Here is a 43,089-nt window from a genome sequence, read left to right as displayed (position 1 = left end):
CAAAATCCAGTGTCCGCAAGGACGTGCCGGTTCGACCCCGGCCGCCGGTATAGTAATAAAGACAAGGTTTTCGGATCTTGTCTTTTTTTACCAATTTTTATCTTTGGGTTATTTATAATTTCTTATGTTATGCTAGATCGTCTGATTTTTTGCTTTTTTCTTTATTTTGTGCTAAATTAAACATTGTGAAACGAGTTACCGAAGACTTTCTAAAGGGAGAAACATATGGCAATGATAGAAGTGGGACATCTTCAGAAAAATTTTGTGAAGACAGTGAAGGAACCTGGTTTGAAGGGAGCTTTGCGCTCCTTTATTCATCCTGAAAAGCAGACCTTTGAAGCGGTTAAGGATTTGACCTTTGAGGTTCCCAAGGGGCAGATTTTAGGCTTTATCGGGGCCAATGGTGCTGGGAAGTCGACAACCATCAAAATGCTGACAGGGATTTTGAAACCGACATCTGGTTTTTGTCGGATTAACGGCAAAATCCCGCAGGACAATCGTCAAGATTATGTCAAAGATATCGGGGTTGTCTTTGGGCAACGCACCCAGCTATGGTGGGATTTGGCACTGCAAGAGACCTACACGGTCTTAAAAGAGATTTACGATGTGCCAGATTCGCTTTTCCATAAGCGCATGGACTTTTTGAATGAAGTTTTGGATTTGAAGGATTTTATCAAGGACCCCGTGCGAACTCTTTCACTTGGGCAACGGATGCGTGCGGACATTGCGGCTTCCTTGCTCCACAATCCTAAGGTTCTCTTTTTAGATGAGCCGACCATTGGTTTGGATGTTTCGGTCAAGGATAACATTCGTCGGGCCATTACCCAGATCAATCAAGAGGAAGAGACTACCATTCTCTTGACTACTCATGACCTGAGCGACATTGAGCAACTTTGTGATCGGATTTTTATGATTGATAAGGGGCAAGAGATTTTTGATGGAACGCTGAGCCAGCTCAAGGAGACCTTTGGAAAGATGAAGACTCTTTCCTTTGAATTGCTACCAGGTCAAAGTCATCTAGTTTCTCACTATGAAGGCTTTTCGGATATGACCATTGATAGACAAGGAAACAGCCTCAACATTCAATACGATAGTTCCCGCTACCAGTCGGCCGATATTATCAAGCAAACCCTGTCTGATTTTGAAATTCGCGATTTGAAGATGTTGGATACGGATATTGAGGATATTATCCGTCGCTTCTACCGAAAGGAGCTCTAAGATGGTCAAATTGTGGAGACGTTATAAACCCTTTATCAATGCAGGGATTCAGGAGTTGATTACCTATCGAGTCAACTTTATTCTCTATCGGATTGGCGATGTCATGGGGGCTTTTGTGGCCTTTTATCTCTGGAAGGCAGTCTTTGATTCGTCGCAAGAGTCTTTGATTCAGGGATTCAGTATGGCAGATATCACCCTCTACATCATCATGAGTTTTGTGACCAATCTTTTGACCAGGTCTGATAGCTCCTTTATGATTGGAGAGGAGGTCAAGGATGGCTCTATTATCATGCGCTTGCTGAGACCAGTTCATTTTGCGGCCTCTTATCTTTTCACCGAGCTAGGTTCCAAGTGGTTGATTTTTATCAGCGTTGGCCTTCCATTTTTAACTGTCATTGTTTTGATGAAAATCTTATCTGGGCAAGGGATTTTGGAAGTGCTGGGATTAACCATCCTATATCTCTTTAGTTTAACCCTAGCCTACCTAATCAACTTTTTCTTTAATATCTGTTTTGGTTTTTCAGCCTTTGTATTTAAAAATCTTTGGGGTTCTAATCTACTCAAGACTTCAATAGTGGCCTTTATGTCTGGAAGTTTGATTCCCTTGGCTTTCTTTCCTAAAATCGTTTCAGATATTCTGTCCTTCTTGCCTTTTTCATCCTTGATTTATACTCCAGTCATGATCATTGTTGGGAAATACGATGCCAGTCAGATTCTTCAGTCGCTTTTGCTACAGTTCTTCTGGCTCATAGTGATGGTGGGCTTGTCTCAGTTGATTTGGAAAAGAGTCCAGTCATTTATCACCATTCAAGGAGGTTAGTATGAAAAAATATCAACGCATGCATCTGATTTTTATCAGACAATACATCAAGCAAATCATGGAATACAAGGTCGATTTTGTGGTGGGCGTGTTAGGTGTCTTCCTGACCCAAGGCTTGAACCTCTTGTTTCTCAATGTACTCTTTCAACACATTCCATCGCTAGAAGGCTGGACTTTTCAAGAGATAGCTTTCATTTATGGATTTTCCTTGGTTCCCAAGGGATTGGACCATCTCTTTTTTGACAATCTCTGGGCACTGGGGCAACGCTTGGTGCGAAAAGGAGAGTTTGACAAATACCTGACTCGTCCTATCAATCCTCTCTTTCACATCCTAGTCGAGACCTTTCAGATTGATGCCTTGGGCGAACTTTTAGTTGGTGGAATCCTTCTGGCAACAACGGTCACCAGTATTAGCTGGACCTTTCCTAAATTCCTGCTTTTCCTAGTCTGTATTCCTTTTGCGACCTTGATTTATACTTCCTTGAAAATTGCGACAGCCAGTATTGCTTTTTGGACCAAGCAGTCAGGTGCCATGATTTACATCTTCTATATGTTTAATGACTTTGCCAAGTACCCGATTTCCATTTACAATTCGCTTCTTCGTTGGTTGATTAGTTTTATCGTGCCTTTCGCCTTTACGGCCTACTACCCTGCCAGCTATTTCTTGCAGGACAAGAATGGACTCTTTAACATTGGTGGTTTGATTCTGATTTCCCTTGTTTGCTTTTTCATTTCCCTCAAACTTTGGGATAGGGGTTTTGACGCCTACGAAAGTGCAGGATCGTAAGAGTGAGTATAAATAGAGGGCGATATGCATGCAGAAAATCTATGAATAAGAGAACTATTAGATACAGTATAAGGACAAGGTTTGCTGCCTTGTCTTTTCTAATATATTTTAAGGTATCTATCTTTCAAATTTTTATTTTTGGAATGAATAAATTCTACTTATCTTGCTAAAATGGTAGAATAGGTTTAAGATTTGTCTGATAAGTAAGAAGGAGAGCCTAATGAAATTGAGATTGGAAAATAAAGAATCTGAACGAGCACAAGAACTTGGAAATTTAATTCGAGCTTATAATCGCTCTAAACGGGAAGCTTCAACAAGTGAGCCTCTCAATATCTTTGTCGAAGATGAGGACGGAAATTTAATGGGAGGTCTGGTAGCCGAGACGTTTGGTTATTGGCTGGAAATTGAGTATTTATATGTGAGTGAGGCTTTACGAGGGCAAGGGCTTGGCTCGGATATTTTGCAAAGGGCAGAAGAGGAAGCTCGTGACAGGAAGTGTAAGTATTCATTTGTGGATACTTTTCATTTCCAAGCGCCAGATTTTTATAAAAAGCATGGCTATGAGGAAGTGTTTAGATTAAAAGAATATCCCTATACAGGTGAGCGATATTATTATACGAAAGAGTTATAATTTATCAAAGGATAGATAGCAGATTTCTACCTGACAAATGTAGCGATTTTTGGTATAATATCATGAGGTGATTTTATGGCAAATTTGAATAGATATAAGTTTACATTTGGAAACAAAACCTTAACTTTAACAACAGAACATGATAATCTTTTTATGGAAGAAGTGGAGCGGGTTGCCAAGGAAAAATATAAGGCTATTAAAGAGCAGATGCCTGCGGCAGATGATGAAGTCTTGGCCATTTTGCTGGCGATTAATAGTTTATCTACCCAGCTCAGTCGCGAGATTGAGTTTGATGATAAGGAAAAAGAATTGGAAAGCCTTCGTCACAAAATGCTTAGCGAATTAAGAGAAAAGTCAGCTAATACAGGGGAAAGATAGTGTTTGCAATTATTATTTTACTAATATTAGCTTGGAGCTTTTATATTGGCTACTCGCGTGGGATTGTTCTGCAGGGTTATTATGCTGCTATGACGATTGTATCCATGCTGGTGGCTGGAGCTCTATATCAGGACTTGGCTAAGTCCATCAGCTTGTGGGTGCCCTATGCTAGCGCTGTTAAAGGAAGCTCGACTTATTTCTTTGCAAGTTCCCAACTTTTTCATCTGGATAAGGTTTTTTATGCGGGGCTGGCTTATCTTCTTGTTTTCAGCCTTGTTTATATAGTAGGCCGCTTTTTTGGGATTTTTGTAAATTTAATTCCCTATCCGAATAAGTGGGATACCAAAATTTTCAATATGGTTAGTGGGGCTATTGCGGTCTTCATCTCACTCTTTGTTATTGAGATGGGACTGACTATTTTAGCTACTGTGCCCATGTCCTTTATACAAGAACGCTTAAATTCTAGTTTGCTGATTCGATTTATTATTAATCATACGCCTGTAACTTCATCCATTTTACATGACCTTTGGGTCACAAAAATTATCGGATAATTAAGACTCAGTTGCCCTGTAGCTGAGTTTCTTTTTCAGTTTAAATCATATAGAAATAGAATGAACAAGATGAATCATAAAATTTTAGAAACTTTGGAATTTGAGAAAATTAAGGAGCTTTTTTATCCCTATCTGCTGACTGAGCTGGGAGAGTTGGAGCTAAAGCAGCTCCAGCCAAGCATTAAAAAAGAATCAATTGCTGCTGCTTTTTTGGAAATGTCCGATATGCGGCAGATTTTTGTGCAACATCCGCACTTTAGTTTGGGAGCCATTCAGGATATTAGGGGCTTGACCAAGCGCCTAGAGCTGGATAGCGACCTTAATATTGAGGAGTTTTTAGCCCTCAAGCGGGTCTTGGCTGTGACGCATGAGCTGGTGTCCTTCTACGAGGATCTGGAAAATGTCCAATTGGAGCGTTTGGATCGTCTTTTTAACAATCTAGTAGAGTTTCCTAGTATTCAGGGAAGCCTGCAAGCTATCAACGATGGGGGCTTTCTCGAAAGTTTTGCTAGTGAAGAGTTGAGTCGTATCCGCCGAAAAATTCAAGAAAATGAAGTCCAGGTTCGAGATATTCTGCAAGAGATTCTCAAAACCAAGGGTGATATGCTGGCAGACCAAGTGGTGGCCAGTCGGAATGGTCGCAATGTACTGCCTGTAAAAAATACCTACCGTAATCGTATTGCAGGCGTCGTTCACGATATTTCGGCCAGCGGTAGTACGGTTTACATTGAGCCGCGGGCGGTGGTTAATCTCAATGAAGAGATTGCCATCAGTCGGGCAGACGAGCGCTATGAAATTCAGCGGATTTTGCAGGCCATGTCGGATATGATACGGCCTCATGCGGCTGAAATTGCCAACAATGCTTGGATTATCGGTCATCTAGATCTGGTGCGTGCCAAGGTCCGCTTCATGCAGGAGACGGGAGCGGTGGTGCCAGACCTGTCGGAAGAGCAGGACATCCAACTGCTCAGTGTCCGCCATCCACTGATTGAAAATGCGGTGGCTAATGATCTGCATTTCGGGCCGGACTTGACAGAGATTGTCATTACAGGGCCTAATACGGGTGGTAAGACCATCATGCTGAAGACCTTGGGGTTGGCTCAGATCATGGCTCAGTCCGGTCTGCCGATTCTGGCGGACAAGGGGAGTCGCGTCGGGATTTTCAGTCAGATATTTGCAGACATTGGTGATGAGCAGTCGATTGAGCAGAGTCTGTCGACTTTCTCTAGTCACATGACCAATATCGTCTCTATTTTAGAGCAGGTTGATAGCGAGAGTTTGGTTCTGCTGGATGAGTTAGGAGCTGGAACTGACCCGCAAGAGGGTGCAGCTCTGGCTATTGCTATCTTGGAAGATTTGCGGCTAAGGCAGATTAAAACCATGGCGACGACCCACTATCCTGAGCTCAAAGCCTATGGGATTGAGACGGACTGGGTGGAAAATGCCAGCATGGAATTTGATACAGATAGTTTAAGACCGACCTATCGCTTTATGCAGGGAGTGCCTGGCCGCTCCAATGCCTTTGAAATCGCTCGGCGTTTGGGCTTGGCGGAAGTTATCGTTGGCCATGCCCAAGAGCAGACCAACACAGACAGTGATGTCAATCGGATTATTGAGCGCTTAGAAGAGCAGACGCTGGAAAGCCGCAAGCGCTTGGATAATATCCGCGAGGTGGAGCAGGAAAATCTCAAATTTAACCGAGCCCTCAAAAAACTTTACAATGAATTTAACCGAGAAAAAGAAACCGAACTCAATAAGGCACGCTTGGAAGCTCAGGAAATCGTTGATTTGGCTTTGTCAGAGAGTGAGAGCATCCTCAAAAATCTCCATGATAAGTCCAGTCTCAAACCACATGAGATTATTGAAGCCAAGGCTCAGCTTAAAAAGTTGGCACCTGAAACCGTTGATTTATCAAAGAATAAGGTACTCAAGCAGGCCAAGAAAAATCGGGCGCCCAAGGTGGGAGACGATATTCTAGTGACCAGCTATGGTCAGCGGGGAACCTTGGTCAAGCAGCTCAAGGACGGCCGCTGGGAAGCTCAGGTCGGTCTCATCAAGATGACTCTGGAAGAGCAGGAATTTAATCTTCTCAAGGCTGAAAAGGAGCAGAAGCCTAAGCGCAAGCAGGTCAATGTGGTCAAGCGAACTAATACCAATGGTCCAAGAGCTAGACTGGATCTGCGCGGCAAACGCTACGAAGAGGCCATGGAAGAGCTTGATGCCTTCATCGATCAGGCCCTTCTCAACAACATGGCTCAGGTGGATATTATCCACGGTATCGGAACGGGTGTGATCCGTGAAGGGGTGACCAAATATCTCCGCCGCAACAAGCAGGTCAAGTCCTTCGGCTATGCCCCGCAAAATGCTGGTGGCAGCGGCGCAACGATTGTAATCTTTAAGTAGGGAAGCATCGGGTAGTCCGTAGCAAATATTTTCTTTTCCTTTGTGTTTGGTGTACAATATTATCAAAAGTAAGCTATTCAAAGGAGAAGATTTATGGTAGCAGCAGTTACAGATGCAACATTCGCTGAAGAGACAAAAGACGGACTGGTTCTGATTGATTTTTGGGCAACTTGGTGCGGTCCATGTCGTATGCAGGCGCCTATCTTGGAGCAGTTGGCAGGGGAAGTTCATGAAGATGAACTGAAAATCCTTAAAATGGATGTGGATGAAAATCCAAATACTGCCCGTGAATTTGGCATTATGTCCATTCCGACCCTTCTGTTCAAGAAAGACGGTCAAGTCGTTAAGCAAGTCGCAGGTGTTCATACCAAAGACCAGCTCAAGGCTATTATCGCCGAATTGAGTTAATAGCATAGCCAAAAAATCGTTACATGTCGTAACGATTTTTTCATTTAGCCGATGACAGTAAAGGTCATACAATTTTGGGAAGAGCAAGTATACTGTCATAGTGTGCAAAAAAATGAAAAATTGTTTGCTCAGGCATTTCCCTATTACTTATCATATGCTACTTATTGTGAAATATGTAAAATTTCAAATGTTGGTAGTTGTGTATCGGGTTTATTGGTATAAAAAGTAAAAATACATTTTTTCCATTTATCAGGATTGAAAATAACGACTTTGCCACTTTCGTTGTTTTGCATTTGCTCGTGAATGGTAAAGGATTTTAAACTTTCAGACGCTTCTATATCAATGACTTCTAATGTAGCATATTTACTTGAGTCAAAATGATCAGATATTTCGACTGATGAAGTCACTCCGATTTCAATATTCTGCCAGCCAAAAGAATTTAAAATATGATCAAAGTAACCATCAAATATGAATTTTGTCATTCCGTTAGTATTTTTCCAGATATATAGTGGACAATAACTATTAAATAATTGGCCTTCAGACTTTTCAGAGATTAAATAAACTTTGAAAAATAAATCGTCGAATCCATCCATCAAATGACCTGTATTTCGGACACGTTGTCTAATGATATCCATATCATAATCTGATGGTAATTTTATAGTATATTGCATTGCTTGCATTTCAGCACCCCTTTTCTAATTAACTATTGATAGTATAAATAATTTATATCATGTTGAATAATACTTAAAAATGATATAATTATCATAAAAAGTGATAGGGTGTTTTAAATGAATTTTAATGATATGAGCATTTTTGTGACGATCTATGAGACAAGATCAATAAACAAAAGTTCAAAGATCTTACAATATGCGCAATCTAATCTCAGCGCTAGATTGAAAGTGCTTGAAACTGAATTAGATACGAAATTATTTTACAGAAAATATAATGGTTTAGTTCCGACAAAAAGTGGAGACTTATTTTATCAATTTTGTAAGGAAACTTCTAACAATTTAGAGAAATTAAAAAAGAAATGTGAAACCTCGAAAATATCCATCTTAATTTCAGAATTATTATTCAATCACGATATTAATAATTCACAAACAATTGATTTGAATAAAAGTGAGATCAATATCCAAAAAACTTCGGATATACCAATCATTGCTCATCAGGAAGACTTTGATAAAATTTTTTGCTTTCAAAAAATTGAAAATTTAAAGCATTATGATGAGACTATCGGGCATATCGAGTCAGTTTATGCTTGTTCGAGCAATATAAAGGCTACTGAGGAAATGCCTATATTCGTTAATAAAGATAAAAATTGCCCTTTTAGAAAACAAAGCTTAATGAAGTTTGCTCATTTAAAATCAGTTGTAGAAATTGATTCTTTTGAGAACATTATCAGCTTAGTTGAAAACGGGAAAGGAATCGCACTATTGCCTAAATGGTTAAATAAGAGAGCGAAAATCAAGCCATACGACCAAGACATCGTTCTGATTCCATTTTATCAGTATGAAAAGAAGAACCAAAGCAGGTAGCTCATTTAGAAGAAATGCTAATGCTAGAGTGGGAAACCATTTGACAAATTTGATAAATACACTTATAATAAGCATACATATTATAAAGGAGATTTTATAATGGAATTTAGTTTTAGTTTAACCATAAAAGCATCAAAAGAAGATGTATGGGCCTACTATGAAAATATTGAAAAGTGGTATGACTGGGAAGAAGATTTAAAAAATATTACATTAAATGGTGAATTTAAGACAGGATCTTGTGGGATGATGGAACTCGAAGGAATGCCCCCAATGGAATATCAGCTGACACTTGTCAAGCCCTTTGAGGAATTTTGGGATAAAACAGCGACCCCGTTTGGAGATATCCTTTTTGGTCATCAGATCATTGAGAATAATGATGGCACTGTAAATGTCAAGCACACCGTAGCTTTAGATAGCATAGATCAGCAACATTTGGAATTTTTAATCCAAGTTTTCTCAGATGTCCCTCAATCTATTTTTATTTTAAAAAATTGTTTGGAAAAATAAGAATTCTCTACTTTGCTAGAGAATTTTTTTATTTTTCTAAATTTAGTGTACAATGATATCAAAAGTAAGCTATTCAAAGGAGAAGATTTATGGTAGCAGCAGTTACAGATGCAACATTCGCTGAAGAGACAAAAGACGGACTGGTTCTGATTGATTTTTGGGCAACTTGGTGCGGTCCATGTCGTATGCAGGCGCCTATCTTGGAGCAGTTGGCAGGGGAAGTTCATGAAGATGAACTGAAAATCCTTAAAATGGATGTGGATGAAAATCCAAATACTGCCCGTGAATTTGGCATTATGTCCATTCCGACCCTTCTGTTCAAGAAAGACGGTCAAGTCGTGAAGCAAGTGGCTGGTGTTCATACGAAGGAGCAATTGAAGGCTATTTTGGCGGAGTTAAGCTAAGAAAGAAGCCCCAGGGCTTCTTTTTATGTCAAAAAGCGCTTACATCTTCAAAGTTTTTCATAAAACATTGACAAAAAACGAATATTATTTTAAAATAATAGAAAATTTAGAATAAACACCGAATGAAGTTTTTCAGAAATAAGCGTTTGAACCTTATGACTGTGAAATGGACGGAACTCTGGAGAGACCATGATTGGCACCGAAGGGGCAAGGCAGGCAACTGCTCAAACTCTCAGGTAAAAGGACAGAGCAAGGGAAGGACAGGAGTCGGTCATTCTCAGGCATCCAGAGTACATGTGTAAACATGTACTTTTCTTTTTCTCGGTGTGGAAAAGGAGCATAAGACTTATGTTGAAGTTGCTGAATCAAATTGATTCTTTGGTCTGGGGGCCTCCCCTCTTGATTTTATTAGTTGGAACAGGGCTTTATCTGACGCTTCGTCTGAGGGGGCTACAGATTTCGCGTCTTTCTCGCGCCTTTCGCTTAATTTTTGTATCTGGAGAGGATCATCATGGAGACGTGTCAAGCTTTGCTGCTCTTTGTACAGCTTTGGCAGCCACGGTTGGCACGGGGAATATTATCGGTGTAGCGACTGCCATAAAAGTTGGTGGACCGGGTGCCTTGTTTTGGATGTGGCTAGCTGCTTTCTTTGGAATGGCAACCAAGTATGCCGAAGGTTTATTAGCGATCAAGTATCGTTCCAAGGATGCCCACGGGGCAGTTGCTGGTGGTCCCATGCATTATATCCTATTAGGAATGGGAGAAAAATGGCGTCCGCTGGCTATATTCTTCGCTGTAGCGGGTGTCTTGGTGGCTCTTTTAGGGATTGGAACCTTTACGCAGGTGAATTCCATTACAGAAGCTATGCAGAATACGATTAAGTTGCCTCCAGCTGTGACTGCCTCAATTTTGGCTATTTTAGTAGCTCTAGTTATTTTTAGCGGCATCCAGTCGATTGCTCGAGTGTCGACCAAGGTTGTGCCTTTTATGGCAGCTATTTATATCTTGGGGACTGTGACTATGTTAGCAGTCAATCTAGATCGCCTGCTGCCAACTCTCCAGCTAGTCTTTAGTTCTGCCTTTAGCCAGACGGCTGCTGTTGGTGGCTTTGCTGGTGCAACCATCCAGATGGCGATTCAAAATGGGGTCGCACGCGGAGTATTCTCCAATGAATCTGGTTTAGGATCAGCACCTATTGCGGCGGCGGCAGCTAAGACTAAGGAACCGGTCGAGCAAGGCTTGATTTCGATGACGGGAACCTTTATTGATACTCTGATTATTTGTAGTCTGACAGGTCTAACAATTTTAATCACAGGAGTTTGGAATGGCAATCTCAATGGTGTGTCCTTGACTCAGGCAGCCTTTGCGACTGTCTTTGCTAATTTTGGTCCAATCCTTCTATCCGTTTTTCTAGTTCTGTTTGCTTTTACCACTATTTTAGGATGGAACTACTACGGTGAGCGCTGCTTTGAGTTTCTTTTTGGTGTCAAATATATTCGCTTGTACCGAATCATCTTTGTCGCTATGGTGCTCTTAGGGGGCTTTATCGAGTTAGAAGCAGTTTGGGTCATTGCTGATATTGTCAATGCCTTGATGGCCTTACCAAATCTGATTGCTCTTTTGGTCTTATCTCCTGTTATTATTTCCGAAACCAAAAAGTATTTTGACAAGAAGGGCTGAGTTTCCATTTGCTGGATTTTTGAAAGAAGATTTTCTTGCTAAAGCTGCTTTGCCAGCTTTAGTTTTTTTATGGGCGAGAAATCTCTCGTCTTTTGTTATTGGTCAAAACATGGTATAATGAAGTATTAAGATTCTAGGAGGAAATGACATGCGTTGTCCCAAATGTGGCGGAAGCAAATCAAGTGTGGTTGACAGCCGGCAGGCAGAAGATGGAAATACAATCCGTCGTCGCCGTGAATGCGAGGAATGCCAGCATCGTTTTACAACTTATGAGCGCGTGGAAGAAAGAACCCTAGTCGTTGTCAAAAAAGATGGAACGCGTGAGCAATTTTCTCGGGATAAGATCTTTAACGGAATCATCCGCTCCGCTCAGAAGCGTCCGGTCTCAAGTGAAGAGATTGAAGAACTGGTCAATCGGATTGAGCAAAAACTTCGCAGTCAGAGCGAAAATGAAATTGCTAGCGAATATATTGGCTCTCTGGTCATGGATGAGCTGGCCGAGCTGGATGAAATTACCTATGTCCGTTTTGCCAGTGTTTATCGGAGTTTCAAAGATGTTGGCGAGCTGGAAAGCCTTTTGAAGCAGATTACCAAGGGTTCTAAGAAGAAAAAGGAAAAATAATGGCTTATGAAACCAAATGATCATTTTTCTTTCTTGTCTAATAACCAGGTCAGTCAAGATATGAGCGGGCTGACCCGTTATTATCTACCTATTGTGGGCAAGGATGCAGTGGCGCTTTATCTTTATCTGGTTTCTTTTTGGGATAATGGAACTCAGCAGCGACTTTTCAGCCATATTTTAAATCATCTTGATTTTGGTATGGAAGTGTTGGAGAGAAGCTTGGAGCGCCTATCAGCTATTGGCTTGCTAGAGCTTTTCCAGACGGAAACGGGATTTTTCATCCGACTCTATCCAACCTTGTCAGCTGAGGACTTCTTTGCTCATCATGTGTACAGTAGTCTTTTGGAGAAAAAGATTGGTCAGGCGGCAGTAGACAAGCTACGACCAGAAAATCCAGCTGGACAAAAAATCGGTGCTTCTTTTAGCCAGATTTATGGCATGGAAGAGGTCGGTCCGACGAGAACCAGTCGCCAGAATGATTTTGACTTGACGCATTTTAAACAGAGAATGGCTCAGGATGGCTTGCGTTTTGCGGATGAAAAATCGGATCTCTTGGACTTGTTTGCTATTGCGGAGCAGAAGAAATGGACTTGGTATGAGACCTATGTCTTAGCGCGTGAAACAGCTGTGTCACATGTGATTTCGACGAAACGGATGCAGCAAAAGATTCAGCAAAAACCAGTTTCGGGAGATTTTTCTCCGCAAGAGCAGTCTATTATCCGTGAAGCTAAAAGCAAGCAGCCGCTGCTCTTTTTGGCCGAAATCAAGAAAACCCGTCAAGCGGCCATTACGCGTAGTGAACGGAAACTGATTCAGGATTTGGCAGAGATGGGACTGTTGGATGAAGTTATCAATATCATCCTGCTATTGACTTTTAATAAGGTGGATTCGGCCAATCTCAATGAGAAGTATGCCCTCAAGGTGGCTAATGACTTTTCTTATCAAAAGGTGACCTCGGCTGAAGAGGCGGTCCTGAAAATCCGTGAACGCAACCAGCAGACGAACAGTCGTCCTGCGCAAGTCAGCCCAGCTGCTGCTAAAAGCAATGTGCCGAACTGGAGTCAGCCGGATTACAAGAATGAAACTAGCTTAGAAAAACAAGCGGAACTAGAAGAACAAAAAAGAAGGCTTTTAGCGAGACTGGAAGAGGGAGGCGATTAAATGGAAAAAATAGGACAGGCAATGCCTCATATGAATAAAGTGAAGCAGTTTGATTATCAAAAATTGGTCCAGCAGATTTTAGCAGATCCAGATATCGCTGACTTTATCAGTCGAGAACAACTGTCTCCAACTGAAATTCAGCGGAGCATTTCTAAGTTCAATCAATACATTACCGAACGAGATCGCTTCCTGCTAGAAGATCAGAACTATATTGCCAAGGGTTATAAGCCGATTTTAGTGAAAAATGAAGGCTATGCGGATGTTGCCTATGCGGAAACGCCTGAGTTGATTGAGCAGGAGAGACAGGAAGCGATTAGAAGCCGTCTCAACCTTATCAATCTGCCAGCTAGTTTAAAAGAGGCTAGTTTGGCCAAAGTGGATTTAGACGATGTCGGTCGCTACAAAGCTTTCGAGCTCTTGACCAGTTTTGTTGCGGAATTTCCGCATTATCAGAAGGCTGTCTATCTCTACGGAGATTTCGGCGTGGGTAAGAGCTACATGATGGCTGCGCTGGCACATGATTTGTCAGAAAAACGCAGTGTGTCAACGACTCTTCTCCACTATCCGAGCTTTGTTTTGGATGTTAAGAATGCTATCAGTTCTGGCTTGGTAAAGGAAAAGATTGACCAAGTCAAGACAGCTCAAGTGCTGATTTTGGACGATATCGGTGCAGAGCAGTCTAGCCCATGGATGAGAGATGAGATTTTACAAGTTATCCTCCAGCACCGTATGCAGGAAAATCTGCCAACTTTCTTCACTTCTAACTTTAGTTTTGCGGATTTGGAGCGTCACTTTGCCAACTCTAAGAATGGCGATGAGACTTGGCAGGCTAAGCGAGTTATGGAGCGGATTAAGTTTTTAGCTCAAGAAGTACACCTAGAAGGAGAGAATCGTCGATGAATGAAACAATTAACTTGATGAAGGCTCATACGTCTGTTCGGCGCTTTACGGAAGAGCAGATCTCAGATGAAGAACTACGCGCTATGATCGATGCTGGACGTGCTGCTTCCAGTTGGAAAAACTTCCAGTCCTATTCGATCATTGTGGTGCGAAGCAAAGAGAAAAAAGAAGCCCTCTTTGACCTGGTTCCCCAAGAAGCCATTCGGCAATCTTCGGCTTTCCTGCTTTTTGTTGGCGACCTCAATCGAGCTGAAAAGGGAGCTGCCCTACATACAGAAGATTTCCATCCTGAGGGAACTGAAAATATTCTCATTAGCTCGGTAGATGCTGCTTTGGCAGGGCAAAATACCCTCTTGGCAGCTGAAAGTCTGGGTTATGGCGGTGTTATTATTGGTTTAGTTCGCTATGAAGCTTCAAAAATTGCCCAGCTCTTTAATCTGCCAGACTATACTTATCCAGTTTTCGGCATGGCTTTAGGAAAGCCTAATCAAAACCATGCTGTCAAGCCACGTCTGCCTTATGAAGCGGTGGTCTTTGAAGAAGAATACTGTGAGCAACTCAGCTCAGTCATCGAGGCCTATGACCGTGTGCAGGCTGAGTATGCTGGTGAGCGGGCACAGGATACTTGGAGCCAGCGTTTGGCAGCTCAATTTGGTCAGGAGCCAAATCAAGAGATTGATCAACTGTTCAAAGAAAAGAAATTAGAAAACTAAGGCGGAGCTCAACTCTGTCTCAAAGAATGAAAGAGGAAAAACATGGCTTTACCAACTATTGCCATTGTCGGCCGTCCTAATGTCGGCAAATCAACGCTTTTTAATCGGATTGCTGGAGAGCGGATTTCCATTGTCGAAGACGTGGAAGGAGTCACCCGTGACCGAATCTATGCGACGGCAGATTGGCTGAATCGTAAGTTTAGTATCATTGATACGGGCGGAATTGACGATGTTGATGCACCTTTTATGGAGCAAATCAAACACCAAGCTGAAATCGCTATGGACGAGGCTGATGTCATCGTTTTTGTCGTGTCCGGCAAAGAAGGTATCACGGATGCGGACGAGTATGTGGCTCGCATGCTTTATAAGACTCACAAACCGATTATTTTAGCGGTCAATAAGGTGGATAATCCCGAAATGCGCAATGAAATCTATGATTTCTATGCGCTGGGCTTGGGAGATCCATTCCCTGTATCTTCTGTCCATGGGATTGGTACAGGGGATGTTCTGGATGCTATCGTTGAAAATCTTCCACATGAGGAAGTGGTTGAAAATCCTGATATGATTAAGTTTAGCTTGATTGGCCGTCCTAATGTCGGCAAGTCTAGCTTGATCAATGCTATCTTGGGTGAGGATCGGGTCATTGCCAGTCCAGTGGCCGGTACCACACGCGATGCTATTGATACGGTCTTTACAGACAGTGAAGGTCAGGAATTTACCATGATCGACACGGCTGGTATGCGCAAGTCAGGCAAGGTCTATGAAAATACGGAGAAATACTCTGTCATGCGGGCTATGCGGGCGATTGATCGCTCAGATGTCGTTCTGATGGTACTCAATGCCGAAGAAGGAATTCGTGAATACGATAAGCGAATCGCTGGCTTCGCCCATGAGGCAGGAAAAGGAATGATCATCGTTGTTAATAAGTGGGATACACTGGAAAAAGACAATCATACCATGAAAGACTGGGAAGAGGATATCCGCGACCAGTTCCAGTACTTGTCTTATGCCCCGATTATCTTTGTCTCTGCCCTGACCAAGCAGCGTCTCCATAAGCTGCCGGACATGATTAAGCAAATCAGTCAGAGTCAAAATACCCGTATTCCGTCTGCGGTACTCAATGATGTCATCATGGATGCCATCGCCATCAATCCGACACCGACTGACAAGGGCAAGCGTCTGAAGATTTTTTATGCGACTCAAGTGGCGATAAAACCGCCAACCTTTGTCATCTTTGTCAACGAAGAAGAGCTCATGCACTTCTCTTACCTGCGTTTCTTGGAAAATCAAATCCGCAAGGCCTTTGTCTTTGAAGGAACACCGATTCACCTGATTGCAAGGAAGCGGAAGTAGGACTTGCTTCAGCCTGTTTACAAAGAAAACAAGGGATATTGCAAGGGATTTATGGAGGGAAGCTTATCCTTAAATCCATAAACTTGCTAGTTCAAAATGTGGAATAGACTGAACTGATGAGGGAAACTGAATTGGAAAAATTGAGTTTCTCTCATTTTTTGATGCCGAGCTTTCTCCGTCTCAAGTCGGATTTGAGCTTAAAAAATGGTTTTTAAAAGAGTTTTAGCCTTAATTATGGTAAAATAATGTCTGAATACTATTAGCTATCAAATGAATTGAATGAGGTCTTTATGATGAAAATCGGAATCGATCAAATCGGTTTTGCGACCAGCAATTATGTTTTAAAATTAGATCATCTGGCTGAGGAGCGGGGCATTGATCCCAACAAGCTCAGCAAGGGATTATTGATGAAGGAGATCAGTATTGCTCCTTTAACTGAGGATATTGTTACTTTGGGCGCAGCAGCGGCTGAGCAAATCTTGACTGTAGAGGACAAGAAGGTCGTTGATATGGTCATTGTCGCAACGGAGTCTAGCATCGACCAAAGCAAGGCGGCTTCGGTCTTTATTCACGGTCTTTTGGGTATCCAGCCCTTTGCTCGTAGCTTTGAAATTAAAGAGGCCTGCTATGGGGCAACTGCTGCTCTAGACTATGCCAAGCTGCATATCAGACAATATCCAGAAAGCAAGGTCTTGGTCATCGCTAGTGACATTGCCAAATATGGGAAGGAGACGCCAGGCGAGCCGACTCAAGGTACAGGCGCTATCGCTATGCTGATTAGTCAAAATCCACGCATCCTTGAATTCAATGAAGATAATGTGGCTCAGACTCGTGATATTATGGATTTTTGGCGTCCAAATTACTCTACGACTCCTTATGTCAATGGTGTTTACTCAACCCAGCAGTATTTGGATTGCCTTAAGACAACATGGAAGGAATATCAAAAGCGTCATGCTTTAACTTTGGGAGACTTTGCAGCGGTTTGTCTCCATCTTCCCTATCCCAAATTGGCGCTGAAGGGGCTGAATAAAATTATGGATAAAAGCTTGTCTCAGGAAGAGCAGAGAAAACTGCAAGAAAACTTTGAAAAGTCTATTCTTTATAGCCAAAAGGTTGGAAACATCTACACAGGCTCGCTCTTTTTGGGGCTCTTGTCCCTCTTAGAAAACTCTGAAAATCTTAAGGCTGGTGACAAGATTGCTCTATTTAGTTATGGTAGTGGTGCTGTCGCTGAGATTTTCAGTGCCAATCTGGTAGAAGGTTATGAAAAACAGCTGACGTCTCATCGTTTGGAGCAATTGAATCAACGGCAGGAATTGACGGTTGCTGCCTATGAAGAGCTTTTCTTTGCAGAAGCCCAGCTGGATGAAAACGGCTCAGCTGCCTTTTCTGGCTACGATGACCAAGTTTACGCCTTGGTTCAAATAGACCAACACCAGCGCAAGTATATCAAAGTTGAGAAACCATCATGAAAATAAATTGGACTGGATTTTCTAAAAAGACACCTACAGAGCGGCTAGAGTTTCTAAAAGCCCATGAGCTACTCCAGGATGAGAATTGGCAAAATCTTGCTAATCAAAGCCATCTGCCGCTGGAGACAGCCAATCAAATGAGTGAAAATGTGCTTTCTGTTTTAGCATTACCTTATTCGATCGCACCAGACTTTCTCATAGATGGGCAGGTTTATCAGGTACCTTTTGTGACAGAGGAGCCCTCTGTCGTTGCTGCTGCTAGTTTTGCAGCAAAAATCATTAAGCGCAATGGCGGTTTCAAAACCAAGATTCATAATCGGCAGATGATTGGGCAGGTCGCACTCTATGATGTGCCTGATGTAGCTAAAGCTCTAGAGCAGATTCAAAATGACAAGTCAGCTTTATTAGAATTGGCGAATCAAGCCCATCCTTCCATCGTCAAGCGAGGAGGTGGGGCGCGTGATTTGAGAACGGATTTCCTGGAGGGAGAGACGGACTTTCTAGTCGTCTACCTTGTCGTGGACACTCAGGAAGCCATGGGTGCCAATATCCTTAATACGATGCTAGAAGCCCTAAAAGAACGGTTGGAGGAGTTAACAAGTGGACAGAGCTTGATGGCCATTCTATCTAATTATGCGACTGAGGCACTCGTAACAGCCTCTTGTGAAATTGATTTCCATTCACTCAGTCGAGATAAGGCAGAAGCTGAACGCACTGCTCAAAGAATCGCTCTAGCCAGTCAGTTTGCAAAGCAGGATCCTTATAGGGCTAGCACGCATAATAAAGGTATTTTTAACGGAATTGATGCAGTTCTTTTGGCGACAGGAAATGATTGGCGGGCCATTGAAGCTGGAGCCCATGCCTATGCCGCTCGCGATGGCGGCTACCAAGGATTGAGTCAGTGGGAGGTCGATCTAGAAGAAGAAAAGCTCTATGGCCAGTTGACTCTACCCATGCCTGTTGCGACCAAGGGAGGGTCGATTGGGCTTAATCCAATGGTTGTCGCTAGTTTTGATTTATTGGGGCAACCGACAGCCAAAGAATTAGCTTCGATTATCGCTTCTGTCGGCTTAGCGCAGAATTTTGCAGCCTTGAGAGCGCTTGTGACCACGGGAATTCAGGCTGGCCACATGAAGCTCCAAGCTAAATCTCTAGCTTTATTGGCAGGTGCTCAGGAAGATGAGATTGCTTCTGTTGTTGCAGAACTTCTCAAAGAGAAGCAATTCAATCAGGCAAAAGCCAAGGAAATTCTAGCTAAAATGCGTAAAGAAAAATGAGTCAATATGTATTGACTCATTTTTTATAGTGAAGAGGATGTTTCTTCAGGTAGCTGTAAATCTTTAAGACGACAGTCCCGCTAGCCATCCCGATAGAGATGACCAAGGCTAGGATGACGACCAAGGTAGCATGAACCATGGCCTGACTATAATCGCCTGTCACAAAAAAGGCAGTTGTCCGATAGGAAATATAACCAGGCACCAGAGGAGCCAGAATAGCCAAAATAAAGACGACAGCTGGCGTTCTATAGATGATGCTGAGGATTTGGCTGGCACAGGAACCAATGATAGCAGCCACAAAGGTTGCAATAATGACATTGGTCGGTCCTTTGAACAGGAGATAGAGTAGCCAAGTGGCCATTCCTAAGACTCCGCCAGGAATCAGCATACTCCGCTGGACATTTAGGACGATTAAAAAGGTGATGATGGCCAGTAGGCTGGCCAGAGCTTGTAGTAAGAAAGTCAAGATTGTCATAGGCTTATTTCATAAGAATGAGGGCGACAGAGGTGCCGGCGCCGAGAGCAAGGGTAATGAGGAGTGATTCAAAGAGTTTGCTCATTCCAGAGTTGATATGGTTGGTCATGATATCTCTAACTGAGTTGGTCAGAGCGATTCCTGGGACGAAGGGCATGACAGCCCCTGCGATAATCAAGTCTGCTGTTGAATCGAAGCCTGAGTAGCGAGCCCAAATCTGGGCTAATAATCCGAAGACGAAAGCCCCAGCAAAGGCTGATACGAAAGGAATCCGAATGTATTTATCGACATAAAGGGAGAAAGAAAAGCCAAATAGGGTCGCTATACCAGCCCCAAGAGCATCGTAGAAATTTCCTCCGAACATGATCGAAAAGAAAGGAGCGCTGAGTGTGGCTGCTGTAATGAGTTCTCTTTTGCTATAGGGAACCCCTTTTGTCTTAAGTGCCTTTAGCTGTTCAAGAGCTTCTTCCAGATTGATGGCACCACTAACCAGTTGGCGAGAGACTTGATTGACATCACAGACCTTCTCGATATTATAGTTCGTATGGATATTTCGCTTCATTCGAGAAATATTGGTATTTTCAATGGAAAAGAATATGGCAACTGGCATGGCTAAGGCATTACAGTCCACGATGCCCTGCGAATGGGCAATCCGGATCATGGTATCTTCGACCCGATAAATCTCTGAGCCGCTTTGTAATAGCAAGGTCCCAGCTAGCATGATAACATCGACGGCCAGATTAAGATTTTTTTCATCTGTAGACATTTTCTCAGCCATTATATCCCCTTTTTCATTTCACAATAACTCTATTATAACACAAATGCTCAAAGCTATCTCTCCAAAGCAAAAGAAAACCAGCTGATTTTCAGCTGGTTTTACAATTAGGAAAGAGGCTTAGCTAAGTGCATCATCCATTGAAAGAACTTCGTGGAAGACACGTTGTGTCAATTCAGTTTTTTGTTCTGGAGTGAGGTATTTAGTATTTACACAGTATCCAGAGATACGTACGATAACATCTTCGCCAGACATGATCTTGTCGTAAACATCTTGCAAGTCCATAACGTTCAAGTTAACGTGTTGTCCACCATTTTCGAAGTAACCATCAAGAATTGTTACCAAGTTGTCCACTTGTTCGTCACGAGTCTTACCAAGGGCACGAGGTGAAACTTGAGTTGTCAATGAGATACCGTCAGCTGCGTAACCAAAGTCAAGGCTAGCAAGTGAGTTCAAGTTTTGCAACCATCCACCTTTAGCTTTGTTAGATGGGTTAGCACCTGGTGAGAAGAATTCAAGTTTAGACAAGTTCACAGAACCATCTTCGTTAAGGTATACACCTTTGTGGACTGGTGAGTTACCAGTTTGTTTAGAGTAAGCAACGTTAGATGTGATTGTCAAAAGTGATACTGTAGCTTCTGCGTCTTTGTAAAGTTTGTGGCTACGTAGACGAGTTGTATAAGCTTCGATCAACCATTCTGCCAATTCGTTTGAACGTGGGTCATCTTCACCCCAACGTGGGTATTCACCGATTGTTTCGTAATCGTAGATGTATCCATTTTCGTCACGGATTGGTTTAACGGTAGCATACTTGATAGCTGACAATGTATCAACAGTGTTAGCAAATCCACAGATACCGAATCCCATGTTAGCACGTTGTTTAGTTGGCAAGAAGGCCATTTGAACAGCTTCGTAGTTGTACTTGTCAGTCATGTAGTGGATGATGTTCAAAGCATCTACGTAAGTGTCAGTCAACCAGTCAAGAGATTTTTCAAAGTTCGCTTTAACTGATTCGAATTCAAGAACTTCGTCACGGATAGGATCGATGTCAAATACTTTGTAGTCTTTGTGAACATCGTCGTAACCACCGTTCAAACCAGTAAGAAGGGCTTTCAAAACGTTTACACGAGCACCGAAGTACTGGATGTTGTGGCGTTGTTCTTCGTTTTCTGGGTCAAGTGGTGACACACAGCATGAGATACAGCTCATTTCACCGTATCCGTCTTTAGCCATTGTTGTTACACCTTCGTATTGGATAGAAGAGTGTTTGTGGCTCATGTGCATACAGTAGCGACGGAAGTTGTATGGCAATTTGTCAGTCCAAAGAACTGTCAAGTTTGGTTCTGGAGAGTTACCGATGTTGTCAAGAGTGTTCAAGAAACGGTAGTCCATCTTAGTAACACGGTGACGACCGTCGTTACCCATACCAGCCATAGAAGTTGTGATGAAGGTTGGGTCACCTGAGTACAATTGGTCATAAGCTTTTGTACGAGCAAATTTAACTGTACGAAGTTTCATAACGAAATCATCAACAAATTCTTGGATTTCTGATTCAGTAAATGTACCACGAGCAAGGTCACGTTCTGCAAAGATATCCAATACGATTGGCACACGTCCTAGAGATGTAGCAGCACCGTTGATCACACGGCAGACAGCCATGAAGGCGATGTTAACCCATTGGATTGCTTCTTTCGCGTTCATCGCTGGTTTGCGGACATCAACTCCGTAAAGGTCACCCAAGCGAACAACTTGTTGCAAAGCTTGGTATTGAAGGTTTACTTCTTCACGAAGACGGATTGTTTCTTCGTCGATTTCTTTGATAGCATTCCAGTCGTTGACTTTTTCTTGCATCAAGTAGTCTGCACCGTAAAGAGCAAGACGTGCGTAAACCCCGATGATACGTCCACGTGAGTAAGCATCTGGAAGACCAGTTACAGTGTGGGCGTGACGAGCACGGCGGATGTTAGAAGTATAAGCACGGAAAATACCGTCGTTAACAGTTGTCACATATTTTGTGAAAATTTCGTGAACAGCTGGATCAGGTTCATAACCATTTTCCTTCAAAGTCGTTTCAGCCATACGGATACCACCTTTTGGCATGAAGTTCAATTTGAAGAGTTCGTCGTTTTGAATACCGTAAATTAGTTCGTTATCTCTGTCAATATAACCAGCAGGGATATCTGCAATAGATGTTGGACGAGTGTCCATTGGGAAACGAGTTTCTTCGTAGTGAGCTTTTGTTTCTTCTACGATTTTCTTGATGTGGAGTGAGCGCTCAGTAGGACCTGCCAAGAAGCTTTCATCTCCATCGTAAGGTGTGTAGTTGGCTTGAACGAAGCGAGAGATACTTGCTTTCTCTTTCCAGTCTTCACCTTTGAAGCCTTCCCAGGCCTTGTCAAAAATGTCTTGAGCTTCCACAACTGTTTTAACAACCATTAGATTTTCCTCTTTATTCTAGCAACATAAACTGTTACATTTATAATTAAAGTATATCATAAGGTAATCGGTTTCACAAACGAATTTCAGTGCTAAAAGAGGCTTTCTTTTATAATACAGATTGATATTTTGTTGTAAACTGTTTTATAATTTTGAAAATGGTAAATGAAAATAGTAGAAAGAAGCTGATAAGTTGAATTATTTTGTCCTTGCTTTGAACGTTACTATGGAAAAATTTGTCCAATACTGAAATTCCTATTTTAATACTTTGTCTATGAACCTCAGAAAGTGTCTCACATTTTCTGATTTTGCTTTTGAATAAAAATCCTTTGAAACTTGCTTTAAAAATGATAAAATTTCTTAAAGAGCTATTCTACTTATAGGAGAGGCCATGCTAATTTTTCCGCTAATCAATGATACATCGCGAAAGATCATTCATATTGATATGGATGCTTTTTTTGCTTCGGTCGAAGAGCGGGACAATCCTAAGCTTAAGGGGAAGCCAGTGATTATCGGTAGTGATCCGCGTCAGACGGGTGGACGCGGTGTGGTTTCGACCTGTAATTACGAAGCTAGGAAGTTCGGAGTTCATTCAGCTATGAGTTCCAAGGAAGCCTACGAGCGTTGCCCGCAGGGGATTTTTATCTCGGGGAATTACGAAAAATATCAGGCAGTTGGTTTGCAGATTCGAGAAATTTTTAAGCGCTATACGGATAAAATTGAGCCCATGAGTATCGACGAGGCCTATCTGGATGTGACGGAAAATAAGCTAGGGCTTAAATCTGCGGTCAAGATAGCCAAGCTGATCCAGCATGATATCTGGAATGAACTGCAGCTGACGGCTTCTGCAGGCGTTTCTTATAATAAATTTCTGGCCAAGATTGCCAGTGACTATGAGAAGCCTCATGGTCTGACTGTTATTTTACCCGAAGAGGCTGAGGCCTTTCTGGCGCCTATGGATATTGCCAAGTTTCATGGAGTTGGTAAGAAGAGTGTCGAGAAACTGCATAAAATGGGTGTTTATACTGGTGCGGATCTGCTCCAAATACCAGAAATGACCTTGATTGATAAGTTCGGCCGCTTTGGTTTTGATCTCTACCGGAAAGCGCGTGGCATTAGCAATAGCCCGGTCAAGTCCAATCGTATTCGCAAGTCTATCGGTAAGGAGCGAACTTATGCCAAATTGCTCCATGGCGAGGAGGATATAAAAAAAGAACTATCTCGCTTGGCAGCTAAGGTCGCCCTCAGCTTAGAGAAACACCAGAAGGCTGGCAAGACAGTTGTCCTTAAAATCCGCTATGCTGACTTTTCAACCTTAACCAAAAGGAGAACCTTGAAGCAAGAAACGAAGGAAGTCGAAGTGATTGAGCGGGTTAGTCATGAAATCTATGACAGCCTGGAAGAGCAGCCGCGAGGCGTTCGCTTGTTAGGACTGACAGTGACGGGGTTTGGATAAAAAGATAAAGGCTTGGTTCGTTACCGAGCTTTTTTAGATATAATTTTTAGTATGAGAGAGTTGCTTGTGATTAGCTTCGAAGTTGTCTTATGATTTCATTGACTATAAAAAAACCTTTTTTAAAAATACTGGACATGCTTTTCAGTGTCTGTTATACTGAGATTATAAAATAAAAACCGTCTAGTCGGTTTTTTGAAAAGGAGCAAGAATGAAGAAATCTGTGGTAGAAAAAACAAGTGAGCATATCCTCAAGTTGAATCAGGAGCTGAATAGGCAGCGTAAAGGCCAAAAAGAGTTTTTGCGGCAGCAGGCAGAAAAACGTAAAGTGCAGTTGGAAAAGATGACACGAGGTGAGAATGGCATCCGCTATTCTAAGTGGGGAGTCAAAGCTGGCTATGCTGTCCTTGCTGGTGGTCTGCTGACCTCTGTCTTTAGCCCTTGGCGAGGACTAGGTATTATGGCAATAGGAGGTCTGAGTATTGCCTCTAATCTCTGTCATATCAAGCGATTGCAAGATCAGGAAAGGAACAAGTAGTAGATAGAAAGCCTAGGTAAATTGGGCGATCTAGAACAGTTTGGAAATAGAAAACTACGGCCTTTTCTACTAGCTACTGAGGCAGTGAGGATAGTCTGGGCAGTTTGGCAGCTCATTTTTGCCTTTGTCGCCTTTTACCTGATTGCTCTTTACAAAAAAGCCAGTCTATCCCTTACTGCATTTTCTTTCATGGTTTGATAAATATCATTGGCTACTGCTTACTGGCTCTCTATAGTATCTGTCTCTGGTACCAAGTCCATCAAAAGGAGGTAGGACGAGATAGCACCAGAAGTGAAATATAGCTGTGAGTATGTAGTTTTTTTGTATTTCCCAGATTTTTTGATAGAATAGGGCTAGACTAGAAATGAAGGGAACAACAATGGCAGCGAGAGCAGACAAATCTCAGGCAATGATCGAAAAAATTTTAGCAACAGCTTCTCAACTTTTCGTTCAAAAAGGCTATGAAAAAACCAGCATGCAGGATATCGCTCGGACAGCAGGTATTTCAAAAGGAGCTATTTATCATCATTTTCACTCAAAGGAGGAGATTATCCTAAAGGTGATGCAGCATCGGAAGGAACTGATGGTGGAAGAAATCGCTCGGACCTTGCAAGCGACCGAGCAGCTGAGCGGAAAGGAACAGTTACAGGCGCTCGTTAAGGCCAATCTGGAGAGCCAGACCATTCATGCCATGGATTCGGTTATGGATGAGTACGATAAGGACGCGGGTTTTGGTCTGTCCATCTTGCAGGATAATCTGAAAGTCAGCGCCTCTATTATTGCTTCAATTATCAGGAAGGGGATGGCGGATGGCTCCTTTCAGACTCAGTTTCCAGATGAAGGAGCTGAAGTTTTCCTTCTCTTGCTTAATTTTTGGCTAGTGGGTCAATTCTCAGAGAAAAGTTTTGAAAAGCAGGTTGAGCGTCTCCGCTTTATCCGCTTCATGCTGGAATCCATTGGTATTGATATCCTTAGTGACGAGCTGATGGAGCAGACTTTGACATATTTAAAGAGGGGCTGCTAGGTATATTGTTGCTTGCATAAAGTAAAAGAAGCAGTTGAGAATAACTCTCAACTGCTTTTTGCGTTTATGTTTCAAAAATACTGTTAATATCATCTTCTGTTATCCCAATCATAGGATCAATTTTCTGGAAGTTTTCCTCAGTCAGGATATAGTTTTCCACAGATGACTCGTTATTATCCACAGGATTGTGGATAAGTTCTTGAGGGGGTTCTATATCCTCAAACCGTTGGATTAGATAGGTTTTGCGGGCTGTTCCGGTATTTTTTATGGCGTAGTCAAAGGCTGACTTTTCCCCAAGTAGGATCAGTTTGCTCTTGGCTCGGGTAATCGCGGTGTAGACCAGATTGCGCTGGAGCATGCGGTGGCTGCTTCGGGTAATGGGAAGGATGACCACGGGAAACTCGCTACCTTGAGACTTGTGGATGCTCATGGCATAGGCTAGGCGAATTTTGTACCATTCGCTGCGCTGGTAGCTAATTTCATTGCCGTCAAAGTTGATGGTTAATTCGTCCTGCTTGGACTCGGTGTACTTAGCTGGCAGCAGGTCGACGATGTAGCCCAAGTCACCGTTAAAGACATTGCTTTCAGCATCATTGACCAAGTGGATAACCCGGTCTCCTTGTCGATATTGGCAATCGGGTGCTTCAAAGGTCAGCTGGTCTTTTTCCACAGGATTGATGAGATTTTGCATGAGGCTATTAATCTGGTCAATGCCGGCTTGTCCGCGGTACATGGGAGCCAGCACTTGGACATCCTGAGCTGGGATGCCGCTGCGAATAGCTGCGCTGGTAATTCGTTCAATCATGGGCGGGATGTGTTCATTTCGAGCTTCAAAATAAGAACGATCCGCTTTTTTCTCAGTAAAATCTGCTGGCAGCAGTCCCTTTTGGATTTGATTAGCCAGAGTGACAATGGTCGAATCTTGGCTCTGACGGTAAATTTTTTCCAGCTTGGTCTGGGGAATGCTCGGTATTTGCAGTAGGTCAGCTAATACCTGCCCAGGGCTGACAGAGGGCAACTGCTCTGCATCCCCAACCAGGAGCAGTTTGGTATTGGAGGAGATATTACTGAGGAGCTGATTGGCCAGCCAAGTGTCTACCATGGAGAACTCGTCCACGATGATAAAGTCAGCATCCAGATAATCATCCAAATGACTGGTATCATCATCTCCAGTCATACCGAGGTGGCGGTGAATCGTAGCGCTGGGCAGGCCAGTCAGCTCGTTCATACGGCGAGCAGCTCGACCAGTCGGTGCAGCAAGGAGAATGGGCAAATCTGCCTTCTTTTTCAAATCCAAGCCCCGAATCTGGCTATAGACAGCGATGATACCATTAATAACGGTTGTTTTGCCTGTTCCTGGTCCACCCGTCAGGATAAAGACTTTTTGTGTGATAGCGTCGAAAATGGCTTGCTTCTGAATCTGATCATAGTGGATGCCTAAGTCATCTTCAGCTTGGCTGATGGCATTGAGGATTTTCTCTTCTTCAAAGCGATCCTGATGGCCTTTTTCCAAGAGGCGGACCAGATTGCTGCGGATGCCTTCCTCGGCAAAGAATAGGCTGTTTTCAAAAATCTTAGTTTCGACATTCTGGACCTTGTCTTCCTCAATCAGGTGAGCCAATTCATCGGCTACCAGACTGGGATCTAGCTCTACTTGACGCGAACTCTCTAGAAGCTCAATCGTATGTGCCAATAGGTCTCTGGCCTCCAAATAGGTGTCGCCAGTTTCCATGGACTGGGTCAGAAGGGTATGAAGCAAGCCAGCCCGAAAACGCTCAGGGGCATCACTTTCAATTCCCAACTGCTGGGCCAGCTGGTCAGCGATTTTAAAACCAATGCCTTGGATATCTTCAACCAGTTGGTAGGGATAGTGCTCGACGATTTCCAGCGTTTCTTCCTTGTAGGTTTCCTGAATCTGAAAGGCTAATTTATTGGGAATGCCATAGGCAGCCAGCTTAGCTAAGACCAGCTCTGTTCCATAGTTGAGTTGCAGTTTGGCTACAAAGGCTTCTCGGTTCTTGGCAGAAAGGCCAGTGATTTCTTTGAGTTTTTCTGGCTCAGCTAAAATCTTGTCAATGGTTTCGTCCCCATAGAGTTCCACGATTTTTTGAGCTGTCTTGACCCCGATACCCTTAAAGTGGTCACTGGAAAAATATTTAACCAGCCCCTTGCTAGTTGGTTTTGCCCTCTCGTAGCGGGAAATTTTTAGTTGCTGTCCGTACTTTGGATGTTGGACTAGGTTGCCCCAAAATGTATAATCCTCACCTTCGATAACATCGGCCATGGTTCCGGTCACAATAATCTCAAAATCATCAAAATCTTCACAATCCGTGTCTTGGATATCCAAGAGGAGGATTCGAAAGAAATTGCTGGGATTTTCAAAAATGATGCGCTCAATAGTGCCTGAAAAATAAAATTCTGTCATTGTTTCTATATGTGCTCTTTAAAAAGCAAACCCAGCTGAGTAGTCAACTGAGTTTGGATGGGGTATACTCTTAAGTATTAGTAAGTCTTGAAAGGTAGGATTGGCCAGATGCGGAATTTAGCTTCGCCTTGAATCTGACTGGATTTAAAGGCACCTACTTGACGGCTATCCTTGGACACGATTCGATCGTCACCTAAAAGCAGATACTCGTCATCTAGGAGCTTGATGGTAAAGACAGGGCTGCCCTCTTTGTCCACGGTAAAGGCCTGGGCTTGAGAGGCCAGCTTACGGAAGAAAGTTCCGTTGTCCGTGTAATCCTTGCCTACATAGGTAGACTGGAGCTTGTCCTTTTGGAATTTCTTGATGTAATCTGTTAAATAAGGTTCATCAGTCTTCTTACCATTGATATAGAGGGTGTCGTTTTCGTACTGAATGGTATCACCCGGAAGGCCAATCACCCGCTTGACGACTTCTTTCTTTTTGCCATCGTCATCCTTTTCGGAGGCTACAACAATATCGAAACGGTCAATAGACTGGTGTTTCAAAACCATCAAATACTCACCATTGGCTAAGGTTGGATCCATAGAGTGACCGTCTACCTTGACAGGTGCCCAGAGCAGCCAGCGAGTGAGCAAGATGGCAGAGATAATCAGGGTAAAGACTCCCCACTCCTTGAGGAAGGCACGGAAGTCAAAGCGTTTGTTTTTCATAGTCTACCTTTCTAAGAGCTTTTTAGCTTTTTCTGTATTTTTAAAATGAAGTTTAGCGGTATGCTGGAGGCCAGCCATTCCATAGGCTTGGAGGATTTGGCTAGCAACCTGGTCACTCTTGCTTCCAGCTCCACTCGGAAGGGTGTAGCCAAGCTCTTGACTCAGATTTTCCAGATTTTCCAGGAAGAGGTCGCGAGCGATAATGGAGCTAACGGCGACAGCTAGAAACTTTCCTTCCGCTTTCTCAATGAGGCTAACGGGATTTGGAAAATGATTCTTTTCATTTTTCAGGTATTTGTCATAATTCTGCTGACTGGTAAAGGCATCAATGACGATTTTTTCTGGTGTCAAACCTTTTTGCAGCAGTAGATAAATAGCCTGATTGTGAAGAGCTACCTTGACAGACACAGCATTGTAACCAGAGGCAATCACTTCGTTATATTTTTCTGGAGACAGGAGCAGAGCCTGATGTTGGATTTCTTTTTTCAGAATTGGTGCCAGCTGCCGAATCTTAAGGTCGGTCAAGGTCTTTGAGTCGCCCACGCCTAACTTGCGCAAGAAAGCGTGCTGTTCTGGACTGACAAAGGAAGCAACAACTGCTAAACCACCAAAGTAAGAGCCATTTCCGACCTCATCCGTACCTATAAGGGAAATGTTCTGATCGGTCTTGCTTGTTTCCTCGGCTTGATGGCCGAAAAAAGCAGCATAGTGACCAGCTTTTTCTCCTTGGAAAAGAACCTTGCCAGAAGTATAGATACTGACAGTTGCCTGGTTCAATTTCAGTAGATATTGGATATACTGATTTTTACTAGGCACAAGCTTGTCTTGATATTTCTGGACAAAAGCCTGAATTTCTCCTTGTTTAGGACTCAAAGTAATACTTTCCATAGCCCCTATTGTACCACAAAATGAAACTAGGGAAAATGGGAAAAACAGGATATTTAAAAGATTATGAAAAAATTACACATTTTTCTTCCAAACATGACATAAATGTCATGTTGAACCCGATAGGGTTGTTGTATAATATAAGTGTTGAAGCGATGTTTGAATAAAACTGACCACAAACAATATATTAACAAGGTTAAGGAAGCCTTGTAAAAAAAGGAGAACACATATGGAAAACTTTGCTATGATGGACAACCAATTCGCTGCGTTGACTGAAGAAGAAATGATGATGATCGACGGTGGATGGGCTTTCTACGGTATCCCTGTTGATATTTTCACAGTATCATTGGCTATTTTGGGTGGCTCATTGGTTTCAGGTTTCTTAGTAGGACTTTTCAGCTAATTTAATATTTTAAATAGAAGAAGGTGAATTTTATGAACAAAGATTTTAAATCATTAGATCAAAAATTTATGCCTCTTACTGAAGCTGAATTGGTTGAAGTAGAAGGTGGATGGGTCGGTGGTGACCTTGTACGTGCCGTGTTTGATATCGGTCGTGAAGTTGGTCGCACTGTACGTGGACTTGCTATTCGTGCATATGGTCGCATCAGAGGTAGATTTGGTTCAAGATCTGGTGGTTCTAGCAATGGTGGCGGTGCTAACAACGGTGGTGCTGCAAGCCCAGACGTTTTTAACTAATATTTTTTGTTTCGATATAAAGCCTCTTGTTCGTCTTGATTTGGACAAGAGGCTTTTTAGTGTAAAAGTTACTTTAGGTCTGTTTTTTAAGTAATTTTGTGCTTGTATAGAGTAAAACGACTGATACCATTGGAAAAATACGCCACATTAGTGTATGATATAGATACCTACTTTTTTGCTTACTATGAAAATTTTCCCTCCTTAATTTTGTGTTTGTTTTTTGTTGGAGAGAACTGATAAGCATCGAGTTGGCAAGTAACTACTGTTGAAAAAGTAAGTTCACTATTAGGAGTTTTTATGCGAGGGTCGTTCTCCATAAAAGCAAATTTACACTTTTGTGAATAAAGGAGTTTGTATGAGATTTACAAAGCGTCATTATAGGGCTCAAGTTGACGCGAGAGATTGTGGTGTAGCAGCGCTAGCCATGATATATGGTTATTATGGTTCCTATTATTCTTTGGCCAGTTTGCGTGAAATGGCCAAGACAACTTTAAGAGGAACAACTGCTTTTGGGCTCGTGAAGGTTTCCGAAGAGTTAGGTTTTGAAACACGAGCCTTTAAAGCGGATATGTCTTTATTTGACATGAAGGGGATCGTTTATCCTTTTATCGCCCATGTTATCAAAGACAAGAAATTGCTTCACTATTATGTTGTGACTGGGCACGATAAACATTCGGTTTATATTGCGGATCCGGATCCGGCTGTTAAAATGACCAAGCTTTCTAAGGAACAGTTTGCGCAAGAGTGGACAGGTGTCTCTATTTTCATCGCCCCAGCGCCAGAATATAGACCACACAAGGAAAAGAAAAATGGCCTCTGGTCTTTTGTTCCGATTTTAATGAAACAAAAGGGACTGATTGCCAATATCGTTATTGCAACGATGCTGGTGACGATTATCAATATCGTGGGTTCTTACTACATGCAGGGGATTATTGATACTTACGTACCGAATCAGATGAGGAATACCTTAGGAATTATTTCTCTCGGTCTAATAGTCGTCTACATTTTGCAACAGGTCCTAACTTATGCTCAGAGCTATCTGCTTCTCATTTTAGGCCAACGCCTTTCGATTGATGTGATTTTGTCCTATATTAAGCATGTCTTTCATCTACCCATGTCTTTTTTTGCGACGAGAAGGACAGGGGAAATCGTATCGCGCTTCAACGATGCCAATAGTATCATTGATGCCTTAGCTAGTACTATTCTGTCCATCTTTTTGGATGTGTCTATCGTTGTCGTCATGGCAATTGTTTTGTTCTCACAAAACTTCTATTTGTTCTTTATCAGTTTGCTTTCGCTGCCTATCTATATCGTCGTGATTTTCGCTTTCATGAAGCCATTTGAAAAAATGAATCGCGACACGATGGAATCCAATGCCATTCTGTCTTCTTCTATTATCGAAGATATCAATGGTATTGAGACGATCAAATCCTTGACAAGTGAAGATTTCCGCTATCAAAAGATTGATAGAGAATTTGTTGACTATCTGAAGAAATCATTTGCCTATAGTCGGATGGAAAATATCCAAATCGGCTTGAAGAAGACGGCTCAGCTCTTGCTGAATGTTGCAATCCTTTGGATGGGAGCCCTTTTGGTAATGGACAATAAAATGACCTTGGGGCAGTTGATTACTTATAATACTTTGCTGGTTTATTTCACAAATCCGCTGGAAAATATTATCAATTTACAGACCAAGCTTCAGACTGCCCAAGTTGCCAATAATCGCTTGAACGAGGTTTATCTGGTTGACTCTGAATTTATGGATAAAAAAGCGATCCGTGATTTGAGCATGACCAAGGGCGACATTGAGTTGCGAAATGTCAGCTACAAGTATGGCTATGGACGAAATGTTCTGTCGGATATTAATTTGACCATTGAAAGAGGCAGCAAGGTGGCATTTGTGGGAATTTCTGGTTCTGGAAAGACGACTCTTGCCAAGATGATCGTGAACTTTTACGATCCAAACGAGGGAGAAATTCTGGTTAATAATATCAACCTCAATCAGATTGACAAGCATGTCTTGCGCCGTCATATCAATTACTTGCCGCAACAGCCTTATGTCTTTAATGGTACCATTTTGGAGAATGTTCTCCTAGGTGCAAAACCCGGAACGACTCAGAAAGAAATCATTCGAGCGCTGGAAATTGCGGAAATTCGTGAAGATATTGAACGGATGCCTTTGAATTACCAAACAGAATTGACATCGGATGGTTCAGGAATTTCAGGTGGTCAGCGTCAGCGCTTGGCCTTGGCTCGGGCTCTTTTGACCGATGCTCCTGTTTTGATCCTTGATGAGGCGACCAGCAATCTGGATATCTTGACAGAGAAAAAGATCATTGACAACCTTTTGGAGTTGGACAAGACCATCATTTTCATTGCCCATCGATTGACCATTGCGGAGCGATCTGAAAAAGTGGTTGTTCTGGACAAGGGTGAAATCGTGGAGCAAGGGACGCATGAAGAGTTGGTTGCTCAGGATGGTTTCTATGCTCATCTGGTGAATAGTTAGAAAGGAGAAAGAAGATGGAAGAACATTACTTAGAGAGTGCCGAATTTTATAACCGTAGATATTCTAGCTTTTCTGTGCGCGTGATTTTACCGACTTTCTTCTTGTTGATTTTTGTGGTCTTATTCTCTCTCTTTGCTAAAAAAGAAATCACTATTACTTCAGGTGCTTCTATTGAACCTAGCAAGATTCTAGCCAACATCCAATCAACCAGTAACAATGCCATTGTCACTAATAATTTGAAGGAAAATAAGGTTGTAAAAAAAGGGGATCTTTTAGTTCAGTATAAGTCTGATAGTGAAAATACTCAAAAAGAAACTTTCTCCTCTCAAGTAGAAAGCTTGAAGGAGCAAAAACGTCAGTTGGAGCTGCTGCAAGAAAGTCTGAAGACGGGGACTAGCCAGTTTTCAGGAGAGGATCGCTTCGGCTATGAGCAAGCATTTAATGATTACAAGAATCAAGCTGCGAGTATCCGTAGTAATACCGAGCAGCAAAATTCGACCATTGCTTCTCAAAATTCAGCAGCTAGTAATTCACAGGCAGAGCTGGGGAATCTGATCAATGAAACAAATGCTAAATTAGCAGATTACCAGACCCTTAGAAATGCTATCCAAAATGGAACAAGTGTTCCTTCGACTAATGCCGGCTATAGCATCTATCAGGCTTATGAGGCACAAGCTGCTGCAGATAGTCAAGGTCAGCTAAAGAGTCAGGTTCTTTCGCAAATTGATAGTCAGATTTCTCAGTTTGAATCAGCTCTTGCGGGTTATCGGGTACAGTATGCGGGTTCTGGTGCTCAGCAAGCCTATTCTGGTAGCCTGGATAGTCAGCTTGAGTCTTTGAAAGCTCAGCAGTTGACTAAAGTTGGTCAAGAATTGACGGCTCTGAATCAAAAGATTTTAGAAGTTGAAAACAATCTCAAGGTTCAAGGTGGTATCACTCAAAAGGGTATGATCACAGCAACTGAAGATGGTATTCTCCACCTAAATCCTGAAACAGCAGGAGCGAATCTGGTTCCCGAAGGGAAGTTGCTCGCTCAATTGTATCCTGTTTTGACCAAGGAAAAAAAGGTCGTCATCACAACCTATGTGACCTCGAAAGATGTAGCTAGTCTGAAAAAAGGTGAGACTCTGCGTTTCACTGCAATGGATGGAAATAATAAAGAATTTGTTCTCAAATCTAAAATTTCAAACATTGACAACAATGCGACGAAAACGGAAAAAGGCAACTTCTTTAAGGTGGAAGCTGAAATAAGCTTAACGGATGCCCAAGCAAAGAAGATGCGTTATGGTATTGAAGGTCGTGCGGTAGTCATTACAGGAAGCAAAACCTACTTTGACTATTACTTGGATCAATTCTTGAGAAGAGACTAAAGGAAGAATAGTCGATAAGTTTTGATTGAAGTTTTTATCTCGCAAATATGAAAAAACCATGGTTGTGCCATGGTTTTTGTTGTTATGAGAAAGTTTTCTATTGCCAGATATCCTGTATTTGTGAAATTTGAGCTTGGGCTTGTTTTTCGAAAATCTTGTATTTATAAGTCAAGTCCTGAGCCATTTCCTTGATATTGTCTCGCTGTTCTTGGATAATGGCGAGATTGTGCTGGATGTTAGCTAAATTATCCTGAATTTTATCTAGGATATCAGATGTTTCGACGACTTCTTGGCTGATTTCCTTCCGATTTTTGACCAATCGGTAGCTGGTCCAGGCGGCACCTGTGAACAGCATAAGATTTGAAAATTTCATAGTCCCTCCTTAGGCTTGAGTAATCTTTTCAGCCAATTGAGCTAAGGCTGGAAAATCTGGTTCGTGGGTTTCAAAGCTGATTTGTAGACCGTCTGTCTCTTCATAGCGAGGAGCTAGGTGGACATGGGTGTGAAAGACCGTCTGTCCAGCAATTTCTTCGTTGTTGTTAAGGATGTTCATGCCCTTGGCGCCTGTTGCTTTCATGACCTTGCGGGCGATGTCTGGGACACGAGCGAAGAGCTGACTAGCACTGTCTGCATCCATTTCCAAAAGATTTCTGAAATGCTGCTTGGGAACGACCAAAGTATGGCCTGGAGTGACCTGAGAAATGTCTAGAAAGGCAACTACCTGGTCATCTTCATAAACTTTAGAAGACGGGATTTCCCCTGCGATAATCTTACAAAAAATACAATCAGCCATAAATGATACCTCTATTCGCTAGATTTTGTTATAATATAAGAACTATTATACCAGATTTGGAGAAAATATGTTAGAAATCAAAGAGCTTACGGGTGGTTATGTAAATATCCCGGTTTTAAAGGATGTCAGCTTTGAAGTGGGCAATGGCCAGTTGGTTGGTTTGATTGGTCTCAATGGTGCTGGTAAATCCACGACTATCAATGAGATTATTGGCCTTTTGACGCCTTACAAGGGAGAAATTCGGATTGATGGTTTGCAGCTGCGAGAAAATCCTAGTGCCTACCGTAAGAAGATTGGTTTTATCCCAGAGACACCGAGTCTCTACGAAGAGCTGACCCTGCGTGAGCATATTGAAACGGTGGCCATGGCTTACGATATCGAGCAGGAAGACGCTTTTGAGCGCGTGGAGCGCCTCTTAACTATCTTCCGACTCAAGGATAAGTTGGACTGGTTTCCAGTGCATTTCTCTAAGGGAATGAAGCAGAAGGTCATGATTATCTGTGCTTTCGTGGTGGATCCTAGTCTTTTTATCGTGGATGAGCCTTTTTTGGGGCTGGATCCGGTAGCTATTGCAGATCTTATCCAGCTCTTGGATGAGGAAAAGAAAAAAGGTAAGTCCATCCTTATGAGTACCCACGTTCTGGACTCGGCTGAGAAGATGTGCGATAGCTTTGTGATTTTGCATAAAGGGCAGGTGCGCGCTAAAGGCAATCTGGCTGAGTTGCGAGAACAATTTCAGATGCCGGAAGCTAGTCTCAATGACATCTATCTTGCCTTGACGGAAGAGGCTGCGCTATGAAAGAAGTATTTGCTAAACGCAAGCAGGATTTTCGTCAGCGCTGTCTGAAGTATCTGCGCTATGTTCTCAATGATCACTTTGTCCTGTTCTTATTGATTTTTCTCGGATTTCTGGCGGTTCAGTACAATCAATTGCTGCGGAATTTCCCTAGTCAGTCTTGGCCGATAATAGTAGGATTAGTTTTATTTTCTGTGCTCATTCTTCCTTTTGGACATATCGCAACCTATCTGGAGAAGCCGGATAAGCTCTTCTTGCTAGTGCAGGAGCAGGCGGTTATTGAGTTTGTCAAGGGACAAATCCAGCGCTCTTATATTCTCTTTGGTCTGCTGCAAACCTTGTTGCTGGTCTTGTTAGCGCCGCTGTTTTTGGCTCTAGGTTTGCCAATCTGGGGCTTTGGGCTGTACTGTCTCCTTATGTTATTGCTAAAATGGCTTGTTTTCCAGTTCAAGGGACGTCGCTTTTTCTTGTCTGAACGTCTCGATTGGCAATATGCAATCGCAGCTGAGGAAGGTCGTAAGCAGAAAGTTCTTCGTTTCTTTGCCCTCTTCACAAATGTGAAAGGCATTTCTAATAGTATCAAAAGAAGAGCTTATTTGGACGGGCTGACGAGACTATTGCCTAAGACCCATGCTAAGACTTGGCAAAATATGTTTCTGCGCTCTTATCTTCGCAATGGCGATTTATTCCCTCTGACCTTGCGTCTCCTACTTTTAGCCCTTTTGACAATTGTCTTCGTCAGTCAGCCTTGGATTGCTGCAGGTTTTGTTGTTCTCTTCAACTATCTTTTGCTTTTTCAGTTATTGGCTTTGTATGAAGCTCTTGATTATCAGTATTTAACTAAGCTTTTCCCGCTGGATAGCAAGTCTAAAATCAAGGGCGCAAGACAGGTTATTACAGGGATTGGACATAGTGTTTTGCTTTTTGAAACGCTAGTGGCAGTGCTCTTTTTCCAAGATAAGATAGCAGTGTTAGCAATGTTTGGAGCGACAATCTTTTTGTATCTAGTCTATTTGCCATATAAACTAAAAAGATTGGTTGACTAAAAGAATGAAAATTAGTAAAATAGTGAGGAAACTTTTTAAGGAGGGGAATCATGGTCTTGGTTGATAACGAGCTAGCCCTGACACCAATAGCTGGTAAGAGCGGAAAGGCCTATATGGGAACTTATCCAGACGGGGGGCGAGTTTTCGTCAAGATGAATACGACCCCGATTCTGGCAGGCTTAGCCAGAGAACAAATTGCTCCGCAACTTCTGTGGAGTCGACGCTTGCCAGATGGCAATGTCATGAGCGGGCAAGAATGGCTTTCAGGTGTCATTTTAACACCTAATGATATGTCTAAAAAGCAAGTGATCAATATTTTAACGCGTTTGCATCGGTCGCGGCCTCTGATGACTCAGTTGGCTAAATTGGGTTATATTTTGGAAACGCCGATCGATTTAATCAATAGCTGGCTCAATCAAGCGCCGGTCGTTTTGAGGAACAATCAGTACCTGCAATCTATTATTCGGGATTTGCGGCAAACGGTACCTGCTTTTCGTGAGGACTATGCGACGATTGTCCATGGTGATGTGCGTCATAGCAACTGGTTTCAGACGGACAGTGGCTTGATTTATTTGGTGGATTGGGATTCGGTTCGCTTGACGGACAGAATGTTGGATGTTGCTCATATATTGAGTCACTATATCCCAGATACCAATTGGCAGGAGTGGCTAACCTACTATGGTTATAAGTACAATGACAAGGTTATCAAAAAACTGTATTGGTTTGGTCAATACTCTTATCTGATGCAGATTGCTAAATATTACGAAAACAATGATTTAGAAAATGTGAACCGGGAGATTTACGCTCTACGCAACTTCCGTTCTAAGTATGGAAAGGTAAGATGAGAGTAAGAAATCGTAAGGGAGCAACAGAGTTATTAGAGGCTAACCCCCACTACGTGGTTCTAAATCCAGTTGATGCCAAGGGAAAATGGCGGGAAATTTTTGGTAATGACCACCCTATCCACGTTGAAGTCGGAAGCGGTAAAGGGGCTTTCATTACAGGGATGGCTAAGGCTAATCCAAACATCAATTACATCGGGATTGACATTCAGAAGTCTGTCCTTAGTTACGCCTTGGATAAGGTTTTGGCAGCTGATGTACCTAATATTAAGCTACTTTGGGTGGATGGTTCAGATTTGACCAACTACTTTGCAGATGGAGAAATTGACCGACTTTATCTGAATTTCTCTGATCCATGGCCTAAGAAACGGCATGAAAAACGTCGCTTGACCTATAAGTCTTTCTTGGATACCTTCAAGCAAATTTTGCCAGAAAAAGGTGAAATCCACTTCAAAACGGACAACCGTGGCTTGTTCGAATACAGCCTGGTCAGCTTTTCGCAGTATGGCATGGTTCTCAAAGGTGTTTGGCTGGATCTTCATGCCAGTGACTTTGAAGGCAATGTCTTGACTGAATATGAACAAAAATTCTCTAGCAAGGGCCAGGTTATTTACCGAGTCGAAGCAGAGTTTCAATAAAAATTGAGAGAGTTCTAAGCAGAGATTGTGTCTTAATTGTTAGATTTTGAGTCTAACTTTTGGTACACATTCCTGTGAAGGATTCTTTTTTTATTTTGGTTTGTTTTTTAGTCTTGAAGGATGATTTTTCTTTAAGGATAACGTTTCCAAGATAACAAAGATACAAGATCTCCTTATTCCGATAATAATATATGTCACTTTTGTTACAGAAAAAAATTAGATAGCAAAATCCTTGATATAATAGGAGGAAAACGGTATAATTATAGGTATGGTTTGATGTCCAAACTTTGGCATTATAATCACCAATCATATATTTTGAAACGCTTTGCTGCTCAGGCTTTAAGACGTTGAGCAATAGGTGGTTGGACTATATTTAAAAAAGGAGAGATGTTCATGGATAAAAATGCGAGACGCAGATTAAACCGTGCGAGTGCTGAGAAACGACTTCGATACTCAGTCCGTAAGTTTAATGTGGGCGTGGCTTCTGTAGCAGTCGCAGCTTTCATGTTCTTTGGGGGGAATGTCGTTTCAGCCGATACGTTAGCTAAGACGGATTCTTCAAGCACCTCTACGGAGAAAACGACCTCTGTGCCAGATTCAGGAGAAGATTCGGGAGCGAATGATTCTGACTCCGAGTCGGCCATAGAAAAGAATTCTACCGTAGCAACTGCTGCTGAAAGCAATGCAGTTTCAAGTGCTGCCTCTACAGCATCTTCTACCTCTGCAGAAGATTTATCTAGCAAAGTAGAAGACAAGAATGTTAAATCAGAAGCTACTTCAAAAAGTGAAGCAGTCTTGAAAGAAGCTACTTCACAAGTGTCTAAAGCTTCAGTAGCGACTAGCCAATCAACCGCTGCAATTCAGTCTGAGGCTCGAGTTAGCCCAGCTACTTCAGCTACTGCAGAGTCAACTGCGGTTTCATCTGAAGCAGCTACAGAATCAACTGCTGCTGTAGAACCTGCTAAGGTATCAGTTGAAAAGGCAGCTAGCCAAGCAGCTAGTTTGGCAACAGCTAGCCAAGCAGCAAATGCAGTAGCCAAAAGTGAAGCTAATTCAACATTAGCAGCTGCTCAAAGCGAAGTAAATAAAGGTTACGCTGATTTCCGTAAATCAGGAGAAAGTGGCTTCCGTTCATTTGACCCACAAACAGGGAAGACAACTGTAACAAAAGAAAACTTCCTTGACTACTTCAGATTGAATGGTTCAGCTACCTATAATTCATACGATGGTATCGTGACCCTTACTCCAGATGAAACCTCTAAGACAGGTAACTTCAGTCTGAAGAGTAAGATCAATATGAACCAAAGCTTCAAGCTGACTGGTGGAGTTAACCTTGGTGATAAGACTCAGGAACGCTATGGTGCCGATGGTATTGGTTTTGCCTTCCATACAGGGAATACAACAGACCTAGGTGCCGATGGTGGTAACCTTGGTATTGGTGGTTTGCGTAACGCGAATGGTTTCAAGCTGGATACTTTCTGGAACGTCCACACACCACCGAAAGGGAACCGTTTTGATACTAGCAATACGGACTCATTCCAATATGGTTGGGCGGAAGACCCTCGTCTGGGACAATTTGGTGCCTGGGTAAATACTACTCATAAAAAAGTTCGTGGTGGAGGTATCTTCACTGGTGGTGAGTATGACCGCTGGTGGGCTGAGACAGATGCTGGTAGTGCTCAACGTCTAGACTCAAGTGACTTGGATGGTCGTTTCCACAGATTTGCTATCCAGTATGACGGTGTAACCAAGGAATTAACTGTCTCTTACGAAAGTAATCTTGGGATTAAGCAATGGAAGAAGAAAGTTTCTACTCCAGAACAACTGATGTCCATGGTGGTTACGGCGACGACTGGTAACTACAAGAACTTGCAACAGTTCCAAATCAAACGCTTCGACTTCTATCAAAGTGCCTCTGTTGACGTACGTTATGAAGATGAGCAAGGTCGAGAAATCGCTGAAGGCTCAGTAACTTATCCACAAGGTGCCTTCAAGGCTAAGCCTTATACCACTGAACAGAAGACGATTCCTGGCTATGGTTTCATTGGAATGAAGAGAGGTAGCTTGCCACCTTCAGGAACTCTGGCTGACTGGGGTACCAACGGTACAGTAACCTACGTTTACCGTAGAGGTGCAACTGATACGAAGACAGAAAAGAAGACAGTCTCTCGTACTATTTATTATAAATATAAACCAGGTGTGACAGGACCGACACTTCCGCCAGCTTACACTCAAACAGCTGAGTTCACTCGGACTGTGACAGGTGGTAGACCAGGTCCATGGAGTCCTGCATCTAAGAATTTTGCACCTGTAGATTCTCTAGATGTACCAGGATATACACCAGATATAGCGACAGTTCCAGGGCTTACAGTAAATCCAGGTTCTACTCCAAGTGATGTAACGGTTTACTACGACAAGAATGCTCCAAAGGTAAATACTGAAACTAAGACAGTTACTCGTAATATTTATTACAAATATAGACCAGGTGTGACAGGACCAACACTTCCGCCAACTTACACTCAAACAGCTAAGTTCACTCGGACTGTGACAGATGGAAGACCAGGTCCATGGACTCCTTCATCTAAGAATTTTGCGCCTGTAGATTCTTTAGATGTACCGGGATATACACCAGATACAGCAACAGTTCCAGGAATTACGGTAAATCCAAATTCTACTCCAAGAGATGTAACGGTATACTACGATAAGAATGCTCCAAGAGTAACGACTGAAACTAAGGATGTTACTCGTACAGTCGCTTACGAATATGAAGATGGTGTAACAGCAGGTCGTCCAGCACTTCCACGTGAGGTACAACAAAATGTACGATTCACGCGTCGGGTATCAGAAGATGCAAGAACTGGTAAGAAGACATACGGCAACTGGACTCCAAGCACTCGAACTGTAGATGCGGTTGATACACCAGCGATTCAAGGCTTTACACCGAATAAAACACGTGTAAATTCAGCTACTGTTTCACCAACAGATCCAAGCTGGCGTGAAATCGTTTCCTACCGTAAGAATGATCCAAAAGTAACAACTGAAACTAAGGATGTTACTCGTACAGTCGCTTACGAATATGAAGATGGTGTAACAGCAGGACGCCCAGCGCTTCCACAACCTGTTGAGCAAACAGTTCAATTTACTCGTCAAGTGTCAGAAGATCCAGTAACTGGAGCTAAGACATATGGCAATTGGACACCAGCTCGTCAAAATGTAGCGGCAGTTGATAGTCCAGAAGTAGCAGGCTTTACACCAAATAAACCACGTGTAAATTCAGCATCTGTTGCTCCAACAGATCCAAGCTGGCGTGAAATTGTAAGCTATTCTGCTGCAACTCAAAAGGGAAGCATCGTTTACCGTACAGATGGTAAGAATGGTGTTGAAGCTAAGACTCTCCACACAGATAACGTAACAGGTAATTCAAACACTCCTGTCAACTACACAACAACTGCGAAAATCAATGAATTTAAACAGTTGGGTTATGATCTTGTTAGCGACGGCTTTACTAAAGCTGGCGGTCAAAGATTTGACAGTGATAACAATGTAGATCAGAAGTGGGAAGTTGTCCTTACTCCACGTATTGAGACAAAACAAGAAACGAAAGATGTTACTCGTAACGTTCGTTACCAATACAAGGATGGAGTGACAGCAGGTCGTCCAGCACTTCCTCGTCCAGTTACTCAAACAACAACATTTACTCGCCCAGTTTCTGTAAACAAGGTGACAGGTGTTGAAACTCCTGGACAATGGAACAAGCCAAGTGAAGAACTTCCAAAAGTTGATTCTCCAGCAGTTACTGGCTTCACTCCAGACAAACCAAGTGTTCCAGCTTCAACTGTTACTCCTACATCTCCTAACGAAGATGAAGTAGTAAGCTACAGCCAAGATGATCAACGCGGTATCATCGAGTATGTAACAGATGGACAAAACGGTGTTCCAGCTAAGACTCTTTACACAGACGGTGTTACAGGTAAATCGGGTGAAGATGTTGTTTATTCAACTGCTAGCCGTATCGCTCAACTTCAACAAGCAGGTTACAAACTTGTAAGTGATGGCTTCACTCAACCAAGTGGTCAGAAGTTTGATAACGATAAGACAAAAGACCAAGTTTGGAAAGTTGTCGTTACTCCAGTTATTGAAACAACACAAGAAACGAAAAATGTTACTCGGACTATTCAATATCAATATGGTGATGGTGTAACAGAAGGTCGCCCTACGCTTCCTCCAACAGTTACTCAACCAGTAACGTTTACTCGTCCAGTTTCTGTTAACAAGGTGACAGGTGAGAAAACTCCTGGTGCTTGGGATAAACCAAATGCTAACCTTCCAGAAGTGACATCTCCAGCGATCACAGGCTACAGTCCAGACAAACCAAAAATTCCAGGTGTGACTGTTGACCCTACTTCTGAAAATCCAGTAGAAGTTGTCAAGTATAACTTGGATGAGCAACGTGGTTCTATCAAGTACGTAACAGACGGTAATAATGGTGTTGAAGCTAAGACTCTTTACACAGATTCTGTGGCTGGTAAGTCAGGTGAGACAGTAGCTTACTCAACAGCATCTCGTATCGAACAGTTGAAACAAGCTGGTTACACTCTTGTAAGTGATGGTTTCACTCAACCAAATGGTCAGAAGTTTGATAACGATAAGACAAAAGACCAAACTTGGACAGTTGTTGTGACACCTCGCTTGGATGACAATACTAATCCAGCTGAGTTGAATAGAAAAGTCACTCGTAAGATTAAGTACGAATACGCAGATGGTCAAACAGCAGGTCGTCCAGCTCTGAAAGCTCCAGTAACTCAAGAAGCAGCCTTCACACGTACAGGTGAACGTAACCGTGTAACTGGTAAGG

At 42.5% G+C, this 43,089-nt stretch carries 40 protein-coding genes and 1 riboswitch; of the genes, 31 read left to right on the top strand and 9 right to left on the bottom strand.

What is annotated here, in order from left to right; genetic code table 11:
• The first annotated feature begins 225 nt into the window (after positions 1 to 225).
• From RWS39_RS05005 to trxA (RWS39_RS04970), 8 genes are all read left to right on the top strand, one after another.
• Positions 226 to 1,218, top strand: a complete 993-nt coding sequence (locus tag RWS39_RS05005) for an ABC transporter ATP-binding protein (RefSeq protein WP_314481130.1) — start codon at positions 226 to 228, stop codon at positions 1,216 to 1,218.
• Position 1,219: 1 nt separating this feature from the next.
• Positions 1,220 to 2,038, top strand: a complete 819-nt coding sequence (locus RWS39_RS05000; RefSeq protein ID WP_314481128.1) for an ABC transporter permease — start codon at positions 1,220 to 1,222, stop codon at positions 2,036 to 2,038.
• A gap of 1 nt (position 2,039) precedes the next feature.
• The gene (locus RWS39_RS04995; protein WP_314481126.1) at positions 2,040 to 2,825 is read left to right on the top strand and encodes an ABC transporter permease; all 786 of its coding nucleotides are present in this window, start codon (positions 2,040 to 2,042) and stop codon (positions 2,823 to 2,825) included.
• A gap of 220 nt (positions 2,826 to 3,045) precedes the next feature.
• Entirely contained in the window at positions 3,046 to 3,456 is a 411-nt protein-coding gene (locus RWS39_RS04990) for a GNAT family N-acetyltransferase (RefSeq protein ID WP_314481124.1), read from the top strand.
• 75 nt (positions 3,457 to 3,531) lie between these two features.
• Entirely contained in the window at positions 3,532 to 3,834 is a 303-nt protein-coding gene (zapA, locus tag RWS39_RS04985) for a cell division protein ZapA (RefSeq protein WP_125372347.1), read from the top strand.
• Positions 3,834 to 4,385 carry a CvpA family protein gene (locus RWS39_RS04980; protein WP_314481121.1) on the top strand — a complete coding sequence of 184 codons (552 nt, stop codon included), beginning with the start codon at positions 3,834 to 3,836 and terminating at the stop codon, positions 4,383 to 4,385. The genes zapA and RWS39_RS04980 overlap by 1 nt, the downstream gene beginning before the upstream one ends.
• A gap of 69 nt (positions 4,386 to 4,454) precedes the next feature.
• Positions 4,455 to 6,788, top strand: coding sequence for an endonuclease MutS2 (locus tag RWS39_RS04975; RefSeq protein WP_314481119.1), 2,334 nt, complete (start codon positions 4,455 to 4,457; stop codon positions 6,786 to 6,788).
• Between the two features lie 93 nt (positions 6,789 to 6,881).
• Positions 6,882 to 7,196 carry a thioredoxin gene (gene trxA / locus RWS39_RS04970; RefSeq protein WP_002898369.1) on the top strand — a complete coding sequence of 105 codons (315 nt, stop codon included), beginning with the start codon at positions 6,882 to 6,884 and terminating at the stop codon, positions 7,194 to 7,196.
• Between the two features lie 161 nt (positions 7,197 to 7,357).
• Here trxA (RWS39_RS04970) and RWS39_RS04965 read toward each other — a convergent pair whose 3' ends face one another.
• The gene (locus tag RWS39_RS04965; RefSeq protein ID WP_314481117.1) at positions 7,358 to 7,876 is read right to left on the bottom strand and encodes a DUF4865 family protein; all 519 of its coding nucleotides are present in this window, start codon (positions 7,874 to 7,876) and stop codon (positions 7,358 to 7,360) included.
• A 108-nt stretch (positions 7,877 to 7,984) separates the two neighbouring features.
• Here RWS39_RS04965 and RWS39_RS04960 point away from each other — a divergent pair, with 108 nt between their 5' ends.
• From RWS39_RS04960 to RWS39_RS04910, 11 genes are all read left to right on the top strand, one after another.
• Positions 7,985 to 8,731, top strand: a complete 747-nt coding sequence (locus tag RWS39_RS04960) for a LysR family transcriptional regulator (RefSeq protein ID WP_125373803.1) — start codon at positions 7,985 to 7,987, stop codon at positions 8,729 to 8,731.
• A 99-nt stretch (positions 8,732 to 8,830) separates the two neighbouring features.
• On the top strand, positions 8,831 to 9,238 hold the full coding sequence (locus RWS39_RS04955) for an SRPBCC family protein (protein ID WP_125373804.1): 408 nt from the start codon (positions 8,831 to 8,833) through the stop codon (positions 9,236 to 9,238).
• An 89-nt stretch (positions 9,239 to 9,327) separates the two neighbouring features.
• A complete protein-coding gene (trxA, locus tag RWS39_RS04950) occupies positions 9,328 to 9,642 on the top strand; it encodes a thioredoxin (RefSeq protein WP_045498501.1) in 315 nt (104 codons plus the stop codon).
• A 168-nt stretch (positions 9,643 to 9,810) separates the two neighbouring features.
• A riboswitch (glycine riboswitch) is annotated at positions 9,811 to 9,900 on the top strand.
• Positions 9,901 to 9,990: 90 nt separating this feature from the next.
• Positions 9,991 to 11,322 (top strand): alanine/glycine:cation symporter family protein, encoded by a 1,332-nt coding sequence (locus tag RWS39_RS04945; protein ID WP_314481112.1) that lies wholly within the window; start codon positions 9,991 to 9,993, stop codon positions 11,320 to 11,322.
• Positions 11,323 to 11,470: 148 nt separating this feature from the next.
• Complete coding sequence (nrdR, locus tag RWS39_RS04940) at positions 11,471 to 11,944, top strand: transcriptional regulator NrdR (protein ID WP_314481109.1); 474 nt, start codon at positions 11,471 to 11,473, stop codon at positions 11,942 to 11,944.
• Positions 11,945 to 11,950: 6 nt separating this feature from the next.
• Entirely contained in the window at positions 11,951 to 13,105 is a 1,155-nt protein-coding gene (locus tag RWS39_RS04935; protein ID WP_314481107.1) for a replication initiation and membrane attachment family protein, read from the top strand.
• Complete coding sequence (dnaI, locus tag RWS39_RS04930; protein WP_314481104.1) at positions 13,106 to 14,005, top strand: primosomal protein DnaI; 900 nt, start codon at positions 13,106 to 13,108, stop codon at positions 14,003 to 14,005.
• Positions 14,002 to 14,718 carry an NADPH-dependent oxidoreductase gene (locus tag RWS39_RS04925; RefSeq protein WP_314481102.1) on the top strand — a complete coding sequence of 239 codons (717 nt, stop codon included), beginning with the start codon at positions 14,002 to 14,004 and terminating at the stop codon, positions 14,716 to 14,718. The genes dnaI and RWS39_RS04925 overlap by 4 nt, the downstream gene beginning before the upstream one ends.
• Positions 14,719 to 14,760: 42 nt before the next feature.
• Positions 14,761 to 16,071: a ribosome biogenesis GTPase Der gene (der, locus tag RWS39_RS04920; protein ID WP_314481100.1), complete on the top strand. Its 1,311-nt coding sequence runs from the start codon at positions 14,761 to 14,763 to the stop codon at positions 16,069 to 16,071.
• Between the two features lie 293 nt (positions 16,072 to 16,364).
• A complete protein-coding gene (locus RWS39_RS04915) occupies positions 16,365 to 17,543 on the top strand; it encodes a hydroxymethylglutaryl-CoA synthase (protein WP_314481134.1) in 1,179 nt (392 codons plus the stop codon).
• The gene (locus tag RWS39_RS04910; protein WP_314481098.1) at positions 17,540 to 18,820 is read left to right on the top strand and encodes a hydroxymethylglutaryl-CoA reductase, degradative; all 1,281 of its coding nucleotides are present in this window, start codon (positions 17,540 to 17,542) and stop codon (positions 18,818 to 18,820) included. The genes RWS39_RS04915 and RWS39_RS04910 overlap by 4 nt, the downstream gene beginning before the upstream one ends.
• Positions 18,821 to 18,836: 16 nt before the next feature.
• On the opposite strand, the gene RWS39_RS04905 is transcribed toward RWS39_RS04910, so the two are convergent.
• From RWS39_RS04905 to pflB, 3 genes are all read right to left on the bottom strand, one after another.
• The gene (locus RWS39_RS04905; protein WP_314481095.1) at positions 18,837 to 19,295 is read right to left on the bottom strand and encodes a threonine/serine exporter family protein; all 459 of its coding nucleotides are present in this window, start codon (positions 19,293 to 19,295) and stop codon (positions 18,837 to 18,839) included.
• Between the two features lie 4 nt (positions 19,296 to 19,299).
• Entirely contained in the window at positions 19,300 to 20,073 is a 774-nt protein-coding gene (locus tag RWS39_RS04900) for a threonine/serine exporter family protein (protein WP_314481093.1), read from the bottom strand.
• A 117-nt stretch (positions 20,074 to 20,190) separates the two neighbouring features.
• Complete coding sequence (pflB, locus tag RWS39_RS04895; RefSeq protein WP_314481090.1) at positions 20,191 to 22,506, bottom strand: formate C-acetyltransferase; 2,316 nt, start codon at positions 22,504 to 22,506, stop codon at positions 20,191 to 20,193.
• Between the two features lie 391 nt (positions 22,507 to 22,897).
• On the opposite strand from pflB, the gene dinB reads away from it, so the two are divergent.
• From dinB to RWS39_RS04880, 3 genes are all read left to right on the top strand, one after another.
• Positions 22,898 to 23,962 carry a DNA polymerase IV gene (dinB, locus tag RWS39_RS04890; RefSeq protein ID WP_314481088.1) on the top strand — a complete coding sequence of 355 codons (1,065 nt, stop codon included), beginning with the start codon at positions 22,898 to 22,900 and terminating at the stop codon, positions 23,960 to 23,962.
• Between the two features lie 208 nt (positions 23,963 to 24,170).
• A complete protein-coding gene (locus RWS39_RS04885; protein ID WP_314481086.1) occupies positions 24,171 to 24,497 on the top strand; it encodes a hypothetical protein in 327 nt (108 codons plus the stop codon).
• A 379-nt stretch (positions 24,498 to 24,876) separates the two neighbouring features.
• Positions 24,877 to 25,521, top strand: coding sequence for a TetR/AcrR family transcriptional regulator (locus RWS39_RS04880; protein WP_314481132.1), 645 nt, complete (start codon positions 24,877 to 24,879; stop codon positions 25,519 to 25,521).
• A 64-nt stretch (positions 25,522 to 25,585) separates the two neighbouring features.
• Here the strand turns inward: RWS39_RS04880 and recD2 are convergent, their stop codons facing one another.
• The 3 genes from recD2 to rnhC all read right to left on the bottom strand — a co-directional run bounded on the left by recD2 (position 25,586) and on the right by rnhC (position 29,544).
• Positions 25,586 to 27,946 (bottom strand): SF1B family DNA helicase RecD2, encoded by a 2,361-nt coding sequence (gene recD2 / locus RWS39_RS04875; protein WP_314481084.1) that lies wholly within the window; start codon positions 27,944 to 27,946, stop codon positions 25,586 to 25,588.
• Between the two features lie 77 nt (positions 27,947 to 28,023).
• Entirely contained in the window at positions 28,024 to 28,656 is a 633-nt protein-coding gene (gene lepB, locus RWS39_RS04870) for a signal peptidase I (RefSeq protein WP_125378937.1), read from the bottom strand.
• Between the two features lie 3 nt (positions 28,657 to 28,659).
• Positions 28,660 to 29,544, bottom strand: coding sequence for a ribonuclease HIII (rnhC, locus tag RWS39_RS04865; protein ID WP_314481082.1), 885 nt, complete (start codon positions 29,542 to 29,544; stop codon positions 28,660 to 28,662).
• Between the two features lie 226 nt (positions 29,545 to 29,770).
• Here rnhC and RWS39_RS04860 point away from each other — a divergent pair, with 226 nt between their 5' ends.
• From RWS39_RS04860 to RWS39_RS04845, 4 genes are all read left to right on the top strand, one after another.
• A complete protein-coding gene (locus RWS39_RS04860; RefSeq protein ID WP_005592399.1) occupies positions 29,771 to 29,944 on the top strand; it encodes a Blp family class II bacteriocin in 174 nt (57 codons plus the stop codon).
• Positions 29,945 to 30,012: 68 nt separating this feature from the next.
• Entirely contained in the window at positions 30,013 to 30,240 is a 228-nt protein-coding gene (locus RWS39_RS04855; protein WP_260470288.1) for a hypothetical protein, read from the top strand.
• Positions 30,241 to 30,595: 355 nt separating this feature from the next.
• A complete protein-coding gene (gene comA, locus RWS39_RS04850; RefSeq protein ID WP_005591091.1) occupies positions 30,596 to 32,749 on the top strand; it encodes a peptide cleavage/export ABC transporter ComA in 2,154 nt (717 codons plus the stop codon).
• A 14-nt stretch (positions 32,750 to 32,763) separates the two neighbouring features.
• A complete protein-coding gene (locus RWS39_RS04845; protein WP_125383689.1) occupies positions 32,764 to 34,119 on the top strand; it encodes a bacteriocin secretion accessory protein in 1,356 nt (451 codons plus the stop codon).
• 97 nt (positions 34,120 to 34,216) lie between these two features.
• On the opposite strand, the gene RWS39_RS04840 is transcribed toward RWS39_RS04845, so the two are convergent.
• A complete protein-coding gene (locus RWS39_RS04840; protein WP_125383690.1) occupies positions 34,217 to 34,492 on the bottom strand; it encodes a hypothetical protein in 276 nt (91 codons plus the stop codon).
• A 9-nt stretch (positions 34,493 to 34,501) separates the two neighbouring features.
• Entirely contained in the window at positions 34,502 to 34,912 is a 411-nt protein-coding gene (locus RWS39_RS04835; protein ID WP_125383691.1) for an HIT family protein, read from the bottom strand.
• A 67-nt stretch (positions 34,913 to 34,979) separates the two neighbouring features.
• Between RWS39_RS04835 and RWS39_RS04830 the strand changes: the two genes are divergently transcribed.
• From RWS39_RS04830 to RWS39_RS04810, 5 genes are all read left to right on the top strand, one after another.
• Complete coding sequence (locus tag RWS39_RS04830; protein ID WP_314481077.1) at positions 34,980 to 35,711, top strand: ABC transporter ATP-binding protein; 732 nt, start codon at positions 34,980 to 34,982, stop codon at positions 35,709 to 35,711.
• Complete coding sequence (locus tag RWS39_RS04825; protein ID WP_314481074.1) at positions 35,708 to 36,754, top strand: ABC transporter permease; 1,047 nt, start codon at positions 35,708 to 35,710, stop codon at positions 36,752 to 36,754. The genes RWS39_RS04830 and RWS39_RS04825 overlap by 4 nt, the downstream gene beginning before the upstream one ends.
• A gap of 50 nt (positions 36,755 to 36,804) precedes the next feature.
• A complete protein-coding gene (gene ccrZ / locus RWS39_RS04820; RefSeq protein WP_314481069.1) occupies positions 36,805 to 37,599 on the top strand; it encodes a cell cycle regulator CcrZ in 795 nt (264 codons plus the stop codon).
• Positions 37,596 to 38,234, top strand: a complete 639-nt coding sequence (gene trmB / locus RWS39_RS04815) for a tRNA (guanosine(46)-N7)-methyltransferase TrmB (RefSeq protein WP_288932787.1) — start codon at positions 37,596 to 37,598, stop codon at positions 38,232 to 38,234. The genes ccrZ and trmB overlap by 4 nt, the downstream gene beginning before the upstream one ends.
• 393 nt (positions 38,235 to 38,627) lie before the next feature.
• The coding region (locus RWS39_RS04810; protein WP_314481067.1) for a mucin-binding protein at positions 38,628 to 43,089 on the top strand (4,462 nt) is incomplete at its 3' end.

The sequence above is a fragment of the Streptococcus cristatus genome (assembly GCF_963529205.1).
GTDB lineage: Bacteria > Bacillota > Bacilli > Lactobacillales > Streptococcaceae > Streptococcus > Streptococcus cristatus_O.
This window is presented reverse-complemented; position numbering and strand designations above follow the sequence as displayed.

What these genes read in the sequence shown, in the direction of transcription:
- lepB (WP_125378937.1), bottom strand. Translation starts at nt 28,656, where the DNA reads ATGAAAAACAAACGCTTTGACTTCCGTGCCTTCCTCAAGGAGTGGGGA.
- RWS39_RS04840 (WP_125383690.1), bottom strand. Translation starts at nt 34,492, where the DNA reads ATGAAATTTTCAAATCTTATGCTGTTCACAGGTGCCGCCTGGACCAGC.
- RWS39_RS04905 (WP_314481095.1), bottom strand. Translation starts at nt 19,295, where the DNA reads ATGACAATCTTGACTTTCTTACTACAAGCTCTGGCCAGCCTACTGGCC.
- trmB (WP_288932787.1), top strand. Translation starts at nt 37,596, where the DNA reads ATGAGAGTAAGAAATCGTAAGGGAGCAACAGAGTTATTAGAGGCTAAC.
- RWS39_RS04995 (WP_314481126.1), top strand. Translation starts at nt 2,040, where the DNA reads ATGAAAAAATATCAACGCATGCATCTGATTTTTATCAGACAATACATC.
- RWS39_RS04900 (WP_314481093.1), bottom strand. Translation starts at nt 20,073, where the DNA reads ATGGCTGAGAAAATGTCTACAGATGAAAAAAATCTTAATCTGGCCGTC.
- RWS39_RS04835 (WP_125383691.1), bottom strand. Translation starts at nt 34,912, where the DNA reads ATGGCTGATTGTATTTTTTGTAAGATTATCGCAGGGGAAATCCCGTCT.
- RWS39_RS04860 (WP_005592399.1), top strand. Translation starts at nt 29,771, where the DNA reads ATGGAAAACTTTGCTATGATGGACAACCAATTCGCTGCGTTGACTGAA.
- RWS39_RS04910 (WP_314481098.1), top strand. Translation starts at nt 17,540, where the DNA reads ATGAAAATAAATTGGACTGGATTTTCTAAAAAGACACCTACAGAGCGG.
- RWS39_RS04825 (WP_314481074.1), top strand. Translation starts at nt 35,708, where the DNA reads ATGAAAGAAGTATTTGCTAAACGCAAGCAGGATTTTCGTCAGCGCTGT.
- RWS39_RS04925 (WP_314481102.1), top strand. Translation starts at nt 14,002, where the DNA reads ATGAATGAAACAATTAACTTGATGAAGGCTCATACGTCTGTTCGGCGC.
- trxA (WP_045498501.1), top strand. Translation starts at nt 9,328, where the DNA reads ATGGTAGCAGCAGTTACAGATGCAACATTCGCTGAAGAGACAAAAGAC.
- der (WP_314481100.1), top strand. Translation starts at nt 14,761, where the DNA reads ATGGCTTTACCAACTATTGCCATTGTCGGCCGTCCTAATGTCGGCAAA.
- RWS39_RS04880 (WP_314481132.1), top strand. Translation starts at nt 24,877, where the DNA reads ATGGCAGCGAGAGCAGACAAATCTCAGGCAATGATCGAAAAAATTTTA.
- pflB (WP_314481090.1), bottom strand. Translation starts at nt 22,506, where the DNA reads ATGGTTGTTAAAACAGTTGTGGAAGCTCAAGACATTTTTGACAAGGCC.
- dinB (WP_314481088.1), top strand. Translation starts at nt 22,898, where the DNA reads ATGCTAATTTTTCCGCTAATCAATGATACATCGCGAAAGATCATTCAT.
- ccrZ (WP_314481069.1), top strand. Translation starts at nt 36,805, where the DNA reads ATGGTCTTGGTTGATAACGAGCTAGCCCTGACACCAATAGCTGGTAAG.
- RWS39_RS04945 (WP_314481112.1), top strand. Translation starts at nt 9,991, where the DNA reads ATGTTGAAGTTGCTGAATCAAATTGATTCTTTGGTCTGGGGGCCTCCC.
- recD2 (WP_314481084.1), bottom strand. Translation starts at nt 27,946, where the DNA reads ATGACAGAATTTTATTTTTCAGGCACTATTGAGCGCATCATTTTTGAA.
- RWS39_RS05000 (WP_314481128.1), top strand. Translation starts at nt 1,220, where the DNA reads ATGGTCAAATTGTGGAGACGTTATAAACCCTTTATCAATGCAGGGATT.
- nrdR (WP_314481109.1), top strand. Translation starts at nt 11,471, where the DNA reads ATGCGTTGTCCCAAATGTGGCGGAAGCAAATCAAGTGTGGTTGACAGC.
- RWS39_RS04975 (WP_314481119.1), top strand. Translation starts at nt 4,455, where the DNA reads ATGAATCATAAAATTTTAGAAACTTTGGAATTTGAGAAAATTAAGGAG.
- RWS39_RS04855 (WP_260470288.1), top strand. Translation starts at nt 30,013, where the DNA reads ATGCCTCTTACTGAAGCTGAATTGGTTGAAGTAGAAGGTGGATGGGTC.
- RWS39_RS04990 (WP_314481124.1), top strand. Translation starts at nt 3,046, where the DNA reads ATGAAATTGAGATTGGAAAATAAAGAATCTGAACGAGCACAAGAACTT.
- RWS39_RS04960 (WP_125373803.1), top strand. Translation starts at nt 7,985, where the DNA reads ATGAATTTTAATGATATGAGCATTTTTGTGACGATCTATGAGACAAGA.
- RWS39_RS04885 (WP_314481086.1), top strand. Translation starts at nt 24,171, where the DNA reads ATGAAGAAATCTGTGGTAGAAAAAACAAGTGAGCATATCCTCAAGTTG.
- trxA (WP_002898369.1), top strand. Translation starts at nt 6,882, where the DNA reads ATGGTAGCAGCAGTTACAGATGCAACATTCGCTGAAGAGACAAAAGAC.
- RWS39_RS04955 (WP_125373804.1), top strand. Translation starts at nt 8,831, where the DNA reads ATGGAATTTAGTTTTAGTTTAACCATAAAAGCATCAAAAGAAGATGTA.
- RWS39_RS05005 (WP_314481130.1), top strand. Translation starts at nt 226, where the DNA reads ATGGCAATGATAGAAGTGGGACATCTTCAGAAAAATTTTGTGAAGACA.
- comA (WP_005591091.1), top strand. Translation starts at nt 30,596, where the DNA reads ATGAGATTTACAAAGCGTCATTATAGGGCTCAAGTTGACGCGAGAGAT.
- rnhC (WP_314481082.1), bottom strand. Translation starts at nt 29,544, where the DNA reads ATGGAAAGTATTACTTTGAGTCCTAAACAAGGAGAAATTCAGGCTTTT.
- RWS39_RS04830 (WP_314481077.1), top strand. Translation starts at nt 34,980, where the DNA reads ATGTTAGAAATCAAAGAGCTTACGGGTGGTTATGTAAATATCCCGGTT.
- RWS39_RS04915 (WP_314481134.1), top strand. Translation starts at nt 16,365, where the DNA reads ATGAAAATCGGAATCGATCAAATCGGTTTTGCGACCAGCAATTATGTT.
- RWS39_RS04965 (WP_314481117.1), bottom strand. Translation starts at nt 7,876, where the DNA reads ATGCAAGCAATGCAATATACTATAAAATTACCATCAGATTATGATATG.
- RWS39_RS04935 (WP_314481107.1), top strand. Translation starts at nt 11,951, where the DNA reads ATGAAACCAAATGATCATTTTTCTTTCTTGTCTAATAACCAGGTCAGT.
- RWS39_RS04845 (WP_125383689.1), top strand. Translation starts at nt 32,764, where the DNA reads ATGGAAGAACATTACTTAGAGAGTGCCGAATTTTATAACCGTAGATAT.
- zapA (WP_125372347.1), top strand. Translation starts at nt 3,532, where the DNA reads ATGGCAAATTTGAATAGATATAAGTTTACATTTGGAAACAAAACCTTA.
- dnaI (WP_314481104.1), top strand. Translation starts at nt 13,106, where the DNA reads ATGGAAAAAATAGGACAGGCAATGCCTCATATGAATAAAGTGAAGCAG.